Here is a 56,603-nt window from a genome sequence, read left to right as displayed (position 1 = left end):
ATGCGGTCCGACGTCTGCGCCCGGCTGGACGAGATCCGGGACGTCGTTCCCGCCGACCAGGGGCCGGAGTTGGAGGAGATCCTCGCGTCGTTGCGGGGTGGCGGCGACCCGGCGGGCCCGCAGGCGGAGCTGCACCGGCTGCTGCGCCGCAGCGGGGTGGCGGCCGGCCTGCGAGCCTTCCGGGGCGCGGGGATCGGCGGGCTCCCGGCGGCCGTCGAGGGACACCCCGTGGTGGAGGCGTACGTCTGTCCGCGCGAGCGGTGCGACCGGCGGAGCCCCGCCCGCAACGAACCGGTGCCGCCCCTCTGCCGGTTGTACGGCGAGCCGCTGTGCCGGCGCGGGCTCTCGTGAACGCCGTCCTCGCCGAACTGGGCAAGAACCTCGCCGCGCGCTGGCTCACCTACCTGGTGCCGTCGGGCCTGCTGTTCCTGGCGGTCGCCGGGGCCGGGCGGCTGCTCGGCCAGGCGCACTGGTACGACGTCGGGCGGGTCACCCGGGCGCTCGACGAGCTGGCCGGGCACCCGGCGAGCCGGTCGACCGGAGGGGTGGTGCTGGTGGCCTCCGCGACGGTGATCGCCTCGGCCGGACTGGGTCTCGCGGCCCAGGCCCTGGGCGGTGTGGTGGAGCGGTACTGGGCGGGCGACTGGCCGGGGCCCGCGAGGGTGCCCGGGCGCCTGCTGGCCGAGCGCAGGCGGCGCAGGTGGCGGGCGGCCGAGGACGCCTACGCCCGGGTGGAGGCGCGCGCCGTCGAGATGGGGGCGCCGCTCGACCCCGGTACCATCGCCGACCTGGCGCGCCACGCGGCGGTCCGCAACCGGATCTCCCTGGAGGAGCCCGTCCACCCCTGCTGGATCGGTGACCGGGTGCGCGCCCTGGACCTGCGGATCCACCGGGCCTACCGGCTCGACCTGGACTCGGCCTGGTCCCGGCTCTGGCTCGTCCTGTCCGGCGACACCCGCACCGAACTGCGCGGCGCGCGTGACGTCTACGACGCGGCCGTCCGGCTGACCGCCTGGAGCGGGCCCTACCTGCTGGTCGCCGTCTGGTGGTGGCCGGCCGCGCTCGTCGCGGCGGGCCTCGCGTCCGTCGGCCTGCGCCGGGGGCGGGCCGCCATGGACGCGTTTGCCGAGCTGGTGGAGTCCGCGGTCGATCTGCACGGCCGTGAGCTGGCCCTCGCGCTGGGTGTGTCCTGCCCGGACCGGCTGGACCGGGAGGCCGGTTCGGAGATCACCGCCATCCTGCGCAAAGGCGTCTGAGGCTCGGCCGCGGCACGGGAGGCCGGGGCGCCGCTGTTCGCATCGCGGACTCCTGCCGGTCACACAAGCGCCACGGGGTCTTCCACGGCGTTCGTTCCTCTTGGAACACTCCCCCCGCGCAGGTCTCATCCAACGCACCACGTCAGGACAAGAGGTCACCCAGCCATGCCTCAAGTGAACCGACGCCGATTTCTCCAACTAACCGGTGGCACAGCGGCGTTCACCGCGCTGTCGAACAGCGTCGAGCGCGCCGCCGCACTGCCCGCGCACCACGCGTCCGGCACGATCGACGACGTCGAGCACATCGTCGTGCTGATGCAGGAGAACCGGTCCTTCGACCACTACTTCGGGTCGCTGAGGGGTGTCCGGGGTTTCGGGGACCCGCGTCCGGTCACCCAGCCGAACGGCAAGTCGGTCTGGCACCAGTCGGACGGCACCAAGGACGTGCTCCCCTTCCGGCCGGACGCCGACGACCTGGGCCTGCAGTTCATCCAGGACCTGCCGCACGGCTGGAGCGACGGCCACACCGCCTTCAACCAAGGCAGGTACGACAAGTGGGTGCCCGCCAAGTCGTCGACGACGATGGCGTACCTGACGCGTGAGGACATCCCGTTCCACTACGCGCTCGCCGACGCGTTCACCATCTGTGACGCGTACCACTGCTCGTTCATCGGCTCCACCGACCCCAACCGCTACTACATGTGGACGGGCCACACGGGCAACGACGGCAAGGGCGGCGGCCCGGTCCTCGGCAACGACGAGGCGGGGTACGACTGGACGACGTACCCGGAGCGGCTGGAAGCGGCCGGGGTGTCGTGGAAGATCTACCAGGACGTCGGCGACGGCCTCGACGCGAACGGCTCCTGGGGCTGGATCCCGGACGCCTACCGGGGCAACTACGGTGACAACTCGCTGCTGTACTTCAACCAGTACCGCGACGCCAAGCCCGGTGACCCGCTCTACGACAAGGCGCGTACCGGCACCGACGCCCGCAAGGGCGAGGGCTTCTTCGACCAGCTCAGGGCGGACGTGAAGGGCGGGAAGCTGCCCGAGGTCTCCTGGGTCGTCGCACCCGAGGCGTTCACCGAGCACCCCAACTGGCCCGCGAACTACGGTGCCTGGTACATCGCGCAGGTGCTGGACGCGCTCACCTCCGACCCCAAGGTGTGGGCGAGGACGGCCCTGTTCATCACGTACGACGAGAACGACGGCTTCTTCGACCACCTGGTGCCGCCCTTCCCACCGCAGTCCGCCGCGCAGGGCAGGTCGACGGTCGATGTCGGCCCGGACCTGTACAAGGGCGACGCCGGGCACGCCGCCGGTCCCTACGGGCTGGGCCAGCGGGTACCGATGCTGGTCGTCTCGCCCTGGAGCAAGGGCGGATACGTCTGTTCCGAGACGCTCGACCACACGTCGATCATCCGGTTCATGGAGCGTCGCTTCGGAGTGCACGAGCCCAACATCTCGCCCTGGCGCCGCGCGATCAGCGGCGACCTCACCGCCGCCTTCGACTTCTCCCGCAAGGACACCGAGCCGGTCGCGCTGCCGGACACCGACGGCTATCTGCCGCCGGACCACGACCGTCACGCCGACTATGTGCCGACGCCGCCCGCCCACCCCGTACTGCCCAGGCAGGAGCGTGGCTCGCGCCCGGCCCGCCCGCTCAAGTACGCGCCCCTGGTGGACGGTTCGGCGGATCCGGCGGCCGGGAGGTTCACGCTCTCCTTCGGCTCCGGTGCCCAGGCCGGTGCCGCCTTCCTCGTCACCTCCGGCAACCGCACCGACGGCCCCTGGACGTACACCGCCGAGGCTGGCAAGACGGTGTCGGACACCTGGGACTCGGCGTACTCGAACGGCTCGTACGACCTGACGGTGCACGGACCGAACGGCTTCCTGCGCGTCTTCAAGGGCCCCGGCAAGGCCGCGGGTCCCGAGGTCACCGCGCGCCACGTCGGCGCGGACGTGGAGCTGACCTTCACCAACAGGGGTGCGGGAACGGTCGATCTGAGGCTCACCGACGGCTACGGCGGGCGGCCCCGTTCGTTCAAGGTGCGGCCGGGCGCGACGGTGCGGCATCGGGTGGATCTGCGCGCGAGCCACCGCTGGTACGACCTGACCGTCGAATCAGCCGCGCACACGGGCTTCTCGCGCCGGTTTGCCGGACATGTCGAGAACGGCCGTCCGGGTGTGAGCGACCCCGCCATCGTCACCGGCTGATGGCTGTCAGGACAGGGGGCAATTTCCGGCCGATGCGAGGTAGTGTGCCCCGGTGACCACGCATTCGAACACTCCTGCAGGTTGGTACCCGGATCCGCACGGAGCGCCCCAGACGCTCCGGTACTGGGACGGCTCGCAGTGGACCGAGCACACGAATGCGGACCAGCAGGCCCCGGCCGGACAGCAGGTTCCGCAGCAGGCACAGCAGCCGTACGGACAGCCGGCGGCGGCCCCCGACCCGCGCGTGCAGAAGCAGGTGCACCAGCAGGCCGGGGTCGCGTCCGGCGGTGCCGGTGGCGGCACGCTGTTCACCGAGCCCGTCCTGGTGGTGAACCAGAAGGCGAAGCTGATCGAGCTGACCAACGAGTACAAGGTCATGGACCAGCAGGGCAACCAGCTCGGTGCGGTCGTCGAGGTCGGTCAGAGCGGCCTGAAGAAGGCGCTTCGCTTCGTCTCCAGCGTCGACCAGTACATGACGCACAAGCTGGAGATCCGTGACGCCCACGGGCAGCCGGTGCTGCGGCTCACGCGTCCCGCGAAGTTCATCAAGTCGCGGGTGATCGTGGAGCGTCCGGACGGGCAGCCGGTCGGCGAGATCGTGCAGCAGAACATGATCGGGAAGATCAACTTCGCGATCAACGTCAACGGCCAGCAGGTCGGCGCCATCAAGGCGGAGAACTGGCGCGCCTGGAACTTCGCCATCGTCGACCACAGCGGCAACGAGGTCGCCCGGATCACCAAGACCTGGGAAGGCATCGCCAAGACGATGTTCACCACGGCGGACAACTACGTCCTGCAGATCCACTACCAGCTTCCCGAGCCGCTGCTCAGCCTCGTCATCGCGACGGCGCTGACGGTGGACACCGCGCTCAAGCAGGACTCCCGCGGGCTCGGCTGAACCTGACGCATACGAGGAAGGGCGGCCGCGGATCTCTCCGCGGCCGCCCTTCCTCGTCGTGCCCTGCTCACAGGGGCGTCAGATGCCCCGGGTTCGTCCGTTTTCCCGGGTCCGGCTGGTTCGGGATCAAGGAGGGCGCGTACTTGGCGGCCTCGGCCTCCAGCGCCAGCACCGCGGCGACCGGGTGCTCGTCGTCCTCGAAGGGCACGGGTGCGGCGGCGGCAACGGGCTCCGGCGCCGAACGCGACAGCGTGAATACGCCCCAGGCCGCCACCCCCGCGCCGAACGCCGCGAGCAGCAGGCCCGCCGGGCCTCCCTGGAGCTGCTCCCCGAGCAGGGAGAGGCCTATCGCCGCGGCGGCGACCGGATTGGCGAGCGTCACGACGGCCAGAGGAGCGCCGAGTCCACCCCGGTAGGCGGTCTGCGACAGGAGCAGTCCGGCGGTCGCGAAGGCCGCCACGAGCAGCGCCACCACGATGACCTGGACGCTGAGGATCGGTCCGGAACGGTCCGTCACGGCCACCGTCACCGTCTGGGTGAGCGCCGAGGCGACACCCGAGGCGAACCCGGAGGCGGTCGCGTGCCGCAGCCCCGGCCGGGTGCCGGGCCGCGACAGGACGCCGATCGCCACCGAGGTGGCGGCGGCCACGGCCAGCGCCTGCGGCACGCTCAGCACGTCGTCGGGCGCCGGCCCGGACGCCGTGACCAGAAGTGCGGACAGCCCGACCAGGGTGAGCGCGGTACCGCGCCACTCGACCGCGCTGACCCGCCGCCCGGCCACCCGTGCGCCGAGCGGCACCGCGGCCACCAGCGTGAGCGCGCCGAGCGGCTGCACCAGTGTGAGCGTCCCGTATTTGAGGGCGGCGACGTGCAGCAGCGCGGCGGACGCGTTCAGCGCGACCGACCACCACCACGCGGCGTTGCCGAGCATGCTCAGGACGCCCGGTTCGGTGGTCCGGGAGGCGAGCCGTTCCTGTGCCACGGCCGCGGCGGCATAGGCGACGGCCGAGAACAGGGACAGTACGACGGCGGCGAGAGTGGCGTTCATCGTCCTGCCCCCACGAGCTCCGGTACGGACTCCTTGATGTCCCCGGCGGCGGCGAGCTCCTGCGCGCGCCCGGCCGTCGTCTCGGTCCGGTGCGGAAGGTGGATCACGGCCAGGGCGACCCCGAGCAGCGCGGCCGCGGCTATGGAGTCGAGCCAGTAGTGGTTCGCGGTGCCGACGATCACCAGCAGGGTGACCAGCGGGTGCAGCAGCCACAGCCAGCGCAGGCGGGAGCGGGTGGCGGCGATCAGGCCGATCGCCACCATCAGCGCCCAGCCGAAGTGCAGTGAGGGCATCGCCGCGAACTGGTTCGCCATCTGGTCGGTGGCCGGGTGCGCTCCGTACACGGTGGGCCCGTACACCTGTCCGGTGTCCACCAGGCCCGCGGCGGCGAGCAGCCGGGGCGGCGCGAGCGGGAAGGTGAGATGCAGCACCAGGGCGGCGGAGGTGATCACGGCCAGGACCCGGCGCGCCCACACGTAGTGGACCGGGCGCCGCAGGTACATCCAGACCAGGAAGGCCGCCGTGGCCGGGAAGTGGACGGTCGCGTAGTAGGCGTTCGCGATGTGCACCAGGGTGTCGCTGTGCAGCAGCGCGCCCTGTACGGCGCCCTCGCCCGGCAGGTGCAGGGTCCGTTCCCAGTCCCAGACGTGTCCGGCGTTGCGGAAGGCCTCGGCCGTGTGTCCGGTGGCCAGTTGTCGGCCGACCTTGTAGACGACGAAGAGTCCTGTGACGAGCAGGAGTTCACGGACGAGCGGCGGCCGCGCGGCGGTGTCGCGCCGTGACGGCCGCCGTACGGCCGCGGCGGGCTCCGGTTCTGCAGGCTCGGTTCGGGAATCCATCCCCCGGCCCCTTTGCTGACGTTCTTGTGTGAGGTGGTGCGCGGTGAGCCCAGGACAGGCTCCACTCGGTGTCTGTTCGACAGGGGGGTGGATCCTGACCAAGGCTCATCGATACGACAGTGTACCGATACGCCAGTGTACCGATACCAAAGCGTTCCGGTACACTGGCGTATCGATTAGACTCTGTGAAACGGACCACCCGCACGAGCGAGGAGAAGACTCATGACGTCGCAGGCCGCGGAGGGACCGGAGTCGGTCATCGCCTCGCGCCGCTCCAAGATCACGCCCGAGCGTGAGCAGGAGTTCTACGACGCCGTGCTCGAACAGATCCGTACGTGCGGATACGACGCGTTCACCATGGAGGGCGTGGCGGCGAGCACACGCTGCAGCAAGTCCACGCTGTACCGGCAGTGGAAGACGAAGCCCCAGTTCGTGGCGGCCGCGCTGCGCGCCAACCAGTGCCCGCGGTTCTCGGGAATCGACACGGGCTCGCTCGTCGGCGATCTGCGCGCGATGGCGCGGGCCGCCGGGGACTGGTCGAGCCGGGACACCCAGCTGCTCCAGGCTCTCGGCCACGCCGTGCTGCAGGACAGGGAACTGCAGGAGGCCCTGCGCGAGGCGCTCATCGAGCCCGAGATCAGCGCGGTCAAGGAGATCATCGCCCGCGGGGTCGCCCGGGGCGAGGTTCCCGCCGACCACCCGGCGCTGGAGTTCATCCCGGCGCAGCTGTTCGGTGTGGTGCGGGTGCGTCCGGTTCTGGAGGGCGAGTACGCGGACGCGGCGTATGTCACACAGTTCGTGGAGGCCGTGGTGATCCCGGCACTGGGACTGACCTGAGACCCAGGTCGCCGTCCGCGGGATGACCGGACGTCGGCCTGCTCGCGCCGCACCGTGGGGACGGGGGCGGCGCGCACCCCCCGGCCGGGTGGGGCTCCTCTTGAGCGGAGAGGTGCTCCACCCGGCCGATCTGTGTCCGGGGCGGGCGCGGTCGGGCGCGGGCGCCGCGGTCAGGCGTTCTGTCCGTCGCCGCCCACTCCGGCCGCCGGCTTGATGCCCTTGGTGATGTCGTCGATCACGGACTGCTGAGGGCCCTTGGAACCGGCGTCGACGCCGAAGCGGACGACGACCAGCGACTTGGGGTCGGCGGGGGAGGGGAGGACGAGTGATTCGACGTAGCCGTCGTCGCCCTTGCTGGTGACGACCTTCCAGCGGACGAGATAGCCCTTCTCGCCGGCCACGGTGACCGCCCGGGAGGCGAGTTCCGTGTGTGACGTGATCTTGCCGTAGCCCTTGCCGTAGGACTCCTGGGCGTTCTTGGAGATGTCCTCCTTGGCCGCCGCCTCCGCCGTGGTCGACTTGATGCCCTGGTACCGCGCGGGCGCCGAGTAGGCGCCGCCCCGCTGACACTTCTGCGAGGTGTCGCCGGGACACTTGTAGGTGTCCTTGGTCGACAGCACCGCGCTCCCCATGCCGCTCTGGCCGGTCCAGTTGTCGGGCACCGGAATACTGATGCCGCTGTACGCGTCCGTGGCGTAGCCGTCCTCGGTCCGCGGAACCCCTGACCGGCCCGGCGCCGGGGTGAGCCCCTCGGAGCCGCCCGAGCCGCCCGAGCCGCCGGGAGCGCCGCCCGGTCCGCCCTCCGGTCCGCCCTCCGGGCCGCCCGAGCCGCCGCCCCGGCCGCCGCCGAATCCGCCCTGGCCGTTCTGCCCGTCGGGTCCCTGGGCGCCGGCGCTGTTCCCGCCGTTGCCGTCGTTCTTGGTGAGGGCGTACACGCCACCCCCGATGCCCGCGAGGACCGCGATCGCGGCGACGACGGCGATGCCGGTGCGCAGCCCGCGCCGCCGTGGCCCGGAGGGTGGGACCGGGTACGGTCCGGCGGCCGACGGTTGTCCCGGGGGACCCCACGCGGCGCCCGACCCGAGGGGGCGGGTCTGCTCCGTCCATGCCCTGCCGTCCCACCAGCGCTCGGTGGCGGGACTGTCACTTGTCTGCCCGGGGTCGGGATACCAGCCGGGGGGAGTCACCTGCGTCATGGACCCCACCGTATGAGCCCTGGGTGAAAGGCGGATGAGAGGGCACCGGTTCCACCGTCCGCGGAGACCGGAACCCCCGCGCGGGACGCGCCGGCGTGCGGCGCGGTGCGGCGGCGATGGGACCGCCGCGCCGATGGCGCCGTACGCCGGCGGTGCGTCGGTCCGGCCACCCGCGCCTTCTCAACTCGCGGGACCCGTAAGGGATTTCTCCCGGGTCCGCACCGAGTCCGCCGACGGGAAGGCGGACGACGTCCTGACAGCCGTCGACCGTCCAGGACCTCCACGGCTCCGCCCGGCGTCCTGTCGCGCCGCCTTCCCGGGCGCGCCGTCACCCGTCTCGGCAACAGGTGCCCGGACCCCCCTCCGCATCGGCTCGGGGACGGCTAGGCTCGATGTCTGTACGTCGTCCGTGCGGCCCGGGGAGGTAGCGGTATGACGCAGGCGCGGCCGGGCCCGGCGGCCTCCGCCCTCCTCTGGGAGCGCGAGACGGAGATCGCGGACGTCGCACAGGCCGTGGACACACTGCGCGCGGACGCCTCGTCCTCGGGCAGTCTGCTGGTGTTCGGCGGCGAGGCGGGCATCGGCAAGACCGCCCTGCTCGCGGAGGCCCGCAGGACGGCCGAGGCCAAGGGCTGCACGGTCTGGTCGGCCCGCGGCGGCGAGACCGTCACCTCCGTCCCCTTCAACGTCATACGGCAGCTCCTCCAGCCGGCCATCGTCTCGCTGATGCCGGAGGAGGCCCGCGAATACCTGGGCGACTGGTACGAGATCGCCGGCCCCGCTCTCGGCATCGCCGAGCCGGGTGACCGCCAGGCCGACCCGCAGGGCGTGTGCGACGGACTGGTCGCGGCCGTGCGGCGGCTGGCCAAGCGCGAGTGGCCGCTCGTCCTCATGGTCGACGACGCGCACTGGGCCGACCAGGAGACCCTGCGCTGGCTGGCCGCGTTCGCCGAGCGCCTCGACGACCTGCCCGTCCTCGTCGTGGTCGCCCGCCGTCCCGGCGAGGTCACCGGCGAGCGGGCCCGTCACCTCGACGCCGTCGTCGCCGCGGCCCGCCCGATCGTCACCCTCAGCGCGCTGACCCCCGACGCCACCGCGGGACTGACCCGCGCCACCCTCGGCGGCCACGCGGACGCCCCGTTCTGCCGCGAGGTGTGGGCGGTCACCGGCGGCAACCCCTACGAGACCGTCGAACTCCTCGCCAAGGTGCAGGACACCGAGCTGGAACCGGTCGAGGCGTCGGCCGCCGAACTGCGCGCCCTGAACCGCTCCGCGCGTGGCCGCGGACTCGTCGCCCGCCTCGAAGGGCTCGGCATCGACGCCACCCGCTTCGCCTGGGCGGCCGCGATACTCGGCACGGGCATCTCCCTCGACCTCGCCGCCCAGCTCGCCGGAATGCCGCTCGACGAGGCCGAGCGCTGCGCCGAACTGCTCGGCGCGGCCCGCATCCTCACCGACGTCGAACCTACGAGCAGCCAACTGACCTGCACGGAGCTGGAGTTCGTGCACCCACTGATCGCCAGCGCCGTCTACCGCTCGATCCCCGACGCGTTACGCACCGCGATGCACGGCCAGGCCGCCTGGGCGGTCACCGAGTCGGGCCGGGGCGCGGCGGCCGCCTCCCGCCACCTCCTCGAAGTGCACCCGGACGACGACCCCGAGCTCGTCGAGCAGATGCGCGAGGCAGCCCGCGAACACCTGGCCGTCGGCGCGCCCGACGCGGCCCGCCGCTGTCTGGAGCGCGCACTGAGGGAGCCCCCGCTCCCCGAGGTCCACGCCCGCGTGCTCTACGAACTGGGCTGTGCCACCCTCCTGACCGCCCCGGCCACCACGATCGGCCATCTGCGCGCCGCGCTCGACCGGCCCGGCCTGGTGGGCGACCTGCGGGTGGACGCTGTCTTCCGCCTCTCCCAGGCGCTGGTCCACAACAACCAGTTGGACGAGGCCGTGCGCACCGTCGACGCGGAGGCAGCCCGGCTCGACCCCGGCCCCGCCCGGATGCGCTTGCAGGCCGTGCACTACATGTGGGAGGGCATCCACGCCGGTGAGGACCACGTGCCGGGACGCTCCCGAGGGCTCGCCGAACTCGCCGGGACCTGCACCGGGCGCGACAACTCCGAGCGCGCCCTGCTCATACTGCGCGGCTTCGACGCGATGACCCGGGGCGAGAACGCCGAGGAGGTCGTGGAGCTCTGCGACCGGGCCCTCGTCAACGGCCGCCTGGCACCCGGACTCGGCTGGACCGACACCGAGTGGGGCCTCGAACTCCTCATGATGCTGGGCAGTTCGTACGCCTACGCGGACCGGCTCGACAGGGCCGAGAGCCTCTTCTCGGAGGCGCTGCGCTCGTACACGACCGCCGGCTGGAGCGGCGGCCATCTCTCCCTGGCACACGCCTTCGTCGGTCTCGCGCACCGCAGGCGGGGCCGGCTGAGGGACGCCGAGACCACCCTGCGCGAGTCACTGCGCATCGCCGAGCGGGTCGGACGGGGGCTGCCCCTGTACTGGTCCGCGACCTGCGGACTCGTCGACACGCTGCTCGCCCGCGGCGACGTCCGGGAAGCCTGGGCGATCGCCGAACAGTACGGCTTCGCACCGCCGTACCCGACCACGATCGTGCTGCCCGACACCCGCTCCGTACGCGGCCGGCTGCTGATCGCCGTCGGCCGGGTCAAGGACGGCATCAACGAACTGGAGGCCGCCGAGAAGGCGTCCGCGGTGCGGGGCCACCACAACACGGTGATGGCGCCCTGGTCGATCGACCTCGCCCGCGCGCTCGCCTCGGAGGATCCGGTACGCGCCGCCGCACTGGCCGTCGACGCCCGGCGCCGGGCCGAGCGCTTCGGCACCGACACCGCCATCGGCGAGGCACTGCGCTGCGCGGCGGCCCTCGAGTCGGGCCAGCGTGCGGTACGTCTCGCGGCGCAGGCCGTCGCCTACCTGGAGGCCTCGCCCTGCCAGTACGAACACGCGGCGGCCCGTGTCGAGTACGGCATCGCGGCGCGCTCGGTCTCGGAGCTCAACAAGGGTCTGACGCTGGCCCGTTCGTGCGGGGCTGACGGACTGGTCGCGAGAGCGGAGGAGGTTCTGGCGACGGGGCGGGGACTGCGGTAGGCATCGGGCCGACCACCCGGCGAGGGGCCCGTACGCCACCGGCGCCGGGCACACCGGACCCGGCCGACGGCGGTGACAGGCGTCCGGTCGCGCGTCGGGGGTGGTTACGGGGCAGGTGCGGTCGGCGCACCTCACGCCCGCGGGGATCGCTCACGCTTCCCCGGAGGTCCTGGCCGCATCTCGTTCGCCGTGCTCACCGCGCGCGTCCCGTCCATCGCCGTCGGCCGCACCTGGCCCGTCGAGTTCGTCGAGCACCCGCTGAGCCACCGCGAACGCCGAATTGGCCGCCGGGACACCGCAGTACACGGCTGTCTGGAGCAGTGCGGCCCCGATCTGCTCGGAGGTCAGACCATTGCGGCGCGCCGCCCGGACGTGCATCGCCAGTTCGTCGAGGTGACCGTGTGCCACCAGCGCCGTCAGCGTGATCAGGCTGCGCTCGCGGCGCGACAGTGTCGGATCCGTCCAGATCTCCCCCCAGGCGTAGCGTGAGATGAAGTCCTGGAAGCGGGCGGTGAACGGGGTCTGCCGGGCCTGCGCGCGGTCCACGTGCGCGTCGCCGAGAACCTCGCGGCGTACTTCCATGCCGCCTGCTGGATGCCCGTCGAAGTGCCCGCGCAGCGCGGCGGTTACGGCCTCCGGGCGCTCCGCGGGCGCCAGGTGCGAGGCACGCGCGATCTCCGTGAGCGAGGCGCCGGGCACCGCGTCCGCGATCTCCCGCAGATGCGCGGGCGGCGTCGCGGGGTCCTCGCGGCCGGCGACCAGCAGGGTCGGCGCGGTGATCGACGACAGGCGGTCGCGCAGGTCGAAGGTGGCGAGCGCGTCACAGCAGGCGGCGTACGCCTCCGGGTCCGCGGTCCGCTGGTCCTCGATCAGCCGTGGAACGGTGAACCCGGGCGTGAACCAACGGGAGTTCGCGCTCTGCGCGAGCGCGGCCAGGCCCTCCCGGCGTACCGTCCGAGCGCGCTCCTCCCAGGGCCCGGCGCCGTTGAAGTGGGCCGAGGAACAGATGACGGCGAGGGCGGCCACCCGGTCGGGGTGGTGCACGGCGAGGTGCAGACCGACCGCGCCGCCGAGTGAGACGCCCGCGTAGGCGAACCGGTCGACGCCGAGCGCGTCGGCGAGGGCGAGGACCAGCGTGGCGAGGTCGGCGACGGTCGCGCCGGGCCCGATCAGGTTCGCGGGGGAACCGCCGTGCCCCGGCAGGTCCCAGCGCACCACCCGGTGCGTGAGCGACAACTCGGGCGCGACCTCGTCCCACAGGGCGGTCGAGGTGCCGAGCGAGGGGCCGAGAAGAAGAGGGGGAGCGGTGGCCGCCCCCTCGGCGCGGTGGTACAGCCTGCCTTCGGGCTGGGTCTTCAACGTCGCTCCAGAGCACGGTCGGTGAGGACTCCGGCGGAGCCCGTGTAGCGGGTCGGGTCGGTGAGATCCACCAGGTCGACGTCCTTGAGCCGCGGCTCCTCGCCCAGTACGTCCACGAGGGGACGGTCCTCGGCGACGGCCTGTTCGGCGGCCCGGGTCAGCAGTTCCCTGGCACGGGCCCGTCCGAGCACGGGGGCGAGCTCGACGGCCAGCCGCTCGGAGACGATCAACCCGTGGGTGAGGCTGAGGTGTTCACGCATGACGTCCGTGTTCACCCGCAGCCCCTCGGCCAGTTCGGCGGCGCCGCGGGCGGCGCCACCGACTAGCCGCAGCAGTTCGCGCAACGGCTCCCACTCGGCGTGCCAGGCACCGGCAGGCCGCTCGTCCTCGGCGGTCATCGACGCGTACAGGGTGGCGGCGAGTCCCGGTGCGCGCCGGGCGGCGGCGGCGATCAGCGTGGCCGCCACCGGATTGGCCTTGTGCGGCATGGCGGACGAACCGCCGCCGCTCCCCTCGGTGACCTCGGCGATCTCGGTGCGGGAGAGGGTGAGCACGTCGACGGCCGTCTTGCCGAGGGCACCGGCCGTCACGGCCAGTGCCCCGGCCAGGTCACCGATCGGGGTACGAAGGGTGTGCCACGGCAACGCCGGTTCCGCGAGGCCGAGTTCGCGGGCGTACAAGGCCACCAGAACCTGCGGGTCGTCGGCGCCGAACGCGGTGAACGCGGCCAAGGTCCCCGCTGCCCCGCCCAGTTGGGCGGGAAGGCGCAGGGCCGCCAGCCGGTCCCGCGCGTCCAGGACCAGCGCGCGCCATCCCGCCGCCTTCAGTCCGAAGGTCGTCGGCACCGCGTGCTGCGTCAGCGTCCGGCCGGGCAGCACCGTGTCCCGGTGGGTGGCGGCGAGGTCCCGCAGCGCCCGCGCGGTGCGCTCGAGGTCCTCCAGGACCGGCCGCAGCGTGCGGCGGGCCACCAGCATCATCGCGGTGTCCATGATGTCCTGGCTGGTCGCGCCCCGGTGGACGTACGGGCCGTACTCGGCGCCCACGGCCGCCGTCAGATCCGCCACCAGCGGGATCACCGGGTTGCCGCCCTCCCGGGCGCGCGACGCGATCGATCGTGCGTCGAGGTCCGCGGCGGTGACGGCGGACAGGGCCGAGGCGGCCGCGCCCGGCGCCAGAGCGAGTCCGCCCCAGGCCCGCGTCAGCGCCGCCTCCGCGTCGATCAGCGCCTGCAGGAACGCCCGGTCCGAGGTCAGGGACGACGCGGGGGAGCCGGCCCGTCCGGGGGCGAGCAGACCGGTGTCGGGGTCGCCGGGGTCGCCGTGACCGCTCCGGTCGCCGGAGTCCCCACGAGGGTCGCGGGCGGAGGGATCGGTGAGGTCGGCGGGGGCCGCGGGATCGGCCGGGTCGGCAGGTGTCACTGGAACTCCAGGAAGACCGTCTCGCCTTCGCCCTGAAGACGGATGTCGAAACGGTACGTGCCCTCCGGCCCCTCGGCCGCGATCAGCGTGGCGCGCCGGTCGGCCGGGAGCGAGTCGAGCAGCGGGTCCTCGCCGTCGGCGAGGTACGCGCGGGTGAAGAGGTGGCGCGTCAGACCGCGGGCGAAGACGCACACACCGAGGTACGGCGGTCCGGCGTTGCCCGGCGGCAGCGTCCGCAGGGCCCAGTGCCCGTCGGCGTCCGTACCGACCCGACCGAAGCCCGTGAAGTCGACACCGTCGCGGATGAGGAAACCGCCCGTCGAGGGGTCGCGGCGCATCGAGCCGGGGGCACCCGCCAGTGAGCCGTCGGGTGCCGCCTGCCAGAAGTCCAGGAGGGCGTCGGGTACCGGACTGCCCGCGCCGTCGGACACGTACCCGTGCACGGTGATGGTGTCGGGGTGCCCCGGGGGCGCCACCTGCCCGCCGCCGGGGAAGGGCAGCGCGTGGCCGTAGAAGGGGCCGATGGTGTGGGACGGGGTGGGGAGCAACCGCTCGGTCATGCTCAACGGCCTTCCTCGATCCAGGTGGCGGAGGGACCGTCGAGGACGATGTCCCATGCGTAGCCGAGCGAGAACCCGGGCTGGGAGAGCGCGTGGTCGTAGGTGGCGATCAGCCGGTCGCGGGCCGCCTCGTCCGTCACGGACCGCAGGATCGGGTCGTACGGGAAGAGCGGGTCGCCGGGGAAGTACATCTGCGTCACCAGGCGCTGGGTGAACGCGGTGCCGAAGACGGAGAAGTGGATGTGCGCGGGCCGCCACGCGTTGGTGTGGTTCCCCCACGGGTACGGTCCCGGTTTGATCGTGGTGAACCGGTACCGTCCCTGATCGTCCGTCAGCGTCCGTCCCACGCCCGTGAAGTGGGGGTCGAGCGGCGCAGGGTGCTGTTCGCGCAGATGCGCGTAGCGGCCGGCCGCGTTGGCCTGCCAGATCTCGATGAGCTGGCCGCGGACCGGCCGCCCGTCGCGGTCCAGCACCCGGCCGGAGACGGTCATGCGCTCGCCGACCGGCTCGCCCCGGTGCTGCCGGGTCAGGTCGTCGTCGATATCGGTGATGTCGGTGACGCCGAAGACCGGACCCGACAGCTCGACCGTCTCCGGGTCGCCGCCGCCGACCGCGACGAGCGGCTGCCGGGGGTGGCGGAGCAGGGAGCTGCGGTACGGGGGGTAGTCGCGCTCCGGATGGTGCCGGACCGGGGCGCCACCGGCGACCGCCTTGTCGTAGGCGTCCTGGCGGTCCTTGATCTCGGCGTCGATGTCCGACTGGGTGAGGGCCATGCGGGGGCTTCCTGTCGTTCGGGGGCGGGGCGGGGGCGAGGCGATGGCGATGGCGAGGGTCTGGCCGACACTGATGTCCCGGCCGACTCCGGTGCACGGTCCTATGCGCGGGACGGGTGAGCGGGCGAGGAGTTCCCGGAGGGTGTGCGCGGGCGGGTCGTCCGGGCGGACGGCGGACGGCGAGCCGTGGTGCCCGCCGGACGGGGCGCGGACGGCGTCGACGACGCAGCCGTGCCTCATGGCAGCTCCCGGGGGGTGTGCGACGTGGCGCCGGTTCTGGCGGCGACCTCCCGTGCGGTGACGTCGGGCGCCGTCTCCGCCAGGACGAGACCGTCGCGGGTGATGTCGAGGACGCCGAGGTCGGTGATGATCCGGTCGACACAGCCCTTGCCGGTGAGAGGCGGCGCGCACTCCTGAAGGATCTTCGGCGAGCCGTCCTTCGCGGTGTGGGTCATCACCACGATCACCGTCCTGGCCCTGTGCACCAGGCCACCGCCTCCGCAGCCGTGGCGACCACCTTGTCCATCCGTGAAGCCCTCTCTCTCCCGAGCGTCCCGGGTCGTCGTCGAACAGGGCACAAATAGTCAGGACACTGAGTATCTCTTCAAGGCTCGATTCACGCTGCCACCCGGGCGTTCCGCCGTCAAGACCCTGCCTGGAGCAGCGCGAGCAGGTTCGATCCGTGCGAAAGACAGGCGGGTTGAGTGGAAGGTATCGTCAGCATGTTCAGTGCACATACCAAAAAATGCCGGACGTACGACCGTGCCGACGATCTCTGGAGCGCATATGGCCGCGGTGGACCTCTCCACCCACCCCGGGCACCTGGCCCGGCGGCTGCAGCAGGCGCACTACCTGCTGTGGAACACGATGGTCTCCGAGGAGATCACCTCGCCGCAGTTCGCGGTCCTGAACGCGCTCGTCGCGGAGCCGGGGCTGGATCAGCGCACGGTGGGGGAGCGGGTGGGCCTCGACCGCTCCACCATCGCCGAGGTCGTCAGCCGGCTCGGCCGCCGGGGCTTGCTCGACAAGGTGCGCGACCCCCAGGACGGCCGGCGCTCGCTGCTGCGCCCGACGGACGAAGGGACGCGCACGCACCGCAGACTGACCGTGCGCACGGCACGGATGAACCAGATCTTCCTGGCCCCGCTCTCCGCCGAGGAGCAGACCGTGTTCTTCGATCTCATCCGGCGGGTGTCGGACGCCGCGGAGGGGCTCCGCAATCCGACGGAGCCCCTTCCGGCCCCGTAGCGGGCCCGGCGGTGGGCCGCGACTGACGCCGCCCGGCAGGGTTGCGCCGGACGCCGCCCGACACTGCCTCGTCGCCGGGCGCTTTCACGCTGCCGCGAAGACCACCCACACCTGGCCCGTCGCGAAGTTCATCGGCGCGCCGTCGTTCGTCGTGAACCGCGTGCCGTCCGTCGCGGCCGGCCGCTTCCAGTCGGCGTCGAAGACCCGGCCGTCGCGCAGCACCTTCGCCGTCCCCGAACCGACCGTCTGCGTGAACGGCGTGTTGTTGCCCAGGACGTCGTGGTACTTCGACTTGCGCAGCTTCACGTACTGCACGACGACGGTCGCCGGAGACACCCTCTTGCCGTCCGTCGTGACCGTCGGAGTCCCGTCCGTCGACACCAGCCAGCGGTGCGTGCTCGCGGACCAGGAGAAGGTGAAGCGGGCGGCCGGGAACCGCACCGTCCGGGACGTCTGCGGACTGCCGCCCGCGGGAGCCGCCCCGAAGCGGAACCCGGTGGTGAGGGCGGCGGCGCCGGGGGCCGACCGCAGCAGTCGGCCGGGCCGCACATAGAGATTGTGGGGGGCGGGCTTGGCGGTGCCGCGGAAGTAGGCGTCGGGGTTCCGCTCGGGCGGTGCCGGCCGCAGCGGGGCCTTGTCGATGACCGGCAGCAGTTTGTGCTGGGCGCCCGAGAAGGCGAGCGTCGGCTCGTCGAACTGGCGCAGCAGCTCCAGATCGGACTCGCGTGCGCTGCGCACCGGTCCGACTGCCTTCGGCAGTTTGGTCGCGTACACGGCCATCAGCCGGCTCAGTCCGCCCTCGACCTGTTCCGCGTACACGATGTCCGCCGCGTCGAGGCCCGTCTGGGGGCGGGCCGCACCCACGTTGTCGATCTTCACGGCGAGGACGGAGCCGACGCTGTCGGCACTGGCGCGACCAGGAGTCGGCTCCGGCGACCGGCTCAGGCCGGGAGTCCGGGCGTTTCCGTCGGCGTGCGCGCCGCCGCCCGAGGCGCAGCCCGTCATCAGGGAGCCCGTCGCCGCGACCGTCAGCAGCGCCGCCGCCGTCGCTACCGCGCCGCGCCGTATCGGTGCCTTCCGTCGCATGCCCACCGTGCCACCCTGTCCCGTGTCATCGATTGTATGTTCATGTGTTCATCGGTGCTCATACCCGTTCTTTTCGAGGTCGTGCTCGGTGAGTGGACCGATCGGCGCGCGGATTGATCCGCCACGGATCCGAGGGTGATGGCCGGCCGGGCGGGACCGGTGAGGCGGGGCAGGTCCAGTGGATTCGGTGGGGTCGGTGGGGTCAGTGGAACCGACGGGACCGGTGGGCGGGACGGGGCGAGGGCCGGGCAGGGGCAGGCGGGGCCCGGAGAGACCTGGAGAGACCCGGAGGAACCCGGACGGGAAACCGGGTACGTGGTCGTCAGTCCGGCGGCCCGAGGATCTCCGCGAGGTCGTATCCGACGGGCTCGTCCAACTGGCCGTAGGTGCAGCTCTCGGCGGTCCGGTCCGGGCGCCAGCGGCGGAAGCGGGCCGTGTGGCGGAACCGTACGCCGTTCTCCATGTGGTCGTACGCCACCTCGGCCACCCGTTCAGGCCGCAGCGGTACCCAGGAGAGGTCCTTCTTCGCCGACCATCTGCTCGGCGCGCCCGGCAACCGGGCGGACTCGTGCGCCGACTCCTGGGACCAGGCGGCCCAGGGATGCCGCTCGATGTCCTCCATACGCAGCGGCTCCAGCTCCGCCACCAGCTCGGCCCGCCGCTTCATGGGGAAGGCCGCGCTCACCCCCACATGCTGGAGGACGCCCGCGTCGTCGTACAGCCCGAGCAGCAGGGAACCGACGATCGGGCCGCTCTTGTGGAAGCGGTACCCCGCCACGACGACGTCCGCGGTGCGCTCGTGCTTGATCTTGAACATGGCCCGCTCGTCCTGCCGGTACGGCGCGGTGAGCGGCTTGGCGATCACTCCGTCGAGCCCTGCGCCCTCGTACTGCTCGAACCACCGCTGCGCCACCTCCCGGTCGGTGGTCGCCGGTGCCAGGTGGACCGGTGCGGTCGTCCCCGACAGCGCCGTCGTCAGCAGGGCGCGCCGGTCGCCGAGCCCCACGTCGAGCAGTGACTCGTCGGCCAGCGCGAGCAGATCGAAGGCGACGAAGGACGCGGGGGTCCTCTCCGCCAGCGTCCGCACCCGCGAGTCGGCGGGGTGGATGCGCTCGGTGAGCGCGTCGAAGTCGAGCCGGCCGTCCCTGGCGATCACGATCTCGCCGTCCATCACACAACGCTCCGGCAACCGCTCGCGCAGCGCCTCCACCAGCTCGGGGAAGTACCTGGTCAGCGTTTTGCCGGTGCGGCTACCGAGCTCGACCTCGGCTCCGTCGCGGAACACGATCGCGCGGAACCCGTCCCACTTCGCCTCGTAATGCATGTCCGGCGGGATCTTCGCCACGGACTTGGCGAGCATCGGCTTCACGGGCGGCATCACCGGCAGATCCATACTGCGATTCTGCGGTGACACGGAGCGGTTCGCCCGGTGTGCGAGGCGGGCGGGGTGCGCCTACCGTGGCCCGCATGGGCGAAGCGGTGGAACTCGAGGCAGCCGGCAGGACCGTACGTCTGTCCAGCCCGGACAAGATCTTCTTTCCGGAGCGCGGCTTCACGAAGCTGGACCTCGCCCAGTACTACCTCGCCGTCGGCGACGGCATCCTGCGCGCCCTGCGCAACCGTCCCACCACCCTGGAGCGCTACCCGGACGGAGTGGAGGGCGAGAACTTCTTCCAGAAGCGGGCGCCCAAGAACATGCCCGACTGGATCCCGACCGCCCACATCACCTTCCCCAGTGGGCGCAGCGCCGACGAGATGTGCCCCACCGAGGTGGCGGCCGTGCTCTGGGCCGCGCAGTACGGCACGCTCACCTTCCATCCGTGGCCGGTGCGCCGTGACGACGTCGACCGCCCGGACGAACTCCGCATCGATCTCGACCCGCAGCCCGGTACGGACTACGAGGACGCCGTGCGCGCCGCCCACGAACTGCGCGAGGTTCTCCACGAGTACGGGGACCTGCGCGGCTGGCCCAAGACCTCCGGCGGGCGCGGCCTGCATGTCTTCGTGCCGATCGCACCGCGCTGGACCTTCACCCAGGTGCGCCGCGCCGCCATCGCGGCCGGACGCGAACTGGAGCGCAGGATGCCCGACCGGGTGACCACGGCCTGGTGGAAGGAGGAGCGGGGCGAAAAGATCTTCGTGGACTACAACCAGACGGCCAGGGACCGCACCATCGCCTCCGCCTATTCGGTACGTCCCCGCCCGCACGCCCCCGTCTCCGCGCCGCTGCGCTGGGAGGAGGTGGGGGAGGCCCGCCCCCGGGACTTCGACCTGGCGACCATGCCGAAGCGCTTCGCCGAACTCGGCGACGTGCACGCGGACATGGACGACCACGCCTTCTCCCTCGAAGCGCTGCTGGAACTGGCCGCCCGCGACGAACACGACCACGGCCTCGGGGATCTGCCGTATCCGCCCGAGTACCCGAAGATGCCGGGCGAGCCGAAGAGGGTGCAGCCGAGCCGGGCCAAGCGCGCGGAGGGCCAGGCGTAGAGCGGTGGGCCGCCGGCGCGGGTGACGGGTTGCCGGCCGTTCCCGCCGGGCGGGCGCCGGTTGACAGGGCGTCTTGTGCGCGGTTGCCTTCGGCCGGGCAGGGCGTCTTGTGCGCGGTTGCCTTCGGCCGGACAGGGCGTCTTGGGCGCGTTGCCTTCGGCCGGACACGGCGTCTTGGGCGTGGTTGCCTTCGGCCGGACACGGGGTCCTGAGCGTGGTTCGCGTCGGCCGAGGGTGCCCGGCCCGGCGCCGGGAGCGCTCTCATTGGGTGCCCGCCGGGGCTATCCTGATCGGCAACCGCCGAGGAGGAGCCCTGAGGTGACCGAGACAACGTCGCGCCCCACACTGGAGGCCGTGGCCGCCAGGGCGGGCGTCTCCCGGGCCACCGCGTCACGGGTGGTCAACGGCGGCGACGGAGTGCGCGAACCACTCGTCGAACGGGTCCGGCAGGCCGTCGAGGAACTCGGTTACGTTCCCAACCAGGCTGCCCGCAGCCTGGTCACCCGGCGCCACGACGCGGTCGCCGTCGTCATCGCCGAACCGGAGACCAGGGTCTTCGCCGACCCCTTCTTCGGTCTCCAGCTCCGCGGCATCAGCAAGGAGTTGACGGCGCACGACTCGCAGCTCGTCCTGCTGCTCACGGAGGGCCGCGACGACCACGCGCGGGTGGGCCGGTACCTCGCCGGCGGACACGTCGACGGCGCGCTCGTCTTCTCGCTGCACCTCGACGACCCGCTGCCCGAGCTGATCCACGGCGCGGGCGTGCCGACCGTGTTCGGCGGACGGCCCGGCTGGGGCGACGGCACCCGCGACGCCGCGGCCCCCGTGTACGTCGACAGCGACAACCGGGGCGGCGCCCGCGCGGCCGTACGCCACCTGGTCGCGCTGGGGCGTACCCGCGTCGCGCACATCACCGGCGCCCTCGACCAGACCTCCGCCGTCGACCGGCTCGACGGGTTCCGGGACGTCATGGCCGACGCCGATCCGCGGCTCGTGGTCGAGGGCGACTTCACGCCCGCGGGCGGCGAGCGCGCGATGCGCGAACTGCTGGAGCGCTGCCCCGACGTCGACGCGGTGTTCGCCGCGAACGACCTGACCGCCTCGGGAGTCCTGCGGGTGCTGCGCGAGCGGGGGCGGCGGGTGCCCGACGACGTCGCGGTGATCGGGTTCGACGACATGCTGCCGATCGCGGAGCAGACGGATCCGCCGCTCACCACGGTCCGTCAGGACATAGAGGAGATGGGACGGTTGATGGCTCGTCTGCTCCTGCGAGACCTCGACCGGCGTACGTCGAAGGAGAGCGCGGTGCGCGGCCCCACCGACGTGATCCTGCCTACGACGTTGGTACGGCGGGCCTCCGCGTAGCCGGACCGCACGGCGCCGGCGCCGGACTGTGCGCCGATGCCGGGCTGCCGGGGCCGGCTCGGAGCTGTGCGACGACGGGAACGGCGGGACCGGCCAAGGGAATCGGGGACGGAGCTGGAACGCGGGGGACGGAGCGGCGCAAGCCGGTGAACGGCCGGCCGGCCCTTGGTGGGGCCGGCCGGTCCGTCCGCTCCCGGCGTCGCCGCGGCGGGGCTCAGCTCGGCCGCGAGGCGCTCTTGATCACCGCGAAACGCGCCCCGTACGGGTCGGCGAGCTTGGCCATGCGGCCGACGCCCTCCAGATCCGTGGCGGGCATACGGACCGTGCCGCCCAGCTCCTGTGCCCTGGCGACGGTCGCGTCCGTGTCGGTCACCTCGAAGTACGGCAGCCAGTACGCACCGGACGCGGCCTCGGTCGGGTCGTCGGCCAGCGGGACGACACCGCCGAACATGTCCGTCTCCTCGGCCCCGGCGGGATTGATACAGGTGTACGTGCCGCCGGGGAACGGGGCGGCCGAGGTCTCCCAGCCGAACACGGAGTTGTAGAACGCGGCGGCCGCGGCCACGTCCGGGGTGTAGAGCTCGACCCAGCACAGCGAGCCGGGGTCGCCCGTCACGTCGACGCCCTTGGTCCGGGCCGGCTGCCAGAGGCCGAAGGGCACGCCCGCCCGGTCGGCCAGAATCGCCATGTGGCCCTCGCCCATGACATCCATGGGCAGGAAGACCGCACTGCCCCCGGCCTGTTCGGCGGCCTTGGTGGTGGCCTCCGCGTCGGGGGTCTGGAAGTACACCGTCCAGGAGGGCGGACCCTGTTCGGCGGTGGTCTGCATGCCGCCCGCGACGGTCTTCCCGGCCAGCTGGAAGAAGCCGTAACCGCCGGCGTCGGGCCCCGCCGACTGGAATCGCCAGTCGAAGAGGCCTCCGTAGAAGGAGGTGGCGCCCTCGATGTCGGGCGTGCCGATATCGAGCCAGTTCGGAGCGCCGGAAACAAAGCGGGTGGTGAGCATGAGTGCCCTCCTTTGAAGGGTCCCGTTGTCTGCTCCGCCGAGTCTTGCACCGCCCACTGACAATCGCCGCCGGGACGCGGGTCCGGCGCGGGCCGTGATGCGAGCGACCGCGCCGGTCACCACGGGTGACCGGAGATGTTTGCATTGTTTTCACGGCGCCCGCGCGCCGCCGTGCTCCCGTGCCGTCGGTGGGAGCATCATCGAGGCCGCCGGAACGCTCGGAACGTGGCGTTGATCCGGCGTTGATCGAACGTTTTTCGATCGGGGGCAGGCTCTGCGGCATGCACACCGACACCATCATCCCGGCCGACTCCGACTGGCAGGAGCAGGCGCTGTGCGCGCAGACCGGGGCAGAGTTCTTCTTTCCCGAGCCGGGCAGCTCGGTGCGTGAGGCGAAGCGCATCTGCGGCATGTGCGAGATGCGCCCGGCCTGCCTCGAATACGCACTGAACAACGACGAGCGTTTCGGCGTCTGGGGTGGCCTCTCCGAGAAGGAACGGCTCAGCCTCCGGCGCGCGGACCGACACTGACCGGGCGCCCTCGCGCGTACGGTTCCGACGTACCTCCACCCGTACTCCGGACGCCCCCTCCGCCACCCTCCACCACCCTTCGACGAGCCTCTCGCGGCCGGTGCGCCGTCATGCGGTACGACGGCCCCGAAATCGATGCGCCGGTGCGGCCGGAGTGCGGTTAGGATCCGCTGGCGCACCCGGGCGTGGAGCAGAGGCAGACTCGCCGCCTTGGCAAGGCGGACACGCCGGTTCGAATCCGGTCGTCCGGGCTGCGTCCGGTCCGCCGGGCCGGGGGAACGGGGCCCTGTAGAGCAGAGGCAGACTCGCCGCCCTCTCAAGGCGGATACGCCGGTTCGAATCCGGCCGGGGCCACATAAGCGCGCACGCGGGGCGGGACACATGGATGAGGACGGCGGGATCACGCAGGACGAGCTGGCGGCATTCCACCGTACGGTCGGCAGGCTGCGCGACCTGCCCGTCGACGACCCGGTGCGGCTGCGGGCGGAACAGGTCGCCGCGTCCTTCGCGCGCGACGGGCGGCTGCGCAGACGCAAGGCGCGCGGCGCCGAGGCGTCCGCCACCGACGCGGCGGTGATGGCCGCGACCGCGACGGGCGCACTCGACCGGCGGGAGGACGCGCCGCTCACGCACTCCGCAGACGGCGCCACCGCGGGGGGCGTCTTCGTGAAGTCCCGCACCTGCTACGTCTGCAAGACGCCTTATCGACAGGTCGATGCCTTCTACCACCGGCTGTGCCCGGACTGCGCGGCCGACAACACCGCCCGGCGCGCCCTCGCCACCGACCTCGGCGGGCGGCGCGCCCTGCTCACCGGAGGCCGGGTCAAGATCGGTTTCCAGCTGGCCCTGATGATGCTGCGCGACGGCGCCGAGCTCCTGGTCACCAGCCGCTTCCCGCACGACACGGCGCGCCGCTTCCGCGCCGAACCGGGCAGCGCGAAATGGCTGGACCGGCTGACGGTGCTGGCGGTGGACCTGCGCGATCCGCGCCAGGTGCTGGGGCTGTGCGAGCAGTTGCGGCAGGAGGGCGAGCCGCTCGACATCCTGGTGAACAACGCCGCGCAGACGGTGCGGCGGCCCGTCGAGTCGTATGCCCTGCTGGCCGCCGGGGAGCGCGCCGGACTTCCCGAAGGCGCCCGGCAGGCGCCGGGGTTCACACCGATGCGCGCGCTGGGCAGCGGCCGTGCGGCGCTGCCCGCGGCCCTGCGTGAGGCCGACGAGGCGGGACTGCTGCCCGACCCCTCTCCGGAGAACTCCTGGTCGGCGCGGTTGGGCGCCCTCGACCCGGCCGAGGTCCTGGAGACCCAGTTGGTCAACGCGCTCGCCCCGGCACTGCTCTGCGACCGGCTGCTGCCCCTGCTGCTCGCCTCGCCCCGTCCCCGTCGCTACGTCGTCAACGTGACGGCCGTGGAGGGACGTTTCGCGGTGCGCAACAAGACGGCGGGCCACCCGCACACCAACATGGCCAAGGCCGCCCTGAACATGCTCACCCGGACCAGTGCGGCCGAACTGGCCGACCAGGGCGTGCACATGTGCGCGGTCGACACCGGCTGGATCACCGACGAGAACCCCGCTCCGAAGAAGGAACGGATGGCGGGCGCCGGATTCCGCACCCCGCTGGACGTGGTGGACGGGGCGGCCAGGGTGTACGACCCCATCGTGCGGGGCGAGGCGGGCGCGCCGGTGTCCGGGGTGTTCCTCAAGGACTACCGGGAGGCGGAGTGGTGAGCGGGGCCGGTGCGCCGGGTGCGGCGCCGGGACCGCGCCCGGAGCCGGAGCCCGTGCGGGAGTTCGCGGGAGTGCCGTCCGTCGTGCCGCGTCCCGCGGCCGAACTGGAGCCGCTGCTCGACTGGTTGCGCGGTGGCCGCCCGGCGGGGGAGCGGCTGGACTTCACGGCGGGTACGGCGCTGCCCGACGGGCGCCTCGACCTGTGCAAGCAGGGGATCGGCCCGCGAGGCGCGGCGCTGATCGCCGACGCGCTCCGCGAGGGGGCCTCCCCCGTACGGCATCTGCTGCTCGGTACCGACGGGCTCGGCGACGAGGGAGCCGCCGCGGTGGCGGGCGGCGCGGACGTCGAGACGCTGTATCTCGGCTGCAACGGGATCACCGCCGCGGGGGCCTGCCGGATCGCCGACAACCTGCGGGCCTCGCCGGGGGTCGTCACCGGCGTATGGCTCAAGCGCAATCCGCTCGGCGGCGGGGGAGGGCGGGCGGCCGCCGAACTCGTCGAGGCCGCGCGGTCGCTGCGCACGCTGGACCTCGTGCAGACCGGGCTCGACGCGGCGGGCGCGATCGTCCTCGCCGACGCCCTCCTCACCGCGGCGGGGAACGGCCGCCGTATCCAGCGGCTGTTCGTGGGCGGCAATCCGCTGGGCGCGGCGGGCGCCGTACCGCTGGCCGAGCTGATCGGCGGCGGAGCGGTCGGCGAACTCTACGTATCGGCGGCGCGGTTGGGCGACGCGGGTGCGCTGCTGCTGGCCGGCGCGCTGGAGCGGGCGCCGTACGGACGTCTCACGCGGCTCTCCGTCGCCAGCGACGGCATCGGGGCCGAGGCCGCCGCCCGGCTGGTGACGGCGGCGACCGCGGCCGGGGTGGCCCTGCTCGACCTCGGCCGGGTGCGCGCCGCCGCGGTGCTCGGCGCGGCCGACAACCACATCGACCTCGCGGCGGCCACCGCCATCGCGGACACGCTGGCGGGCGCCGAACACCGGCTCACCCACCTCGTCCTCACCCACACCGGCATGCGCAGCCGTGAGGCCCACCGCCTCCTCGACACCGCGCCGCGTGCCACCACCGCGACCCGCTTCGTGCTGGGCGGCGGCATCGCCACCAGCGTGAAACAACGGCTGGCGGCGCTGAGCGCGCACGTCCCCGCCCCGGCCGTCCCGCCGGACGTCGCCGCCGTACGCAGCGTCCACCGCACGGCGCCCGTCGGGGCGGAGGAGGGCGGCTAGGGCGTGTTGCGAAGGTCCCGCCTGCCTCGCGACGCCCGGCACGTTCCGGCACTGCCTCGAGGGCGTGGGAGGTGCCCCCATTCGCCGCACCGGGCGAAAACCCGGGTACGTCCCGTACGCGGGCTTTTGCCCGGCACGCCGAGAGCACGCACCGGACGCCGCGAGGCCCGCCCTCCGGGCGGAACGACGGGACTTTCGCAACACGCCCTGGAACCACCGGGTGGCGGAGCGCGGCATGCGCCGGGAAGGGGAGGAGCGCTGCCGGTGCTTCCCGGGCGAGGAGCGCGGCCGGAGCACGGCGGAGGCGAGGTGCACCGCTGGTGCCGTGCCGGTGGGGCGTCGGCCGCGCGGCATGGCGGGCACCGGGCGGCGCGGCGAGGACGCCCGGATGTCAGCGCCGCATGGCCGTGAACGTCTCCGTCCAGAAGCGCTGTTGCTGCGCCGACGCGCCCACCAGATACGTCGCCCGCAGCTTCGGCGGCAGCAGGCGGACCAGCCGCGCCACCAGCGCCCGGTGCTTCTTCAGCTGGGACAGCTCCGCGTTGGCGAGGATCTGGTGGACGACGTCGCTGTCGTCGGTGCCCTCGTCGGAGTCCTGGGCGGCGCGCCGCAGCCGGGCCTCCCAGGCGTCCGCCTCGCGGGCGAGCTCGCGCAGCCCCGTCACCGGGCGTCCGCGCAGCCGGTCGACGAGCGCCGTCAGGGACACGGGCGCGTACTCGCCGTCGCCGAGGTAGACCGTCGCCATCTCCAGGTCGAGCCCGTGCCGGTGCAGCTTGATGAGCCGCTCCAGGGTGCGCTTGGTGATCCAGGCACGGCCCTCGTCGTCGATGTCGTTCTTCCACCAGTCCAGGACGGTCTCGGCGTCCGCGCCGTATCGCGCGAGCAGCCACTCGTTGGCCGGGATGTCCTGCGGCTCGACCGTCAGGGAGGCCGTGAACCGGCTGGCCTGCGCGATGTTGTTCCGCGCGACCAGGAGCTTGCGGCCCAGGTGGTACGGCGGATTCTGGACGGCGATCTGCGCGCGCAGGTTCTCGATCCGGCGCCCCGCGAGCGACCACTCCTGGGTGATCTCCATCAGCTTGGCGAACGCGGCCTTGTCCTTGGGCCGGTTGTACTCGTCCCAGACGATCGCCTTCGGCTCGGGACCCGTGAAGTTCGCCGCGAGCAGGTTGTCCAGGGTGCCGTCCGCCGACGGGACCGGGGCGCACAGGTCCTCGACGTTGGTCACCGGCAGCGAGAAGTACAGCGGCTCCCGGCCGAGGCCCTCGCGCACCGTCTCCCGTACGAGCTCCGTCTTCCCGCAGCCGGGCGGTCCCTGCAGCAGCACGGTCCAGCGGTTGCGCAGGGCCGCCCTGACGACCTGGCGGACCGGGTCCGGGATCGTCGACGGATTGGACACGCCGAGCTCCCCGGCGATCCGGTCCAGGATCTCCGCGGTGCGGTTCTGTCCGGGGCGGCCGTCGGGACGGGGCTCGACGAGGCGCAGCCGCTCCCCGCCCACCAGGGGCAGGGCCCAGCGCAGCGGGAATCCCTCCCGGGCGTTGGCCAGGACGTGGTCGAGGGTGCGCGGTGAGAGCAGCTCGCGCAGCGCGGGGGAGAGGGAGGCCCACAGCGCGAAGACCGGTGTCAGGTCCCATTCCCGGTACGTGGCCGACAGATGGCGGCGCCACGAGGTGTCGTTCGCCGTGACGCGCAGGGTGACCATGCGGTCGAGGAGCGCGAGGTCGCCGCGCCGCGCCGAGGTCTCGGCCAGCGACTCGTTGTCGGTGAGGAAGACGCCGACGCAGCCGAGGGCGCGCAGATCGTGCTCGCCGAGCGTCCAGTCGCAGGCGATCTGCATCAGCTGGGACTGGACCGTGTCGCCCGCCTGCAACGAGTCGTCGATGAGCAGCACGAAGGGCGTGCCCGGCTTGAGCTGACTCATCACGAGCTGGCGCAGCACGAGTTCCCCGGTGCGGGCGTCCCTTACCGGCGCGTTGACCAGCAGGTCGTCCGGGGTGAGGTTGGCCGCGGGCACGTAGACCAGCGTGGCGTCGGGGTGGGCGCGCGCCACGTGCGAGAAGAACGTGGCCGTCTTGCCGATGCCGTGCTCGCCGAAGATCTGGCCCGTCTGCCCCATGGCGATCAGGGCGTCGATGAACGCCTCCAGACGGGAGGGCGCGGATGCGCCGCGGTCGGTGCGGCCGGGGTCGGTTGCGGTGGTCATCGGTCCTGATCCTGTGCTGAGGGGGGTCGGTACGACCCGGTGGTCACGCGGTGGCAGTCCATGGGCGGGCTGTGGGTCTCGGGCCAGTCGTTGCCGCCTTCGGTGATCAGCCAGATCCACTTGTCGGGCTCGGCCGGGGTGATCGGCGGTGCCCAGCCGTCGGTGAGCATCACCACGGCGTCCGGACGCGCCTCGCAGCGGCGGCCGTTCACCTCCGTGCGCCCCTCGACGTAGTCGGCGACGGCCCGGAAGTCGGTGCCGCCCCCGCCGAGGACGCGGCCGCCCGGCTCGAAGGGCATCACCTCGGCGTCGAAGGACAGCCAGTGCGCCTCGACCCCGTCGATCCGCCCCACGAGGCCGATGAGCCAGTCGATCACCCGGTCCGGCATGGAGCCCGAGGTGTCGTACGCGATGACGAGCACCTTGTCCCGTACCGGCCCGCGCCGCGAGAGCGTCGGTTCCTGGCCGAGCGCCGCGAGCAGCGCGCCCCGTTTCTTGGGGTACACCAGCCGCTCACCGTCGCGGAGTTTCGAACCGAGTACGTCGACCAGCCAGCGCTGCCACCAGTCGACCGTCCGGGTGCGGACGCTCTCGCCGCGCAGGGCCGCGGCACCGAGCCGCCCCCAGATCCTCGCCGTCCGTTCCGAGGCGTCCTCCGTGCGGCCCATGAGGTCGAGCAGCTCCCGCTCGGCGCCCGTGTGCCCACGGCGGGCCGCGAGCAGGGCGTTGAGCAGTGCGGAGGACGAGACCTCGTCGACGGTCTCCTGATCCGCGGGCACCTCGGTCGTGAGACGGACGCACACCCGCCGGGCGGCCACCGGGGGGTGGCGCATCCGCTTCAGCTCGCCGTACACCGTCATGTCCGTCCCGGTGAACTCGTCGTAGCCGACCGGTTCCAGCCCCTGGGCGAGGAGGTCCTGCCGGTACGCCGCGTGGATCACGCGCGGATCGACGCCCGCGGGACGCCCGTCCAGCAGGGGCAGGGAATCCCGGCGCAGCCGCACCAGCGCCACGTGGTTGATCGACACCTCGGTGGCCGTCTCGAAGACCGGGTCCGCGCGCAGCTGCGGGTCGGCGAACAGGTGCCGCTGCAACAGATGCCGCGCCTCGTGGAACAGCACGAACTTCACGCCGTCCAGGCCGAGTCGTACGAAGAAGTCCGGGTTGTAGAGCAGCAGGCAGGTGCCGTCGCCCGAGGCCACCACGGCCGCCGTGTCCACCGCGGTCGTGGCCAGTTGGTGGTGGCACTTCGCGTACAGCCAGGACGCCACCGCCGAATCCGTCAGACCGAAGTCCAGCAGCGCGGCCTCCTTGAGCCGCCGCGCCCGCTCGAGAACCTCCGGGCCGGCCGGCCGGTACCGGACGAGCGCCCTGCGGTCCGCCAGATCGACGACCGGAATCCGCCCCCGCTCCCCGTACGCCATGTCCCCGCCCCCGTGTCCGACGCCGTGCCCGTTCTCCCCCGTCACCTCCTTGGTACCAGGCCCCACCGACATCGGGCCAAGGCATTACGCTCGATGCCAAGGGCGGGGCCGTAGCGCAGAGGCAGGCGCAGCCGGTCTCCAAAACCAGATCACGCTGGTTCGAATCCAGCCGCCCCGCCCCCTCGCCCCGCCGCGCGGCTCAGGCGACCGCCCCCGCGGTCACGAGCAGTTCGGGAACCGTGCCGTAGTACGTGCCGACGAGCTGGGCGAGTACGGCCCAGGCGTCCTCGCGGTCGCCCAGGTGGTCCCGCACCAGCGGCCGCAGTGCGTCCTCGGCCTCCCGGACGCGGGCCGGGAACATCGTCCGGCCCAGCGACAGCACGCGCAGGACCCGGTCGGCGGGGCTCCACGTCGTCGCGTACGGCGCGGGGCCGTCGAGGACGCCCGACTGCCGGACCCGGTGGGTGAACTTCGCGTGCGAGCCGAACCGTTCGCGCAACGCGGGCGGACAGTCCGGGCGCACGGCCAGCGCCCAGCGCGCGTAACCGGGCAGCGCCCGCTCCAGGTCGGCCTCCGCGACCGCCTTCCAGCCGGGGGGTCCCACCACCATGGAGGCGGCCTTCCGCGCGGGGCCCATGGACCGCGAGGCCCGCAGCGCGCCGACGAGCCCGAACCGGCTGAAGTGCTCGGGCACCGGCGGTTCCGGCTCTCGGCGCAGTGACTTGGCCACCGGTACGGTCTGCCCGCGGCCGGGGCCGTGCGGTATCCCGCGCACGATCGCGCGGCGCATCGCGTCGTCCGCGGAGAGATGCCGCCAGACCAGGGCGTTGAGTTCCGGATCGTCCTCCTCCAGAACCCACAGCAGCACGGAGGACGGCACGGGCGTGCGCGTCCACCAGGAGTACACCGAGCGCCGGGCGGCGGCGGCCGCCTCGGACCCTCCCGACTCCCCGTCGGGCGGGGAGGGCCGCAGGCCGATCCGGCGCCGCACCCGCTCGGCCTCCCCGGCCTCGAGCAGACCCAGCAGGAAACCGGCCGCCCGTTCCGACGTGGTGTTGTCATGCATGGCCGCATGATGCCGCAGCCGGGTGCCGGCCCGCACCGGAAAATCGGTCCGCCGCGCGGCGGTCGGCGGGCGCGGCCCGCGCGCGGAACGAGCTCCCCGGCGGCACGCCGGGAGCCCGCCGATTCCACGCGGTCACCATCGGGGCGGCCGGCAGCACCGCGCCGCCACCCGGTGGCCGACGTGCGGGACGCGGCGCCGGCCCGGGTGGCGGCGTGGGGGTGAGTCGACCGTCCGGGGCCGCCGGGCCCCGGTGGTGCGACGTGCGGTGGGTGTCAGCCGGCGGCGCGTGCGGCCATCCGTGCCTTGCGCGCCGCGAGCTTCTCGTCGAACTTCGAGGCCTCCGCGTCCAGGCCGCCCATGAAGAAGCCGAGCTCCTCCTGGGCCTGCAGGCCCTCGGGACCGAATCCGTCCATCTCCAGGACCTTCAGGTGGCGCAGCACCGGCTGCAGCACGTCGTCGTGGTGGATGCGCATGTTGTAGACCTCGCCGATGGCCATCTGCGCGGCGGCGCGCTCGAAGCCGGGCATGCCGTGTCCGGGCATCCGGAAGTTGACGATCACGTCGCGCACGGACCGCATGGTCAGGTCGGGGGCCAGTTCGAACGCGGCCTTGAGCAGGTTCCGGTAGAAGACCATGTGCAGGTTCTCGTCGGTCGCGATGCGGGCCAGCATGCGGTCGCAGACCGGGTCGCCCGACTGGTGACCGGTGTTGCGGTGCGAGACGCGGGTCGCGAGCTCCTGGAAGGCGACGTACGCGACCGTGTGCAGCATCGAGTGACGGTTGTCCGACTCGAAGCCCTCGTTCATGTGCGCCATACGGAACGCCTCGAGCTTGTCGGGGTCGACGGCGCGCGAGGCGAGCAGGTAGTCGCGCATCACGATGCCGTGCCGGCCCTCCTCGGCGGTCCAGCGGTGCACCCAGGTGCCCCAGGCGCCGTCACGGCCGAAGAGCGCGGCGATCTCGTGGTGGTAGCTGGGCAGGTTGTCCTCGGTGAGGAGGTTGACGACCAGCGCGATCCGGCCGATCTCCGTGACCTTCGACTGCTCCTTGCCCCATGCCTCGCCGTCCTCGAACAGGCCGGGGAAGTTGCGCGCGTCGCTCCACGGCACGTACTCGTGGGGCATCCAGTCCTTGGCCACTTTGAGGTGACGGTTGAGCTCGGTTTCGACCACTTCCTCCAGCGCGTACAGCAGCCGAGCGTCGGTCCAGGCGGCGGACGGGCTGCCGAGGTGGGGAGAAGTGATCGTCACGGGTGCTCCAGGGGGACGTGAAAGTACTGAGCGAGTTACTGCGTGAGTTACTGAGCGTGTTACTAGCGAGCTGTTGAAGCGACTGACTGAACGTACGACTGAACGTACGACTGGGCGGGGACGAAACCTACGGCATCGTAGGCTACGTCTCCGTAGGTTACGAAACCGTAGGTTAAGTTCGCTGTAAAGAGTGCCTGATCAGCGGGGTCTACCAGGCGGTATCGCGTCCGTCGGGGCTCGCCCCGAAGACCCGTCGGCCACTCCCGTCTCACACACCCCGGAGCCGAACGGGTGAGTCGTTCACTCGTTCAGGTGTACAACTCCCGGAGTCGTACCGAGAGACAGGTCACGCAGCCCTCGAGCTTCTCGAACTCGCCGATGTCCACGACGACCGGCTCGTGGCCGAGCCCCGCGAGCAGCTCCGCGGTCTTCGGGGCGCTCGCCGCCATCAGCAGCTTCTCGCCGCCTAGCAGCACCACATGGGCCCCGGACTCCTCCGGCACCGGCAGGAAGCGCGGGAACAGCGACGGCGTGTCCACCAGCGGCTCATGGCCGATCACCGTCCCGTCGGGCAGCGCCGTGACCGCCGACTTCAGGTGCAGCACCTTGCTCACGGGGACGGGGACCACCCGCGCCCCGAGGGGTTCGAGGGCCGCCCGCAACTGCTGGACCCCGGCCGCGTTGGTGCGTCCGCCGAGGCCCACGTACACCGTGTCGCCGACCTTCAGGACGTCGCCGCCGTCCAGGGTGCCGGGCTCCCAGATCCAGTTCACCGAGCAGCCCAGCCGGGCCACGGCCTCCTCCACCCCGGCGGTCTCACCGCGCCGGGACTCGGCCCCGGGGCGGGCGATCAGCGCGACGTTGCGGAAGACGACGACGGCGTCCTCCACGAAAACCGAGTCGGGGCAGTCGTCGGCCGGATCCACCTCGACGGTGTCCCAGCCGTGCGTGCGCAGGGCCTGCGCGTAGGCTTCCCACTGCTCCACCGCCAGGTCGACGTCCACCTTCTCGCGCTCGATGTGCGTCACGAGCCCCTCGGCGAGACGGGGGCTGGGCCTGCGGATGAGTGCTTTCTGGCTGGGCACGTGCGGTCTCCGAATCGGCAGGGTGCGTCGGCGCACATCATGCAGCGCCGTTCGCGCGCGCAACAGCCCCCGCCGGACGCGACGCGGTCCCGGCCCGATGACAGGAGACCGCCGGCCGGCCCCGGGAACCCCGGGACCGACGCCGGGCGGCCCCCGCGTCCGGACCGACGTTAGCCAGCCCCAGGGGTCCCCGCTATGCGGGATACCCGACAGCTTCCGGAGTGGTTTCTTTCAGTTCTCCTCCTTCCAGCACCAGCCAGCGTGTGATTCCGATCGACTCCAGGAACGGCACGTCGTGGCCGGCGACGATCAGCGCGCCCTCGTACGAGTCCAGGGCCGTGATGAGCTGCCGGACGCTCGCCATGTCGAGGTTGTTCGTCGGCTCGTCGAGCATCAGGAGCTGCGGCGCGGGATCGGCCAGCATCAGCGCCGCCAGCGCCGCCCGGAAGCGCTCGCCGCCGGAGAGGGTCGCCGCCCGCTGATCGGCCCGCGCCCCCTTGAAGAGGAAGCGGGCGAGCCGCGCCCGGATCCGGTTGTTGGTGGCGTCCGGCGCGAAACGGGCCACGTTCTCGACGACCGTCAGCTCGTCGTCGAGGACATCGAGCCGCTGGGGCAGGAAACGTGTCGGCACGTGGGTCCGGGCCTCGCCGGACACCGGGGCCAGTTGCCCGGCGATCGTCCGCAGCAGTGTGGTCTTGCCCGCGCCGTTGCGCCCGATCAGCGCGATCCGCTCGGGTCCGCGCAGATCGAACAGGCCCTTCACCCGCGCGCCGTACCTCAGCTCCAGCTTCTCCAGCGTGAGGACGGCACGGCCGGGCGGCACGGCCGTGTACGGCAGGTCGACGCGGATCTCGTCGTCGTCCCTGACCGCCTCCACCGCGCCGCCGAGCCGTTCCTTCGCCTCGGCGAGCCGCTCCTCGTGCATGATGCGGTGCTTGCCCGCGGATTCCTGGGCGGCGCGTTTGCGCGCCCCCATGACGATCTTCGGCTCGCGCTTCTGGTCGTTCATCCTCTGGCCGTAGCGCTTGCGGCGGGCCAGCTTGACCTGCGCGTCGACCAGCTCGCGCTTCTGCTTGCGCAGATCGGCCTCGGCGACGCGCACCATGCGCTCCGCGGCCTCCTGCTCGTCGGCGAGCGCCTCCTCGTACGCGGAGAAGTTGCCACCGAACCAGGTGACCTCGCCGGAGCGCAGATCGGCGATCTGGTCGACCAGGTCCAGCAGCTCACGGTCGTGGCTGACCACGACCATGACCCCGGACCACGCCTCGACGGCCGCGTACAGCCGCCGTCGCGCGTACAGGTCGAGGTTGTTGGTGGGTTCGTCCAGCAGCAGTACGTCGGGCCGGCGCAGCAGGAGCGCGGCCAGCCGGAGCAGCACCGACTCGCCGCCGGACACCTCGCCGATGGTGCGGTCCAGCCCGACGCGGCCGAGACCGAGCTCGCCGAGCGTCGCGAGCGCGCGCTCCTCGACGTCCCAGTCGTCGCCGACGGTCTCGAAGTGTTCCGCGGCCGCGTCGCCCGCCTCGATGGCGTGCAGCGCGGCGCGGGTGGCGGCGATACCGAGCACCTCGTCGACCCTGAGGCCGGTGTCGAGCGTGACGTTCTGCGGGAGGTACCCGACCTCGCCCGCGACACGCACCGTGCCGTCGGCCGGGGTGAGTTCTCCCGCGATCAGCTTCAACAGGGTCGTCTTTCCCGATCCGTTGACGCCGACGAGCCCGGTCCTGCCGGGACCGAAGGCGATCCGCAGGTCGTCGAAGACGGTGGAGCCGTCCGGCCAGGAGAAGGAGAGTGAGGTACAGGTGATGGATACGGACATGGGGCCTCGCGGTCGCTTGAGGGGGTCAAGGGCAACGCGTGTGAGACACCGCGGGGCGGCGGACCGCAGAGAGAGGTGAGAGTCCCGTGACAGAAGGGCGGCTCATGCACCGAGGTCGCACGCCACGCACGGACCGGCCGGAAACGGCGGGTCGTGGGGAGCGGTGTCTTCCGACCTCAGTAGAGCAACGTCCTTCTCCGTTCGACGGCAACAGAACCGCTGTACACCGTAGGAACGGGTACTAGGGCTGTCAACGCATTAACGTGGCCGACCCCGTCCACGGCCCGTCCCCCGAAGGAGCCCCCGTGCCCAACGGCCCGCTGTCGCTGCCCGCCCGGCTCTACCTGCTGTCCTGGGACACCACGCGGCTCAAGGTCACCGGCGAGACCCACCTCCGCCATCTGGTCCGGGCCGGCGCGCTCACGGAGCTGGCCCAGCGCGGACTGCTCGCCGACGTGGACGGCATCGCCACGCCGGTGGACGTAGACGTCCGCACGGGTGACCTCGCGCTCGACGGACTGCTGGAACTCGTGGAGGAGTCCCGGCCGCGGAAGTGGAAGACCTGGGTGACCCTCCGGGCGCGCGTCACGCTCGACGCGGTCCGCGCGCAGCTCACCGCCGAGGGATACCTGCGCGCGGGAAAGAAACGGATGCTGGGGCTCTTCCCCTCCGTCGACTACCGGCTGGAGCGGGTGGCGGCGGTGGACGCGCTGCGGGAGGAGGCGCGGGCGGTCCTGCGGGGGCCGCTGCCCGTCACGGAGGTCTCCGACCGCGACGCGGCCCTCGTCGCCCTCGCCGCCGCGGCCGAACTGCGCACCTTGGCACCGGGCAAGGACCGCAAGCTGTACAAGGAGCGCATCGAGGAGCTCACCGAGCGCAGCGGAGCGGCGGCCCCGGCGCTGAAGAAGGTCATCCAGGAAGTGCGTACGGCGATGATCGTGGCGGCCACCGCGGCCTCGACGGCGGGAGCGGCGTCGGGCGGCTGACCGGGGTGGTGGTGCGGGGCGCGGCCCGGCTCCGGACACGCGCGCGCGTGGCGGCGCACCGGCTCAGCAGGTACCCCGCATGAGTTCCGCCAGGTCGTGGTCCAGGTCGACCTGGAGGTGTTCGTTCCCGACGGGCACCAGCTCGGTCGTGCGCCGCAGGAAGTGCCGCATCTCGCCCGAGCGCACATGCACCACGGCGGTGCCCTCGGGGGCGTGGAACTCCAGGACGGTGCGGTCGTAGCCGTACGGCCGCACCCGGACGTCGCCGTACCCCACGGCGTCCTCCATGCCGGAGGCGAGCAGTTCGCGCGCGAACGTCCAGCACACCTCGACGCCCTCCAGCGTGGCCGGCGCCGGGAAGGTCATACGGACGGCGAAGGGGTCGCTCCGGTCGTAGTGAAGGGTTGCGGGAATGCTCGGCATCCGCGGCGCGGCGGCGACGAGACGGGCCTCTACGGGCTGCTCGATGACGGTGGACAACGCCTTGCTCCCTTGTGACGGCTGGACGAACTTCGGGCGGATGAGGCCAGGCATCTGAAGAGACGAGAGAACGAGCCGTTCAGTGCACCTGGGAACCGAGTGACATCTGTCACCGAGCCCTCCCACGCGGTCGCCCGCGGCGGACGTGATGATCCATTTCCAGTCCCCCGCGTGCCCGCGATACCGGAGAGGACACCAATCGGCGCCCCAGGGTTCCCGCCGAGGACATCTGGACGGAGCCGGGCGAGTGGGCTAGCTTCGCCCGCCATGAGGGGCTTGGGGAAGACGAGACGTACGAGCCGGGCGGTCACCGTGGGACTGTGCGCGGCCGCGTGCGCCGCCGCGCTGACGGCGGCGGCACCCGCGCAGGCGCACGGAACCGGGAAGGCCGCCCACTGGGAACTCAAGGACAGCGGTACGGACGTACGGTTCCGCGGACTGTCCGCCGTCAGCCGGAACACCGCCTGGGTGGCCGGATCGAAGGGCACCGTGCTGCGCACCACGGACGGTGGCGCGAACTGGCACGACGTCTCGCCGCCCGGCGCGGCGGCACTGGAGTTCCGCGACATCGAGGCGTTCGACGCACGGCGCGCCGTGGCCCTGACCATCGGCGAGGGCGAGGCGTCCCGGGTCTTCCGCACTGACGACGGCGGCGCGACCTGGACCGAGTCCTTCCGCAACACCGATCCGAAGGCCTTCTACGACTGCCTCACCTTCTTCGACCGGCGGCACGGCCTGGCGATGAGCGACCCGGTGGACGGCAGGTTCCGCATCCTGTCCACGCACGATGGCGGGCGTTCCTGGAAGGTGCTGCCCGGTGACGGCATGCCCGCCGCGCAGGAGGGCGAGGCGGGGTTCGCGGCGAGCGGGCAGTGCCTGGTGAGCGCGGGGCCGCGAGACGTGTGGCTGGCCACCGGGGGAGGCGCGCACGCGCGCGTGCTGCACTCCGCCGACCGGGGACTGACCTGGAAGGCGGCCGACACGCCGGTCCCGGCCGGCGATCCGGCACGCGGTGTCTTCGCCCTCGCCTTCCGCGACCGCGCCCACGGCCTCGCGGTCGGCGGCGACTACCGCGCCGACCAGGCGTCCCCGCGGGCGGCGGCCGTCAGCGGCGACGGCGGCCGCACCTGGACCCCGGCCGGCCGGCCGCCGCCCGCCTACCGCTCCGGCGTCGCCTGGCTCCCGCACAGCCGTGCCTCCGCCCTCGCGGTCGGCCCGACCGGCACCGACCTCACGACCGACGGCGGGCGCACCTGGCGGACCCTGGACACCGGCTCCTACGACACCGTGGACTGCACTCCCGACCTGGGCTGCTGGGCCGCCGGTGAGAAGGGCCGGGTCGCACGTCTGGAGCACTGACCCGGACCCGGACCCGGACCCGAGGCCGAGGCCGAGGCCGGGCGAGGAGCGGCGGCACCGGGCCGGAGGGAGGCGGGCGCGGCCCGGCCGGTCGGCCCGCCGGCCGCCCCCCGTAGGCTCTTCGGCACCATGAAGACCGTACGCGTTCCCGCGGGTTGGCCCGCGACGGAGGAACAGGCCCGCGCCGCGCAGGACGAGCTGCGCGGGCGGGTGGTGCTCGACGAGCCGGGACCGCCGCCCGGCACCGGCACGGTGACGGGCGTCGACGTGGCCTACGACGACGAGCGGGACCTCGTCGTGGCCGCCGCCGTCGTGCTCGACGCGGCGTCCTTGCGGGTCGTCGCCGAGGCCACCGCCGTCGGACAGGTCTCCTTCCCGTACGTCCCCGGCCTGCTCGCCTTCCGTGAGATCCCGACGGTGCTGGCCGCGCTCGACACCCTGCCGTGCCCGCCGGGCCTCGTCGTCTGCGACGGATACGGGCTCGCCCACCCGCGCCGGTTCGGCCTCGCCAGCCACCTCGGCGTACTCACCGGGCTTCCCACGATCGGGGTCGCCAAGAACCCGTTCACCTTCGCGTACCAGGAACCCGGTGCCCCGCGCGGCAGCGCGTCCCCCCTGCTCGCCGGCGCGGACGAGGTGGGACGGGCGCTGCGCACCCGGGACGGCGTCAAACCGGTGTTCGTCTCCGTCGGCCACCGGGTGAGCCTGGACCACGCGTGCGCGCACACGCTGGCCCTCACCCCGCAGTACCGCCTCCCGGAGACCACCCGGCGGGCGGACTCCCTGTGCCGGCGGGCCCTTCAGGAGGCAACGCCTTGACCGGCTCGGCCCGTTGACCGCGTACGCAGTCTGAGTACTTGTACGGATGTGCCGGCACCCGGCTGACCGGCAGGCTGTGCCGTATGACGACGCACCGATCCCCCAAACCCCCCGCCCGCCGGGACGGACCCGGCCCCGCACAGCCCGTCGAGCGTGCCGTGACGGCCGCGCTGGTCCTCTCCGTGGTCGCCGGGGTCGGCTGGGTGGGCGGAATGATCTACACGGTGCTGGAGTGGCCGCTGTAGGCCCGGGAGTCCGCGACCCGGAAGGTGATCCCCGCCGCGCGGAGCCGTGCGATGAGCGCGTCGCCCATGGCCACCGCCGTCGTGACCTGACCGGCCGTTCGGGGCAGGTCGTCGAAGGCGAGCGACAGCGCGGACTCGGCGAACATCTTGGCGGTCTCGTCGTAGCCGGGGTCACCGCCCGCGACCTCGGTGAACACCCGTCGCCCACCGCCCTCGCCCACGAACCGCACGGAGAACCAGCTCCTGGCCCGCCGTGCGGCGCTCGGCCCCTCGCCCGGCTTGATCCGGTCGGACAGCCACCGCCGCGCGGGCGGCAGCTGGGCGGCCGCGAACACCGCGCCGACGGCGGCGACCCCGCCCACCGCGATCGGCAGCCGCTGGACGGCCGCGTAGTGGCGGTAGCGGAAGTCGGGCCCGTACCGCCGCAGCGCCCGCGCCGAACGCAGCACGATCTGCGGGTCGATGGTGGGCAGCGGGAGGGCCCAGGCGCCGACCTCCTTGGCGTACCGGGGCGCGCTCACCGGCGCGGACGCACGCCGTTCCATCAGCCGCGGTTCGTGCCGCCCGCGGTCCCGGGCCGCGGTCAGGATCTGGCGGCCGCGCGCGAACTGGGTGAGCGCGGAGGCGAACGTGCCGCCGGAGAACATCGCCTGGGTGCGCACGAACCCGTCGACCCTCAGCGGTACGCCCTCGGGCAGTTGGCGCACCGTGAAGTACGCGCCCAGGTCGTGCGGGACCGAGTCGAAGCCGCACGCGTGCACGAGCCGGGCCCCGGTCTCCCGGGCCCGCGCGTCGTGCCGGACGTACATCAGGTCCACGAACTCGGGTTCACCGGTGAGGTCCAGATAGTCGGTGCCCGCGTCGGCGCAGGCGGCGACCAGTTCCTCGCCGTGCACGATGTACGGTCCGACCGTCGTGGCCACCACGCGCGCGCCCCGGGCCAGTTCACGCAGTGACGCCGGATCGGAGACGTCCGCCCGGATGACGTCGGGGGTGCCGGCCAGCCGGTCGCGCAACCGCTCCAGCTTCTTCGGGTCGCGCCCCGCGATCGCCCAGCGCAGCCCCTCGGGCGCGTGCGCGGCGAGGTACTCCGCGGTGAGCGCCCCGACGAAGCCCGTGGCTCCGAAGAGCACGATGTCGTACGCGCGATCCGTCTCTTTCGACCTGCTCATGACACTCCCACTCTCGACCGCGCGCGAGCGGGCGGTGCCCCCGCTGCCGTGCGCGAAGCGCCGTTGTCGGTGGCTGAGGCTAGCGTGAGGTACGAACAGCCGGACGACGAGGTCGGGCGAAGAGGCCGGAGGTGATCGTGGCCGTGCCGGGGAGCGCCCTGAGACGGTGCGCAAGCGTGCGTGAGTCCGGCCGCCCGCTGCCGGGCGCCGTCCGGTCCGCCGACTCCGCCCGCGTCGTGCCGATTGCCGTCCCGGACGCCCCGGTGCCGAGCGCCCCGGACGCCCTCGTGCCCGGTGCGCTCGGCACCGGCCGGGCGCGGATATCCCTCCTGGGGCCCGACGCCGAGGCCGTGGAGTGCGGAACCCGCTGATACGCCCCGGTCCGGCGTGTTTCGTCAGGGTGTGGACGGCTTCTCCGTGATCCCCTCCCGGGGATTTAACTAAGCGCTTGCTCGCCAGGGCTTGCCCGGCGTGGAACACGTTCTTAACATCTCTGATGTCACATCAGTGGTGTCACAGTGCGGGGGCTTGATGGCAGTGGCAGGGACGACGGCGAGCGGTCCGCTGGCCGGGGTGCGCGTGGTCGAGTTGGCGGGCATCGGTCCCGGCCCGTTCGCCGCCATGCTCCTCGCCGACCTCGGCGCGGACGTCGTCCGCGTGGACCGGCCCGGCGGACCGGGCCTCGGGATCGATCCGCGGTACGACGTCACCAACCGCAACAAGCGTTCCGTCGTGATCGACCTGAAGTCCGAGGACGGCCCGACCCGCGTCCTCGACCTGGTCGAACGGGCGGACGTCCTCGTCGAGGGCTTCCGCCCCGGCGTGGCCGAGCGCCTCGGCGTGGGCCCCGGGGTCTGTCACGCGCGCAACCCCCGCCTCGTCTACGGACGCATGACCGGCTGGGGTCAGCGGGGGCCGCTCGCCCAGCGCGCCGGGCACGACATCGCGTACATCGCCCCGACCGGCGTCCTCGGCATGAGCGGCAGGCCGGACGAGCCCCCCGCGGTCCCGGCGAACCTCGTCGGGGACTACGCGGGCGGCTCGCTCTACCTCGTCGTCGGTGTCCTCGCCGCGCTCCACCACGCCCGCGCGACCGGCGCCGGACAGGTCGTGGACGCCGCGATCGTGGACGGCACCGCACACCTCTCCTCGATGATCCACGGCATGGTCGCCGCCGGCGGCTGGCAGGACCGACGCGGCGCCAACCTCCTGGACGGCGGCTGCCCGTACTACGGGACGTACGAGACGTCCGACGGGAAGTACATGGCGGTGGGCGCCCTCGAAGCGCGGTTCTACGACGAGTTCGTGCGGCTGCTCGGCATCGAGGAGCACGCGGGCGCCCGCACGGACGTGGCCCGCTGGGGCGCGCTGCGCGCGACGGCCGCCGCGCGCTTCAGGACCCGTACCAGGCAGGAGTGGACCGCTGTCTTCGACGGCTCCGACGCGTGCGTGGCCCCCGTCCTGTCGCTGGGCGAAGCCCCCGCGCACCCCCACCTCGCCGCCCGCGGCACCTTCACCGACCACGGGGGCATCACCCAGCCCGCCCCCGCGCCCCGCTTCTCCCTGACCCGCACGTCCGTCCGCTCCGGCCCCGCCCTGCCCGGCGCGGGCGCGGCCGACGTGGCCCGCGACTGGGGCGTACCCCAACTGGCCGAGGCCGAGGCCGAGCGGACGAAGGACGGCGACTGATGCGGCTCTCCTTCCCGACCGGCCACGCGCGCGAGGCCCGGCAGGCCCTCGCCGCGGCCGTCGGCCGGAAGCAGGAGGCCCAGGCCACCGTCCCGCACCCGACCCGCGAGCCGATCTCGCCGTGCGGGCCGGAAGGCCACGTACGCGAGCGTGTCGAGGCCTTCCGGGGGGCCGGGGCCGACATGCTCGACGTCATCCCGGTCGGGGTCCGGTACCGGGCCGGCCGGCCCGGACCGTCAAGAGCCGGCTCCAGGAGGGGACACGCATGAAGCGGCAGATCTTCGGTACCGAGCACGACGCGTTCCGCGCGACCGTGCGCACCTTCCTCGCCAAGGAGGTGACGCCGTACTACGACCAGTGGGAGAAGGACGGCATCGTCTCGCGCGAGGCATGGCGGGCGGCCGGGACACAGGGGCTGCTCGGACTCGCCGTACCGGAGGAGTACGGAGGCGGCGGCAACGCCGACTTCCGCTACAGCGCCGTACTCGCCGAGGAGTTCACGCACGCGGGAGCCGCCGGTCTCGCCCTCGGCCTGCACAACGACATCATCGGGCCGTACCTGACCGGACTGGGCACCGAGGAGCAGCGCCGGCGCTGGCTGCCCGGCTTCTGCGACGGCTCGCTGATCACCGCGATCGCGATGACCGAGCCCGGCGCCGGATCCGACCTCCAGGGCATCAGGACACACGCCGAGGACCGGGGCGACCACTGGCTGCTCAACGGCTCCAAGACCTTCATCTCCAACGGGATCCTGGCCGACCTCGTGATCGTCGTCGCCCGGACGACCCCCGAAGGCGGTGCCCACGGCCTGTCTCTGCTGGTGGTCGAGCGCGGCATGGAAGGCTTCGAACGTGGCCGCAACCTCGACAAGATCGGACAGAAGGCCCAGGACACGGCCGAACTGTTCTTCCACGACGTCCGCGTCCCCAAGGAGAACCTGCTCGGCGAGCTCAACGGAGCCTTCGTGCACCTCATGACGAACCTCGCCCAGGAGCGCATGGGCATCGCCGTCGCCGGGATCGCCGCCGCCGAACACCTGCTGGACATCACCACGCGCTACGTCAAGGAGCGCGAGGCCTTCGGGCGACCGCTGTCCAAGCTCCAGCACATCCGCTTCGAGATAGCCGAGATGGCGACCGAGTGCGCCGTCACCCGGACGTTCCTCGACCGCTGCATCGTCGACCACTCGAACGGGGAACTCGACGCCGTACACGCCTCGATGGCCAAGTGGTGGGCCACCGAACTGCAGAAGCGTGTCGCCGACCGCTGCCTGCAACTGCACGGCGGCTACGGCTACATGACGGAGTACCGCGTCGCGCGGGCCTTCACCGACGGCCGCATCCAGACCATCTACGGCGGGACCACCGAGATCATGAAGGAGATCATCGGACGCTCCCTGCTCGGCTGACCCTCCGCACCCTCCCCGAAAGGCTCACCGTGACCACCGAAGCGTACGTGTACGACGCGATCCGCACCCCGCGCGGCCGCGGCAAGGCGAACGGCGCCCTGCACGGCACCAAGCCCATCGACCTGGTCGTCGGGCTCATCCACGAGATCCAGCGCCGCCTCCCGGGCCTCGACCCGGCCGCGATCGACGACATCGTGCTCGGTGTCGTGGGCCCCGTCGGCGACCAGGGCTCCGACATCGCCCGTATCTCCGCCATCGCCGCCGGACTGCCCGACACGGTCGCCGGCGTCCAGGAGAACCGCTTCTGCGCCTCGGGCCTGGAAGCCGTCAACCTGGCCGCGATGAAGGTCCGCTCCGGCTGGGAGGACCTGGTGCTCGCGGGCGGCGTCGAATCGATGTCGCGGGTGCCGATGGCCTCGGACGGCGGCGCCTGGTTCGCCGACCCGATGACCAACATCGCCACCAACTTCGCGCCCCAGGGCATCGGCGCCGACCTCATCGCCACCATCGAGGGCTTCTCGCGTCGGGACGTCGACGAGTACGCGGCCCTGTCCCAGGAGCGTGCCGCCGCCGCCTGGAAGGAGGGCCGCTTCGAGAAGTCCGTCGTCCCCGTCAAGGACCGCAGCGGGCTCGTCGTCCTCGACCACGACGAGCACATGCGCCCCGGCACCACCGCCGACTCGCTGGGCAAGCTGAAGGCTTCGTTCGCGGACATCGGCGAGCTCGGCGGCTTCGACGCCGTGGCCCTGCAGAAGTACCACTGGGTCGAGCGGATCGACCACGTCCACCACGCGGGCAACTCCTCCGGCATCGTCGACGGCGCCTCCCTGGTCGCCATCGGCTCGAAGGAGGTCGGCGAGCGTCACGGCCTCACCCCGCGCGCCCGGATCGTCGCCGCGGCCGTCTCCGGCTCCGAGCCCACCATCATGCTCACCGGCCCAGCGCCCGCCACCCGCAAGGCGCTCGCCAAGGCCGGGCTGACCATCGACGACATCGACCTCGTCGAGATCAACGAGGCCTTCGCCGCGGTCGTCCTGCGCTTCGTGAAGGACATGGGCCTCTCCCTGGACAAGGTGAACGTCAACGGCGGAGCGATCGCGCTCGGCCACCCGCTCGGCGCCACCGGCGCCATGATCCTCGGCAGCCTCGTCGACGAACTGGAGCGCCAGGACAAGCGCTACGGCCTCGCCACCCTGTGCGTGGGCGGCGGCATGGGCATCGCCACCATCGTCGAGCGCGTCTGACCTTTCCCACGGATCAACGGACCCACGCATCTAACGGAGCACCCCTGATGAGCACTGAGCCCACCACCATCCGCTGGGAACAGGACGAGACCGGCGTCGTCACCCTCGTCCTCGACGACCCCAACCAGTCCGCCAACACGATGAACCAGGCATTCAAGGACTCGATCGCGGCGGTCGCCGAGCGCGCCGAGGCCGAGAAGGACTCCATCCGCGGCATCATCTACACCTCCGCCAAGAAGACCTTCTTCGCGGGCGGCGACCTCAAGGACATGATCCAGGCAGGCCCGGACAACGCCCAGCAGGTCTTCGACACCGGTACGGCCATCAAATCCTCGCTGCGCCGCATCGAGACCCTGGGCAAGCCCGTCGTCGCCGCCGTCAACGGCGCGGCCCTCGGCGGAGGTTACGAGATCGCCCTCGCCTCCCACCACCGCGTCGCCCTGGACGCCCCCGGCTCCAAGATCGGCCTGCCCGAGGTCACCCTCGGCCTGCTGCCCGCGGGTGGCGGCGTCACCCGCACCGTCCGGCTCATGGGCATCACGGACGCCCTCCTCAAGGTGCTGCTCCAGGGCACCCAGTACTCCCCGCGGCGCGCCCTGGAGAACGGGCTGGTCCACGAAGTGGCCGCCACCTCCGAGGAGATGCTCGCCAAGGCGCGTGCCTTCATCGACGCCAACCCGGAATCACAGCAGCCCTGGGACAAGCCGGGCTACAAGATCCCCGGCGGTACACCGTCGAACCCGAAGTTCGCCGCCAACCTCCCCGCGTTCCCGGCCAACCTGCGCAAGCAGCTCGGCGGCGCCCCGTACCCGGCTCCGCGCAACATCATGGCGGCCGCCGTCGAGGGCTCCCAAGTCGACTTCGAGACCGCTCTCGTCATCGAGGCGCGGTACTTCACCGAGCTGGTCACCGGACAGACCTCGAAGAACATGATCCAGGCGTTCTTCTTCGACCTCCAGGCCGTCAACTCCGGCGCCAACCGGCCCCAGGGCATCGAGCCGCGTCCGGTCCGCAGGGTCGCCGTCCTGGGCGCCGGGATGATGGGCGCGGGCATCGCCTACTCCTGCGCCCGCGCGGGCATCGACGTCGTCCTCAAGGACGTGTCCGCGGAAGCGGCGGCCAAGGGCCGTGCCTACTCCGAGAAGCTCTGCGCCAAGGCCGTGTCCCGGGGCCGTACGACACAGGAGCAGGCCGACGAGCTCCTCGCCCGCATCACCGCCACCGCCGACCCGAACGACCTGGCCGGCTGCGACGCCGTGATCGAGGCCGTCTTCGAGGACACCGCGCTCAAGCACAAGGTGTTCCAGGAGATCGAGAACATCGTCGAGCCCGACGCACTGCTCTGCTCCAACACCTCGACCCTGCCGATCACCGTGCTGGCCGAGGGCGTGGAGCGGCAGGACGACTTCATCGGGCTCCACTTCTTCTCGCCCGTCGACAAGATGCCGCTCGTCGAGATCATCAAGGGCGAGCGGACCGGCGACAAGACACTGGCGCGCGCCTTCGACCTCGTCCGCCAGATCAAGAAGACCCCGATCGTCGTCAACGACTCGCGCGGCTTCTTCACCTCCCGTGTCATCGGGCACTTCATCAACGAGGGCGTCGCGATGGTCGGCGAGGGCATCGAGCCCGCCTCCGTCGAACAGGCCGCCGCCCAGGCGGGCTACCCCGCCAAGGTCCTGTCCCTGATGGACGAGTTGACGCTCACGCTGCCGCGCAAGATCCGCAAGGAGTCGAAGCAGGCCGTCGAGGAAGCGGGCGGCACCTGGCGGACGCACCCGGCGGAGGCGGTCATCGACCGCATGGTCGACGAGTTCGGCCGCCCCGGCCGCAGCGGCGGCGCCGGCTTCTACGAGTACGGCGAGGACGGCAAGCGCGGCAGGCTCTGGCCGGGACTGCGCGAGCACTACACCAAGCCCGGGTACGAGATCCCGTTCCGGGACATGCAGGAGCGCATGCTCTTCTCCGAGGCGCTGGACACCGTGCGCCTGGTGGAGGAGGGCGTACTGACCTCCGTCGCGGACGCCAACATCGGGTCCATCTTCGGCATCGGTTTCCCGGGCTGGACGGGCGGCGTGCTGCAGTACATCAACGGCTACGAGGGAGGACTGCCCGGATTCGTGGCCCGCGCGCGGGAACTCGCCGAGCGCTACGGGGAGCGGTTCGACCCGCCCGCGCTGCTCGTCGACAAGGCGGAGAAGGGCGAGAGGTTCAGCGACAAGAAGGGCGCCGCGTCACCCGCCGGACGGTGACCCGTCGCTGAGCGGTACGCCGCTCACGCTTCCCCGGGGCGGGGACCGGACGCCGACCGGCGCACCGGCTCCCGCCCCCAGGAGCGCTCACGTGGTGGCGCGGTCCGGCGTACGCGTGAACCATGGGACCTGCCGTCCCGGCCGCCCCGTGCGTCCCGATCGGCCTGTCGTCCCGGCCGACCCGTGCGTCCCGATCGGCCCGTCGTCCCGGGCCGGCTCAGGACTCGTCCTCCAGCCACTCGCGCAACTCCCGCTTGAGGGAGCGCTGGAACGTGGTCAGCAGCGCCTGCACCACCAGCGGCTGCATGTGCGCCGACAGCGATCGCACCGCCGCAGCGGACTCGTGCGGGCCCACCGCCTCCCGCAGCAGCGTGGACAGTTCGTGCGCCACAGCACGCGAGTGCTCCAGCAGGACACCCTGCGCCGCGAGAATCGTCCCGTGCGCCAGCGGCACGTCGAGGAGCTGGACGCCGAGCCCCAGCAGTCCGGGGTCGACCCGGAAGGAGTCCCCGGCCCGCTCGACTACGTTCATCGCGACGAGCCGCTCCAGATGTTCCTCCTCCAGCGGCCGGCCCGCCCGCCGCTCCAGCTCCTCGCGCGTCACGTCCTCCGCCGCGTCCGGGGCCCAGGAGGCCACCACCGCACGGTGGAGAGCGAGATCGCGGGCGCTCAGGTCGGACGGCAGCTGCCGCAGATGACGCTCGATCGCGGCCAGGGTCATGCCCTGGCGCTGCAACTCCTCGATGAGCGCGAGCCGGGCCAGGTGCTCCTGGCTGTAGCGCCCCACCCGGCGGGGGCCGATCACGGGCGGCGGCAGCAGACCCCTGGTGCTGTAGAAGCGGACCGTCCGGACCGTGACGCCCGCGCGCGCGGCCAGCTCGTCGACCGTGAGCGCCGGCCCCTCGGTGTCCGTCGTCATGGCAGGTCCTCGCCCCTTCGGTGGTACAGCGATCAGGTGCAACAGTACTGCTGTCTCACCGGTGTTGTGAAAGCTTCCGGAGTGCTTCCCGCCCGACACGCTCCGTGGAACCATCGGCACGCTCCGTACGTTCATCCGTCAGCCCGGCAGAGCGGCCGGGACGCGCGATGCCGAGCCGATGGCGCCAGGAGGCGGTCATGACCACGATCCTGCGACTCCCCGGGGACCCAGCCGAACTCACGCTCCCCGCCCTGCTGTTGCGCAACGCCGAGGACCACGGGGATCTCCCGGCCCTGTCCTGGCGCACCGGCGCCGGCACCGGCTGGACCACGCTCACCTGGAGCGAGGTGCGCCGGGAGGCGGCCACCCTGGCCGCCGGGTACGCGGCACTGGGCGTCGAGCGCGGCGAGCACGTCCTGATGATGATGACCAACCGCCCCGAGCACTGGCTCAGCGACCTGGCCCTGACCCACCTGGGCGCCGTCCCGGTCACCGTCTACGGCACCGCGGCACCCGAACAGGTCGCGCACATCGCGCGGCACAGCCGGGCCCGTTTCGCGATCGTCGAGGGCGCTCGCGAACTCGGCTGCTGGGAACCGCTGCTGGCGGACCCCGGCACCCGACTGGAGCGCCTCGTGGTGGCCGAGGCGGCCCAGGCCGGACCGCACCGGACGTACGAGTCGCTCAAAGGGCACGAGACCCTCGGCCCGTGGGGGAATCTGGGCGTCCTGGAGAAGAACGGCGGGGTGCTGGAGCAGAGGGCCCTGCTGAAGGCGGGCGCCCAGGGGCGGACGGACCTCTTCGAGAAGGCATGGCGCGAGACCCGCGCCACGGACCCCCTGACCGTCGTCTACACCTCGGGCACCACCGGAGAGCCCAGAGGCGTGCGCGTCACCCACCGTAACGTCGCCCTGAACGCGCACGCCCTGAACCGGGTCGTCGACCTCCCCGACCACGTGGAGCACCTCTCCTACCTCCCCTTCGCGCACATAGCCGAGCGCATGCTCGGCATCTACCTGCCGGTGTTCCGCGCCTCGCACGTGTACCTGTGCCCCGACCCGGCGCAGGTCGGGGCGATCGCCCGGGAGCTGCGTCCGGCCCAGTTCTTCGGTGTCCCGCGGGTGTGGGAGAAGCTCGCCGCGGCCGTACGGACCGTGCTCGCGGGGCTCCCGGCGCGGCGCCGGGAGGACGTGGACGCGGCCATGGAGACGGCACGCGCGCGTGCGGAGTGCCGCGAACGGGGCGAGGACCCGCCCGCCGAGCTGGAGGAGGCGTACCGGGCGGCGAAGGAGCGGGTGCTCGACCCGATCCTCGCCCTCGCCGGATTCGACCGCCTGGTGTGGACGGCGAGCGCCTCGGCGCCGATGCCCCCGGACGTGGCGGACTTCTGGGCGGGCTTCGGACTGGTGATCATGGACGCCTGGGGGCTGACCGAGACCATAGGCGTCGCCACCACGAACACCTCGGCCGCCTTCCGTCGCGGCTCGGTCGGCAGACCGCTGGACGGCCTGGAACTGCGCACCGCCGAGGACGGCGAGATCCTGGTGCGCGGCGCGACCGTCTTCGACGGCTACCTGCGCGCCGACGGCACGGTGGAGGACGCCCGTGACGCGGAGGGCTGGTTCGCCACCGGAGACCTCGGGCGGATCGACGAGGACGGCTTCCTCCGCCTGACCGGCCGCAAGAAGGAGATGATCGTGACCTCGACGGGCAAGAACGTCTCGCCCGCCCACGTGGAGAACACGCTCAAGGAGCACCCCGTCGTCGACCAGGCGTACGTCCACGGCGACGGCCGCCCTTACCTGGTCGCCCTGCTCGTCCCGGACCCGGCCGCGGCGGGGGATCCGGAGGGCCTGGAGGAGGCGGTCGCGCACGCGGTGGCCCAGGCGAACACCCGCCTGAGCCGTACCGAACAGATTCGGCGCTACCGCGTGCTCGACCGGGAATGGAGCCCCGCGACGGGCGAGCTCACGCCCTCGCTGAAGCTGCGCCGCACGGCGGTACAGGAGCGCTACAAGGACGTGATCGAGCAGCTGTACACCTTCTGACCTGCGGCGGGACTGATTCGATCATCGTGTGAGATGTTCCCCGATGTGAGGTGTGCCATCGCGTACACGTGGACCCGTGGGGAAGGTGGCCCCTTGGTCCGTGCCGCGACAGGGGAGGTACGGGCCGGGACATGTCCGGACCCGCGTGCACTGTGCGTCGGGCGCACCAGAGAGTGGATCCACCCGTGAGCAAGGACGCCGTAGACACGGCCAAGGCCGCCGCCCGCACCGACGCGGCCCGTACGCCCGCGGACGCGGGCGACGCCGGATACAGCAAGGACCTCAAGCCGCGTCACGTCAACATGATCGCCATCGGCGGCGCGATCGGCACCGGACTCTTCCTCGGCGCCGGCGGACGCCTGCACACCGCGGGCCCCGCACTGGCGATCGCCTACCTCGTCTGCGGAACCTTCGCCTTCTTCGTCGTACGCGCCCTCGGTGAGCTGGTCCTCTACCGGCCCTCCTCCGGGTCCTTCGTGTCGTACGCGCGTGAGTTCCTCGGCGAGAAGGGCGCCTACGTCGCCGGGTGGATGTACTTCCTCAACTGGTCGACGACCGGCATCGCCGACATCACCGCGATCGCGCTCTACACGCACTACTGGAGCTTCTTCACGGACATCCCGCAGTGGGTGCTGGCCCTGATCGCCCTCGCGGTGGTCCTGGCGGTCAACCTGATCTCGGTGAAGATCTTCGGCGAGATGGAGTTCTGGTTCGCGATCATCAAGGTCGCCACCCTGGTCTCCTTCATGCTGGTCGGCATCTTCCTGCTGGCCACCCACCACGACGTGGACGGCCAGAAGCCCGGTCTGGGCGTCATCACGGACCACGGCGGTCTCCTGCCGCACGGCCTGATGCCGGTGGTCCTCGTGATGCAGGGCGTGATCTTCGCCTACGCGGCCCTGGAACTGGTGGGTGTCGCGGCGGGCGAGACCGCGGAGCCCGAGAAGGTCGTCCCGCGCGCGGTGAACTCGATCATGTGGCGCGTCGGCCTCTTCTACGTCGGCTCGGTCGTGCTGCTCGCGCTGCTGCTCCCCGGCTCGGTCTACTCGGCCGACGAGAGCCCCTTCGTCACGGTCCTGTCGAAGATCGGCGTCTCGGGAGCCGGTGACGTCATGAACCTGGTCGTGCTCACGGCGGCCATGTCCTCGCTGAACTCCGGCCTGTACTCCACCGGCCGCATCCTGCGCTCCATGGCGACGGCGGGCTCCGCGCCCAGATTCACCGCGCGGATGAACCGCAGCCAGGTGCCCTACGGCGGCATCCTGCTCACCTGCGCGGTGTGCGTGCTCGGTGTCGGTCTGAACTACCTCATGCCGGACCAGGCCTTCGAGATCGTCCTGAACGTCGCGTCCCTGGGCATCATCAGCACCTGGGTGATCATCATGATCTGTCACCTGGTGTTCGTCCGCCGCGCCAAGGCCGGCCTGGTCACGCGCCCGTCCTTCCGTCTCCTCGGCAGCCCCGTCACGGAGACCGTGACGATCCTCTTCCTGCTGGCCGTGCTCGCCCTGATGTGGAACGACCCCGAGGTCGGCCGCAAGACCCTGCTGCTCGTCCCGGTCATCGCGGCCCTGCTGGTCGGCGGCTGGTTCGCCGTCCGCCGCCGGGTCTCCAAGGCGGCGGACGAGGAACTGAGCGGGCTCACGAAGTAGCGCCGAACGCGGTCCGGCGGCGGCTCGAGGAGCGTTGTCGGTGCCGGCGTCTACGGTGGCGTCATGTCGGGGATCACATATGTCCGGGGTGACGCCACCGTTCCGTCGGTGAAGGGCGTCAAGCTGATCGCCCATGTCTGCAACGACATCGGGGGCTGGGGGAGGGGCTTCGTGCTCGCGCTCTCCCGCCGCTGGCCGGAGCCGGAGAAGGCCTACCGCGCCTGGCACCGCGACCGCGCGCACAACGACTTCGGGCTGGGCGCCGCCCAGTTCGTCCAGGTCGAACGGCACGTGTGGGTCGCGAACCTGATAGGCCAGCGGGGCATCCGGACGGGCAGCAAGGGGGTTCCGGTCCGTTACGAGGCGATCGACGCGGCGCTCGGACGGCTGGCGGACCAGGCCGTCGCACTCGAGGCGTCCGTCCACATGCCCCGCATCGGCTGCGGCCTGGCGGGCGGTACCTGGTCGCGTGTGGAACCCCTCGTGACCGGGCGGCTGGTGTCACGGGGTGTCGCGGTGACGGTGTACGACCACGACGGCTGAACGGCGCGCGCCGGACGGACGTGACGGACGGGACGGACGGGACGGACGGGGCGGACGGGGCGGACGGGGCGGACGGTCGTGACGGCCGACCGGACGGCAGGAGTCGGCCGAGGGGTGGCTTTCGGTCAACTCTGGCGCAGAACCTCGTTGGTTCGCACGCGTGAACGGGTACATCACGGCCATGGACCTCATCCCGTACCCGATCGGCCCACTCAACCCGAAGGTTCAGGATCTGCTCCTCGCGCTGCCGCTGTTCGCCCTCGTCTACGTGCTCATCGCCCGGATACTGCCGCGGATGAACCGGGTGCTCGCGGCACGGGACGACGCGATCAACGGCACCAGGGAACGGGCCGACGCCGTGCAGGCCCGCGCCGAGCGTGAGCGCGCCCAGACGGAGGCACTTCTGGCCGAGGCTCGTCATGACGCCGCCCGGATCCGTCAGGACGCCCACGAACGGGGCGCCATCCTGATCACCGAGGCCCGCGAGGACGGGCAGCGCGCACGCGAGTCCGTCATCGCCGAGGGCCGCGCCCGCATCGAGTCCGAGCGCGCGGCCGCCGAGGTCGAACTCCGTATATCGGTGTCCGAGCTGGCCTCCGCCCTGGCGAGCCGGATCGTGGGCGAGCGGATCGGGAGCCCCGCGCAACACCGCAACTGACACGCGCCGTCGAACGGCCGCCCGTCCCGGAAAGGACGGGCGGCCGGACGCACACCGGCCCACGGCCGGAGTGCTGCCCTCAGCCGGAGTGGACGGAGTCGGTCGCAGCGATCTTCTTCCACGACCTGGGCCGTGCGGGGACCCCCTCGGCGGCCCGGGGCGCCGACAGTGAGGCGCCCCGGGCGGCGGGCGCCGCCGGCTTCGACGGCTGGAACAGCCAGGTGTCGAAGAGCGCGGCGAGGGACTTGCCGGACACCTTCTCCGCGTACTTCCGGAAGTCCTCGACCGTGGCGTTCCCGTACGGGTGCTCCTTCGGCCATCCCTTCAGCACGGTGAAGAAGGCGTCGTCCCCGATCTCGTTGCGCAGCGCCTGGATCGCCAGCGCCCCCCGGTCGTAGACAGCGGTGTCGAACTGGTCGTCCGGACCGGGGTCACCGGGCTTCACCGTCCAGAAGGCGTCGTCCGCCGGGTGCGACGCGTACGTGTAGTCCGCGAGCTCCTGTGTCGTGCCCTCGCCCTCGTGCTCGGACCACAGCCACTGCGCGTACCGCGCGAAGCCCTCGTTGATCCAGATGTCCTTCCACCCGGCCAGCGACACGTCGTCGCCGTACCACTGGTGCGCCAGCTCGTGGACGACCACGGACGTGTTGGAGCCGCCCGCGAACTGCCGGGGGCTGTAGTACACGCGCGTCTGGGTCTCCAGCGCGTACCCGGTGGTGGTGTTCGGGACGTAACCCCCCACCGAGTTGAACGGGTACGGGCCGAAGTAGCCGGTCAGCCAGTCGACGATCTCCCCGGTCCGCTCGACGCTCGCCCGTGCGGCCCCGTCGTTGTCGCCGAGGTCCTTGCTGTACGCGTTGACGACCGGGACGCCGTCGGACGTCTTCCCGGTGGTGATGTCGAACCCGCCGATCGCGAGCGTGGTCAGATAGGTCGCCTGCGGCTTGTTCGAGCGCCAGTTGTAGCGGGTCCAGCCCAGCCGCGAACTCGTCGACTGGAGCGTGCCGTTGGAGATGGCCTGGGTGCCGTCCGGCACCGCCACCGAGACGTCGTAGGTGGCCTTGTCGCTCGGGTGGTCGTTGCTCGGGTACCACCACCAGGCGGACTCGGGCTCGTCCGCCGCGACGGCGCCGTCCGGAGTGCGGTGCCAGGTCGAGAAGCCGTACGCGCTCTTCGTTGACGGCACCCCGCTGTAGCGGACCACCACGGTGATGGGCGTGCCCTTCGGCAGCGGGGTCGCCGGGGTGATCTCCAGCTCGTGCTGGCCCGAGGTGGTGAACGACGCCTTCGCGCCGTTGACCCGCACCTCGCTCACGTCGAGCAGGAAGTCCAGGTCGAAGCGCGAGAGGTCCTGCGTGGTGGTGGCCAACAGGGTGGCCGTGCCCTCCAGTTCGTCCGTCGCGGGCTGGTAGGTGAGCCGGAGGTCGTAGTGCGAGACGTCGTACCCGCCGTTGCCGTAGGCCGGGTAGTAGGGGTCGCCGATGCCCGGCGCCCCGGGGGTGTAGTCCGCGGCCGATGCCGGGACCGCCAGCAGCAGGGAGGCGGCGAGCGCGCCCGGGGCGATGAGTCTGCGGTGCACGTCAAGCTCCAAGTCGTGGGGGCACAAGGACTGTTCGGAGCCTATTGAGTCCCTGTGACCCCGGCGGTGTCCATGGCCGCCCCTGTCACACGATCGCCATTCGGCCGACACCTTTCGCCGGAACGCCGCACCCGCCCCGTCCGCACCGGACTTTCCCCTGCGAAGCTTCCAAGTGCCCCCTTTTGCACAGGAGTTGACCGGGGTACCGTCCGCGCATGCCGATACCAGCGCGCCGCATGCGCTTCACGACCTGGAGATCGCTCGCGACGGTGGCCACGGCCGCCCTGATGGCCGCCTTCCTCACCCCGGCCGCCGCGCACGCCACCGTGCGGGAGAGCGCTCCCGTCTACTCCTACGACAACGCCGTCCGCGAATCCGTCTGGGTGGACACCGGCCTCGACGGCGACGGCGACGGAAGGAACGACCGCGTCGCCGTCGACATCGTCCGGCCCCGCGAACCCGCCCGGCAGGGCCGCAAGGTGCCCGTGATCATGGACGCCAGCCCGTACTACTCCTGCTGCGGTCGCGGCAACGAGAGCCAGCTCAAGACGTACGACGCGTACGGGAACGTCGTCCAGATGCCGCTTTTCTACGACAACTACTTCGTGCCCCGCGGCTACGCCTTCGTCGGCGTCGACCTGGCCGGAACCAATCGCTCCGACGGCTGTGTGGACGTCGGGGGCCGCTCCGACATCCAGTCCGCGAAGGCGGTCGTCGACTGGCTGAACGGCCGGGCCAGGGCCTACACCACCCGTACCGGTGCCGACCCGGCCAGAGCGACCTGGACCAACGGCCGTACCGGCATGATCGGCAAGAGCTGGGACGGCACCATCGCCAACGGGGTCGCCGCCACCGGCGTCAAGGGCCTGAAGACCATCGTGCCGATCAGCGCCATCTCCTCCTGGTACGACTACTACTTCGCCCAGGGCGCCCCGCTCTACGACTCGGGACCGGACTGGCTCTCCGACTACGTCGACAGTCCCGACGCACGGGCCAGGTGCGCCGCCGTGCAGCGGAAGATCGTCGCGGGCGCTCCGCGCACCGGTGACTGGACGCCGTTCTGGACCGAGCGCGACTACGTGAAGGACGCCGGCAAGGTCAGGGCCAGCGTCTTCCTCACGCACGGCATGCAGGACCTGAACGTGCGCACCAAGAACTTCGGCCAGTGGTGGAGCGCCCTCGCCAAGAACGGCGTCGAGCGCAAGATCTGGCTCTCCCAGACCGGTCACGTCGACCCGTTCGACTTCCGCCGCGGCGCCTGGGTGGACACCCTGCACCGCTGGTTCGACCATGAACTGCTCGGCTACGACAACGGCATCGACCGCGCGCCCATGGCCGACATCGAGCGCCATCCCGACCAGTGGGTCACCACGTCCGTCTGGCCACCCCGTTCCACCCGGACGGCGACTCTGCGGCCCGGTACCGGCGCCCAGCAGGGAGTCGGCACCCTCGGACTGCGCAAGGGCTCCGGGACGGAGACGTTCACCGACGACCCGACGCTGAGCGAGACCGATTGGGCGGCCCACGTCGACCGGCCCACCGCGGAGAAGGCCGGGTTCGTCACCGGGCCGCTGACCGAGGACCTGCGGCTGTCCGGCTCCTCCAAGGTGACGGTCACCGCCACACCGACCACCTCCAGCGCCCACCTCAGCGCGGTCCTGGTCGACCTCGGCCCCGACACCATCCGTGACTACGCGGGCGGCGGCGAGGGCATCGCCACCCTCACCGACCGGACCTGCTGGGGAGCGAGCACCGCCGGCGACAGTTCCTGCTACAAGGTCACCCAGGCCGCGACGACCGCCGTCGACGCCACCGTCCTCAGCCGGGGGTGGGCCGATCTCGGCACCTCGGTGTCACCGGGCAGGGGAGTACCGCTCACTCCCGGCAAGGCATACACGATCACGCTCGACCTGGCCGCCACCGACCACGTCGTGCCGGCGGGCCACCGGCTCGCGCTCGTCGTCGCGGGGACCGACCGGGATCTCATCGACCCGCCGTCGAGCACCCCGACCCTGACACTGGACCTCTCCCGTACGTCGGCGCGGGTCCCGGTGGTCGGAGGCGCCGAGGCCTTCGGCAGGGCGACCGCGGGGACCGGCAAGGCCGCCGCCCCGTCCGTCCACGACGGCGTCGGCCGTCACGGCACGGCCCAGCGGGTCCCGGGCGACCGCCACTGACGGCGTCCCGCCCGCACGCCGGGGCCGTGCCGGTCACCCACCGTCACGGCCCCGGCGACACCGGCATCCGCGCCCGCCGCGGACCTGCCCGCGCGCGTGCGGGCCCGACCACCCTTCGCCGCGGGTGCGTCCAGGCGGCCGGACCCGCGGTCACGGACCGTCCGTCCGCGGCCACTGGTCGGCGCGTCGCGCCGGGGTCCTCGCCCATGGCCGGGGGTCGGCGCGTCGCGGGCGGGTCCTCGCCCGCGGCGAGCGTGGCTGTTTCCCGCGCTGACCCGCGGTCATGGACCGTCCGTCCGCGGCCACTGGTCGGCGTGTCGCGCCGGGGT

At 72.3% G+C, this 56,603-nt stretch carries 47 protein-coding genes, 3 tRNA genes and 1 pseudogene (1 of these 51 cut by a window edge); 30 read left to right on the top strand and 21 right to left on the bottom strand.

Annotation, left to right across the window (positions count from 1 at the left end; all coding sequences use genetic code 11):
• The 4 genes from ACFVTC_RS12220 to ACFVTC_RS12205 form a co-directional block, all read left to right on the top strand.
• On the top strand, window positions 1-351 hold the 3' portion of the coding sequence (locus tag ACFVTC_RS12220) for a hypothetical protein (RefSeq protein ID WP_390126488.1). It extends 45 nt beyond the left edge of the window; the window shows 351 of its 396 coding nt (coding positions 46-396); the start codon falls outside the window, past its left edge; its stop codon occupies window positions 349-351.
• The gene (locus tag ACFVTC_RS12215; RefSeq protein WP_390126487.1) at window positions 330-1,256 is read left to right on the top strand and encodes a hypothetical protein; all 927 of its coding nucleotides are present in this window, start codon (window positions 330-332) and stop codon (window positions 1,254-1,256) included. Before ACFVTC_RS12220 ends, ACFVTC_RS12215 begins: the two co-directional genes overlap by 22 nt.
• A 165-nt stretch (window positions 1,257-1,421) precedes the next feature.
• Entirely contained in the window at window positions 1,422-3,473 is a 2,052-nt protein-coding gene (locus ACFVTC_RS12210; protein ID WP_390126486.1) for a phosphocholine-specific phospholipase C, read from the top strand.
• A 52-nt stretch (window positions 3,474-3,525) separates the two neighbouring features.
• The gene (locus ACFVTC_RS12205) at window positions 3,526-4,371 is read left to right on the top strand and encodes a phospholipid scramblase-related protein (protein ID WP_390126485.1); all 846 of its coding nucleotides are present in this window, start codon (window positions 3,526-3,528) and stop codon (window positions 4,369-4,371) included.
• 67 nt (window positions 4,372-4,438) lie between these two features.
• On the opposite strand, the gene ACFVTC_RS12200 is transcribed toward ACFVTC_RS12205, so the two are convergent.
• Window positions 4,439-5,419: a DMT family transporter gene (locus ACFVTC_RS12200; protein WP_390126484.1), complete on the bottom strand. Its 981-nt coding sequence runs from the start codon at window positions 5,417-5,419 to the stop codon at window positions 4,439-4,441.
• Window positions 5,416-6,258 carry a phosphatase PAP2 family protein gene (locus ACFVTC_RS12195; protein ID WP_390126483.1) on the bottom strand — a complete coding sequence of 281 codons (843 nt, stop codon included), beginning with the start codon at window positions 6,256-6,258 and terminating at the stop codon, window positions 5,416-5,418. The genes ACFVTC_RS12200 and ACFVTC_RS12195 overlap by 4 nt, the downstream gene beginning before the upstream one ends.
• 222 nt (window positions 6,259-6,480) lie before the next feature.
• On the opposite strand from ACFVTC_RS12195, the gene ACFVTC_RS12190 reads away from it, so the two are divergent.
• Window positions 6,481-7,095 carry a TetR/AcrR family transcriptional regulator C-terminal ligand-binding domain-containing protein gene (locus tag ACFVTC_RS12190; RefSeq protein WP_390126482.1) on the top strand — a complete coding sequence of 205 codons (615 nt, stop codon included), beginning with the start codon at window positions 6,481-6,483 and terminating at the stop codon, window positions 7,093-7,095.
• A gap of 170 nt (window positions 7,096-7,265) precedes the next feature.
• Here the strand turns inward: ACFVTC_RS12190 and ACFVTC_RS12185 are convergent, their stop codons facing one another.
• On the bottom strand, window positions 7,266-8,291 hold the full coding sequence (locus tag ACFVTC_RS12185; protein WP_390126481.1) for a DUF2510 domain-containing protein: 1,026 nt from the start codon (window positions 8,289-8,291) through the stop codon (window positions 7,266-7,268).
• Between the two features lie 432 nt (window positions 8,292-8,723).
• Between ACFVTC_RS12185 and ACFVTC_RS12180 the strand changes: the two genes are divergently transcribed.
• Window positions 8,724-11,405 carry an ATP-binding protein gene (locus ACFVTC_RS12180; protein ID WP_390126480.1) on the top strand — a complete coding sequence of 894 codons (2,682 nt, stop codon included), beginning with the start codon at window positions 8,724-8,726 and terminating at the stop codon, window positions 11,403-11,405.
• 150 nt (window positions 11,406-11,555) lie between these two features.
• On the opposite strand, the gene pcaD is transcribed toward ACFVTC_RS12180, so the two are convergent.
• From pcaD to ACFVTC_RS12155, 5 genes and pseudogenes are all read right to left on the bottom strand, one after another.
• Entirely contained in the window at window positions 11,556-12,764 is a 1,209-nt protein-coding gene (pcaD, locus tag ACFVTC_RS12175) for a 3-oxoadipate enol-lactonase (protein WP_390126479.1), read from the bottom strand.
• Complete coding sequence (pcaB, locus tag ACFVTC_RS12170; protein ID WP_390126519.1) at window positions 12,761-14,056, bottom strand: 3-carboxy-cis,cis-muconate cycloisomerase; 1,296 nt, start codon at window positions 14,054-14,056, stop codon at window positions 12,761-12,763. Before pcaB ends, pcaD begins: the two co-directional genes overlap by 4 nt.
• A gap of 122 nt (window positions 14,057-14,178) precedes the next feature.
• Window positions 14,179-14,742, bottom strand: coding sequence for a protocatechuate 3,4-dioxygenase subunit alpha (gene pcaG / locus ACFVTC_RS12165; RefSeq protein WP_390126478.1), 564 nt, complete (start codon window positions 14,740-14,742; stop codon window positions 14,179-14,181).
• A gap of 2 nt (window positions 14,743-14,744) precedes the next feature.
• Window positions 14,745-15,515, bottom strand: coding sequence for a protocatechuate 3,4-dioxygenase subunit beta (gene pcaH, locus ACFVTC_RS12160; RefSeq protein ID WP_390126518.1), 771 nt, complete (start codon window positions 15,513-15,515; stop codon window positions 14,745-14,747).
• Between the two features lie 236 nt (window positions 15,516-15,751).
• Window positions 15,752-16,021 (bottom strand): annotated as a pseudogene (locus tag ACFVTC_RS12155) (CoA-transferase); the annotation flags it as partial.
• Window positions 16,022-16,301: 280 nt separating this feature from the next.
• Here ACFVTC_RS12155 and ACFVTC_RS12150 point away from each other — a divergent pair.
• The gene (locus ACFVTC_RS12150) at window positions 16,302-16,763 is read left to right on the top strand and encodes a MarR family winged helix-turn-helix transcriptional regulator (protein WP_390126477.1); all 462 of its coding nucleotides are present in this window, start codon (window positions 16,302-16,304) and stop codon (window positions 16,761-16,763) included.
• An 84-nt stretch (window positions 16,764-16,847) separates the two neighbouring features.
• On the opposite strand, the gene ACFVTC_RS12145 is transcribed toward ACFVTC_RS12150, so the two are convergent.
• Window positions 16,848-17,849, bottom strand: coding sequence for a DUF3048 domain-containing protein (locus ACFVTC_RS12145; RefSeq protein ID WP_390126476.1), 1,002 nt, complete (start codon window positions 17,847-17,849; stop codon window positions 16,848-16,850).
• Window positions 17,850-18,171: 322 nt separating this feature from the next.
• A complete protein-coding gene (locus tag ACFVTC_RS12140) occupies window positions 18,172-19,242 on the bottom strand; it encodes an ATP-dependent DNA ligase (RefSeq protein ID WP_390126475.1) in 1,071 nt (356 codons plus the stop codon).
• Between the two features lie 74 nt (window positions 19,243-19,316).
• Here ACFVTC_RS12140 and ligD point away from each other — a divergent pair, with 74 nt between their 5' ends.
• Window positions 19,317-20,339, top strand: coding sequence for a non-homologous end-joining DNA ligase (gene ligD, locus ACFVTC_RS12135; RefSeq protein WP_390126474.1), 1,023 nt, complete (start codon window positions 19,317-19,319; stop codon window positions 20,337-20,339).
• A 318-nt stretch (window positions 20,340-20,657) separates the two neighbouring features.
• Window positions 20,658-21,704 carry a LacI family DNA-binding transcriptional regulator gene (locus ACFVTC_RS12130; RefSeq protein WP_390126473.1) on the top strand — a complete coding sequence of 349 codons (1,047 nt, stop codon included), beginning with the start codon at window positions 20,658-20,660 and terminating at the stop codon, window positions 21,702-21,704.
• Between the two features lie 214 nt (window positions 21,705-21,918).
• Here ACFVTC_RS12130 and ACFVTC_RS12125 read toward each other — a convergent pair whose 3' ends face one another.
• The gene (locus ACFVTC_RS12125; RefSeq protein ID WP_390126472.1) at window positions 21,919-22,710 is read right to left on the bottom strand and encodes a VOC family protein; all 792 of its coding nucleotides are present in this window, start codon (window positions 22,708-22,710) and stop codon (window positions 21,919-21,921) included.
• Between the two features lie 281 nt (window positions 22,711-22,991).
• Here ACFVTC_RS12125 and ACFVTC_RS12120 point away from each other — a divergent pair, with 281 nt between their 5' ends.
• The 5 genes from ACFVTC_RS12120 to ACFVTC_RS12100 all read left to right on the top strand — a co-directional run bounded on the left by ACFVTC_RS12120 (window position 22,992) and on the right by ACFVTC_RS12100 (window position 26,194).
• Window positions 22,992-23,240, top strand: a complete 249-nt coding sequence (locus ACFVTC_RS12120; protein ID WP_168531122.1) for a WhiB family transcriptional regulator — start codon at window positions 22,992-22,994, stop codon at window positions 23,238-23,240.
• Window positions 23,241-23,419: 179 nt separating this feature from the next.
• Window positions 23,420-23,491: transfer RNA gene (locus tag ACFVTC_RS12115), tRNA-Ala, on the top strand.
• Between the two features lie 31 nt (window positions 23,492-23,522).
• Window positions 23,523-23,594, top strand: a tRNA-Glu gene (locus ACFVTC_RS12110).
• A gap of 27 nt (window positions 23,595-23,621) precedes the next feature.
• Window positions 23,622-24,968: an SDR family NAD(P)-dependent oxidoreductase gene (locus ACFVTC_RS12105; protein ID WP_390126471.1), complete on the top strand. Its 1,347-nt coding sequence runs from the start codon at window positions 23,622-23,624 to the stop codon at window positions 24,966-24,968.
• Window positions 24,969-25,021: 53 nt separating this feature from the next.
• Window positions 25,022-26,194, top strand: coding sequence for a ribonuclease inhibitor (locus ACFVTC_RS12100; protein ID WP_390126470.1), 1,173 nt, complete (start codon window positions 25,022-25,024; stop codon window positions 26,192-26,194).
• Between the two features lie 391 nt (window positions 26,195-26,585).
• Here the strand turns inward: ACFVTC_RS12100 and ACFVTC_RS12095 are convergent, their stop codons facing one another.
• Complete coding sequence (locus ACFVTC_RS12095) at window positions 26,586-28,400, bottom strand: AAA family ATPase (RefSeq protein WP_390126469.1); 1,815 nt, start codon at window positions 28,398-28,400, stop codon at window positions 26,586-26,588.
• Window positions 28,397-29,824, bottom strand: coding sequence for a hypothetical protein (locus tag ACFVTC_RS12090; protein WP_390126517.1), 1,428 nt, complete (start codon window positions 29,822-29,824; stop codon window positions 28,397-28,399). Before ACFVTC_RS12090 ends, ACFVTC_RS12095 begins: the two co-directional genes overlap by 4 nt.
• Window positions 29,825-29,926: 102 nt before the next feature.
• Here ACFVTC_RS12090 and ACFVTC_RS12085 point away from each other — a divergent pair.
• Window positions 29,927-30,003: transfer RNA gene (locus tag ACFVTC_RS12085), tRNA-Trp, on the top strand.
• 20 nt (window positions 30,004-30,023) lie between these two features.
• Here the strand turns inward: ACFVTC_RS12085 and ACFVTC_RS12080 are convergent.
• From ACFVTC_RS12080 to ACFVTC_RS12065, 4 genes are all read right to left on the bottom strand, one after another.
• Window positions 30,024-30,890: a hypothetical protein gene (locus ACFVTC_RS12080; RefSeq protein ID WP_390126468.1), complete on the bottom strand. Its 867-nt coding sequence runs from the start codon at window positions 30,888-30,890 to the stop codon at window positions 30,024-30,026.
• A 272-nt stretch (window positions 30,891-31,162) separates the two neighbouring features.
• Window positions 31,163-32,140 (bottom strand): acyl-ACP desaturase, encoded by a 978-nt coding sequence (locus ACFVTC_RS12075; RefSeq protein WP_390126467.1) that lies wholly within the window; start codon window positions 32,138-32,140, stop codon window positions 31,163-31,165.
• Window positions 32,141-32,448: 308 nt separating this feature from the next.
• A complete protein-coding gene (gene ddaH, locus ACFVTC_RS12070) occupies window positions 32,449-33,225 on the bottom strand; it encodes a dimethylargininase (RefSeq protein WP_390126466.1) in 777 nt (258 codons plus the stop codon).
• 193 nt (window positions 33,226-33,418) lie between these two features.
• Complete coding sequence (locus ACFVTC_RS12065) at window positions 33,419-35,044, bottom strand: ABC-F family ATP-binding cassette domain-containing protein (protein WP_390126465.1); 1,626 nt, start codon at window positions 35,042-35,044, stop codon at window positions 33,419-33,421.
• Window positions 35,045-35,349: 305 nt separating this feature from the next.
• Between ACFVTC_RS12065 and ACFVTC_RS12060 the strand changes: the two genes are divergently transcribed.
• Window positions 35,350-36,030: a GPP34 family phosphoprotein gene (locus ACFVTC_RS12060; RefSeq protein ID WP_390126464.1), complete on the top strand. Its 681-nt coding sequence runs from the start codon at window positions 35,350-35,352 to the stop codon at window positions 36,028-36,030.
• Window positions 36,031-36,093: 63 nt separating this feature from the next.
• Here ACFVTC_RS12060 and ACFVTC_RS12055 read toward each other — a convergent pair whose 3' ends face one another.
• Entirely contained in the window at window positions 36,094-36,510 is a 417-nt protein-coding gene (locus tag ACFVTC_RS12055) for an SsgA family sporulation/cell division regulator (RefSeq protein ID WP_390126516.1), read from the bottom strand.
• A gap of 267 nt (window positions 36,511-36,777) precedes the next feature.
• On the opposite strand from ACFVTC_RS12055, the gene ACFVTC_RS12050 reads away from it, so the two are divergent.
• The 3 genes from ACFVTC_RS12050 (at window position 36,778) to mmpA (ending at window position 38,933) form a co-directional block, all read left to right on the top strand.
• A complete protein-coding gene (locus tag ACFVTC_RS12050) occupies window positions 36,778-37,869 on the top strand; it encodes a WD40/YVTN/BNR-like repeat-containing protein (RefSeq protein ID WP_390126463.1) in 1,092 nt (363 codons plus the stop codon).
• Window positions 37,870-37,998: 129 nt separating this feature from the next.
• Window positions 37,999-38,688 carry an endonuclease V gene (locus tag ACFVTC_RS12045; protein WP_390126462.1) on the top strand — a complete coding sequence of 230 codons (690 nt, stop codon included), beginning with the start codon at window positions 37,999-38,001 and terminating at the stop codon, window positions 38,686-38,688.
• An 83-nt stretch (window positions 38,689-38,771) separates the two neighbouring features.
• The gene (mmpA, locus tag ACFVTC_RS12040) at window positions 38,772-38,933 is read left to right on the top strand and encodes a morphogenic membrane protein MmpA (RefSeq protein WP_390126461.1); all 162 of its coding nucleotides are present in this window, start codon (window positions 38,772-38,774) and stop codon (window positions 38,931-38,933) included.
• Here the strand turns inward: mmpA and ACFVTC_RS12035 are convergent.
• Window positions 38,906-40,105 carry a saccharopine dehydrogenase family protein gene (locus ACFVTC_RS12035; protein ID WP_390126460.1) on the bottom strand — a complete coding sequence of 400 codons (1,200 nt, stop codon included), beginning with the start codon at window positions 40,103-40,105 and terminating at the stop codon, window positions 38,906-38,908. The two genes, mmpA and ACFVTC_RS12035, sit on opposite strands and share 28 nt — an antisense overlap.
• 176 nt (window positions 40,106-40,281) lie before the next feature.
• On the opposite strand from ACFVTC_RS12035, the gene ACFVTC_RS12030 reads away from it, so the two are divergent.
• The 6 genes from ACFVTC_RS12030 (at window position 40,282) to ACFVTC_RS12005 (ending at window position 46,698) form a co-directional block, all read left to right on the top strand.
• Window positions 40,282-40,476 (top strand): hypothetical protein, encoded by a 195-nt coding sequence (locus ACFVTC_RS12030; RefSeq protein WP_390126459.1) that lies wholly within the window; start codon window positions 40,282-40,284, stop codon window positions 40,474-40,476.
• A 160-nt stretch (window positions 40,477-40,636) separates the two neighbouring features.
• Window positions 40,637-41,794, top strand: coding sequence for a CaiB/BaiF CoA transferase family protein (locus ACFVTC_RS12025; protein WP_390126458.1), 1,158 nt, complete (start codon window positions 40,637-40,639; stop codon window positions 41,792-41,794).
• A complete protein-coding gene (locus tag ACFVTC_RS12020; protein WP_390126457.1) occupies window positions 41,794-42,063 on the top strand; it encodes a hypothetical protein in 270 nt (89 codons plus the stop codon). The genes ACFVTC_RS12025 and ACFVTC_RS12020 overlap by 1 nt, the downstream gene beginning before the upstream one ends.
• Window positions 42,060-43,202 carry an acyl-CoA dehydrogenase family protein gene (locus ACFVTC_RS12015; RefSeq protein ID WP_168531145.1) on the top strand — a complete coding sequence of 381 codons (1,143 nt, stop codon included), beginning with the start codon at window positions 42,060-42,062 and terminating at the stop codon, window positions 43,200-43,202. Before ACFVTC_RS12020 ends, ACFVTC_RS12015 begins: the two co-directional genes overlap by 4 nt.
• Before the next feature lie 29 nt (window positions 43,203-43,231).
• Entirely contained in the window at window positions 43,232-44,446 is a 1,215-nt protein-coding gene (locus ACFVTC_RS12010; protein ID WP_390126456.1) for an acetyl-CoA C-acetyltransferase, read from the top strand.
• A gap of 47 nt (window positions 44,447-44,493) precedes the next feature.
• Window positions 44,494-46,698 carry a 3-hydroxyacyl-CoA dehydrogenase NAD-binding domain-containing protein gene (locus tag ACFVTC_RS12005; protein ID WP_390126455.1) on the top strand — a complete coding sequence of 735 codons (2,205 nt, stop codon included), beginning with the start codon at window positions 44,494-44,496 and terminating at the stop codon, window positions 46,696-46,698.
• 217 nt (window positions 46,699-46,915) lie between these two features.
• Here the strand turns inward: ACFVTC_RS12005 and ACFVTC_RS12000 are convergent, their stop codons facing one another.
• Window positions 46,916-47,617 carry a MerR family transcriptional regulator gene (locus ACFVTC_RS12000; RefSeq protein WP_390126454.1) on the bottom strand — a complete coding sequence of 234 codons (702 nt, stop codon included), beginning with the start codon at window positions 47,615-47,617 and terminating at the stop codon, window positions 46,916-46,918.
• Window positions 47,618-47,814: 197 nt separating this feature from the next.
• On the opposite strand from ACFVTC_RS12000, the gene ACFVTC_RS11995 reads away from it, so the two are divergent.
• The 4 genes from ACFVTC_RS11995 to ACFVTC_RS11980 all read left to right on the top strand — a co-directional run bounded on the left by ACFVTC_RS11995 (window position 47,815) and on the right by ACFVTC_RS11980 (window position 52,518).
• Window positions 47,815-49,665 (top strand): AMP-dependent synthetase/ligase, encoded by a 1,851-nt coding sequence (locus ACFVTC_RS11995; RefSeq protein WP_390126453.1) that lies wholly within the window; start codon window positions 47,815-47,817, stop codon window positions 49,663-49,665.
• Window positions 49,666-49,850: 185 nt separating this feature from the next.
• On the top strand, window positions 49,851-51,317 hold the full coding sequence (locus tag ACFVTC_RS11990; protein ID WP_390126452.1) for an amino acid permease: 1,467 nt from the start codon (window positions 49,851-49,853) through the stop codon (window positions 51,315-51,317).
• Window positions 51,318-51,380: 63 nt separating this feature from the next.
• On the top strand, window positions 51,381-51,860 hold the full coding sequence (locus tag ACFVTC_RS11985) for a macro domain-containing protein (protein WP_390126451.1): 480 nt from the start codon (window positions 51,381-51,383) through the stop codon (window positions 51,858-51,860).
• 160 nt (window positions 51,861-52,020) lie between these two features.
• Window positions 52,021-52,518, top strand: coding sequence for a hypothetical protein (locus ACFVTC_RS11980; protein ID WP_390126450.1), 498 nt, complete (start codon window positions 52,021-52,023; stop codon window positions 52,516-52,518).
• A gap of 79 nt (window positions 52,519-52,597) precedes the next feature.
• On the opposite strand, the gene ACFVTC_RS11975 is transcribed toward ACFVTC_RS11980, so the two are convergent.
• Window positions 52,598-54,097 carry a M1 family metallopeptidase gene (locus ACFVTC_RS11975; RefSeq protein WP_390126449.1) on the bottom strand — a complete coding sequence of 500 codons (1,500 nt, stop codon included), beginning with the start codon at window positions 54,095-54,097 and terminating at the stop codon, window positions 52,598-52,600.
• Window positions 54,098-54,312: 215 nt separating this feature from the next.
• Here ACFVTC_RS11975 and ACFVTC_RS11970 point away from each other — a divergent pair, with 215 nt between their 5' ends.
• Window positions 54,313-56,274 carry a Xaa-Pro dipeptidyl-peptidase gene (locus tag ACFVTC_RS11970; protein WP_390126448.1) on the top strand — a complete coding sequence of 654 codons (1,962 nt, stop codon included), beginning with the start codon at window positions 54,313-54,315 and terminating at the stop codon, window positions 56,272-56,274.
• The last annotated feature ends 329 nt before the right edge of the window (window positions 56,275-56,603 follow it).

The organism is Streptomyces sp. NPDC057950 (genome assembly GCF_042887295.1).
In the GTDB taxonomy this organism is placed as follows: domain Bacteria; phylum Actinomycetota; class Actinomycetes; order Streptomycetales; family Streptomycetaceae; genus Streptomyces; species Streptomyces kaempferi.
The sequence above is the reverse complement of the archived record's forward strand: the minus strand, read 5'-3'. Positions and strand labels throughout refer to the sequence as shown.

Coding starts and splice junctions, on each gene's coding strand:
- ACFVTC_RS12210 (WP_390126486.1), top strand. CDS start 1,422: ATGCCTCAAGTGAACCGACGCCGATTTCTCCAACTAACCGGTGGCACA.
- ACFVTC_RS12200 (WP_390126484.1), bottom strand. CDS start 5,419: ATGAACGCCACTCTCGCCGCCGTCGTACTGTCCCTGTTCTCGGCCGTC.
- ACFVTC_RS12195 (WP_390126483.1), bottom strand. CDS start 6,258: ATGGATTCCCGAACCGAGCCTGCAGAACCGGAGCCCGCCGCGGCCGTA.
- ACFVTC_RS12190 (WP_390126482.1), top strand. CDS start 6,481: ATGACGTCGCAGGCCGCGGAGGGACCGGAGTCGGTCATCGCCTCGCGC.
- ACFVTC_RS12185 (WP_390126481.1), bottom strand. CDS start 8,291: ATGACGCAGGTGACTCCCCCCGGCTGGTATCCCGACCCCGGGCAGACA.
- ACFVTC_RS12180 (WP_390126480.1), top strand. CDS start 8,724: ATGACGCAGGCGCGGCCGGGCCCGGCGGCCTCCGCCCTCCTCTGGGAG.
- pcaG (WP_390126478.1), bottom strand. CDS start 14,742: ATGACCGAGCGGTTGCTCCCCACCCCGTCCCACACCATCGGCCCCTTC.
- pcaH (WP_390126518.1), bottom strand. CDS start 15,515: ATGGCCCTCACCCAGTCGGACATCGACGCCGAGATCAAGGACCGCCAG.
- ACFVTC_RS12150 (WP_390126477.1), top strand. CDS start 16,302: ATGGCCGCGGTGGACCTCTCCACCCACCCCGGGCACCTGGCCCGGCGG.
- ACFVTC_RS12145 (WP_390126476.1), bottom strand. CDS start 17,849: ATGCGACGGAAGGCACCGATACGGCGCGGCGCGGTAGCGACGGCGGCG.
- ACFVTC_RS12140 (WP_390126475.1), bottom strand. CDS start 19,242: ATGGATCTGCCGGTGATGCCGCCCGTGAAGCCGATGCTCGCCAAGTCC.
- ligD (WP_390126474.1), top strand. CDS start 19,317: ATGGGCGAAGCGGTGGAACTCGAGGCAGCCGGCAGGACCGTACGTCTG.
- ACFVTC_RS12125 (WP_390126472.1), bottom strand. CDS start 22,710: ATGCTCACCACCCGCTTTGTTTCCGGCGCTCCGAACTGGCTCGATATC.
- ACFVTC_RS12120 (WP_168531122.1), top strand. CDS start 22,992: ATGCACACCGACACCATCATCCCGGCCGACTCCGACTGGCAGGAGCAG.
- ACFVTC_RS12105 (WP_390126471.1), top strand. CDS start 23,622: ATGGATGAGGACGGCGGGATCACGCAGGACGAGCTGGCGGCATTCCAC.
- ACFVTC_RS12095 (WP_390126469.1), bottom strand. CDS start 28,400: ATGACCACCGCAACCGACCCCGGCCGCACCGACCGCGGCGCATCCGCG.
- ACFVTC_RS12090 (WP_390126517.1), bottom strand. CDS start 29,824: ATGGCGTACGGGGAGCGGGGGCGGATTCCGGTCGTCGATCTGGCGGAC.
- ACFVTC_RS12080 (WP_390126468.1), bottom strand. CDS start 30,890: ATGCATGACAACACCACGTCGGAACGGGCGGCCGGTTTCCTGCTGGGT.
- ACFVTC_RS12065 (WP_390126465.1), bottom strand. CDS start 35,044: ATGTCCGTATCCATCACCTGTACCTCACTCTCCTTCTCCTGGCCGGAC.
- ACFVTC_RS12050 (WP_390126463.1), top strand. CDS start 36,778: ATGAGGGGCTTGGGGAAGACGAGACGTACGAGCCGGGCGGTCACCGTG.
- ACFVTC_RS12045 (WP_390126462.1), top strand. CDS start 37,999: ATGAAGACCGTACGCGTTCCCGCGGGTTGGCCCGCGACGGAGGAACAG.
- mmpA (WP_390126461.1), top strand. CDS start 38,772: ATGACGACGCACCGATCCCCCAAACCCCCCGCCCGCCGGGACGGACCC.
- ACFVTC_RS12035 (WP_390126460.1), bottom strand. CDS start 40,105: ATGAGCAGGTCGAAAGAGACGGATCGCGCGTACGACATCGTGCTCTTC.
- ACFVTC_RS12025 (WP_390126458.1), top strand. CDS start 40,637: ATGGCAGTGGCAGGGACGACGGCGAGCGGTCCGCTGGCCGGGGTGCGC.
- ACFVTC_RS12020 (WP_390126457.1), top strand. CDS start 41,794: ATGCGGCTCTCCTTCCCGACCGGCCACGCGCGCGAGGCCCGGCAGGCC.
- ACFVTC_RS12015 (WP_168531145.1), top strand. CDS start 42,060: ATGAAGCGGCAGATCTTCGGTACCGAGCACGACGCGTTCCGCGCGACC.
- ACFVTC_RS12005 (WP_390126455.1), top strand. CDS start 44,494: ATGAGCACTGAGCCCACCACCATCCGCTGGGAACAGGACGAGACCGGC.
- ACFVTC_RS12000 (WP_390126454.1), bottom strand. CDS start 47,617: ATGACGACGGACACCGAGGGGCCGGCGCTCACGGTCGACGAGCTGGCC.
- ACFVTC_RS11995 (WP_390126453.1), top strand. CDS start 47,815: ATGACCACGATCCTGCGACTCCCCGGGGACCCAGCCGAACTCACGCTC.
- ACFVTC_RS11985 (WP_390126451.1), top strand. CDS start 51,381: ATGTCGGGGATCACATATGTCCGGGGTGACGCCACCGTTCCGTCGGTG.
- ACFVTC_RS11970 (WP_390126448.1), top strand. CDS start 54,313: ATGCCGATACCAGCGCGCCGCATGCGCTTCACGACCTGGAGATCGCTC.